The sequence below is a fragment of the Candidatus Tisiphia endosymbiont of Sialis lutaria genome, from assembly GCF_964026535.1.
Classification (GTDB): Bacteria; Pseudomonadota; Alphaproteobacteria; order Rickettsiales; family Rickettsiaceae; genus Tisiphia.
Genome location: NZ_OZ032153.1, coordinates 115343 through 173013, shown reverse-complemented (window position 1 = coordinate 173013; position 57671 = coordinate 115343). Strand labels below are relative to the sequence as shown.

At 33.8% G+C, this 57671-nt stretch carries 55 protein-coding genes (1 of these 55 cut by a window edge); 31 read left to right on the top strand and 24 right to left on the bottom strand.

Going from position 1 to position 57671, the window contains the following annotated elements:
• The 3 genes in view from AAGD20_RS00850 to holA are tightly spaced (at most 11 nt apart) and all read left to right on the top strand, a layout consistent with a single transcriptional unit that may run on beyond the window.
• Positions 1-2071, top strand: partial view of an Rne/Rng family ribonuclease gene (locus AAGD20_RS00850; protein ID WP_341749053.1) — the 3' portion only. 89 nt of this gene lie to the left of the window's left edge; only the last 2071 of its 2160 coding nucleotides appear in the window; its start codon lies beyond the left edge, outside the window; it ends in the stop codon at positions 2069-2071.
• Between the two features lie 11 nt (positions 2072-2082).
• Positions 2083-2583 (top strand): hypothetical protein, encoded by a 501-nt coding sequence (locus AAGD20_RS00845; protein ID WP_341749052.1) that lies wholly within the window; start codon positions 2083-2085, stop codon positions 2581-2583.
• Positions 2584-2591: 8 nt separating this feature from the next.
• Positions 2592-3581: a DNA polymerase III subunit delta gene (gene holA / locus AAGD20_RS00840; protein ID WP_341749051.1), complete on the top strand. Its 990-nt coding sequence runs from the start codon at positions 2592-2594 to the stop codon at positions 3579-3581.
• A gap of 219 nt (positions 3582-3800) precedes the next feature.
• On the opposite strand, the gene AAGD20_RS00835 is transcribed toward holA, so the two are convergent.
• Entirely contained in the window at positions 3801-4811 is a 1011-nt protein-coding gene (locus AAGD20_RS00835; RefSeq protein ID WP_341749050.1) for a hypothetical protein, read from the bottom strand.
• Positions 4812-5529: 718 nt separating this feature from the next.
• On the opposite strand from AAGD20_RS00835, the gene hemB reads away from it, so the two are divergent.
• Genes hemB through ccmE form a run of 4 tightly spaced genes read left to right on the top strand, consistent with a single transcriptional unit; the run spans position 5530 to position 7725 of the window.
• A complete protein-coding gene (gene hemB, locus AAGD20_RS00830; protein ID WP_341749412.1) occupies positions 5530-6531 on the top strand; it encodes a porphobilinogen synthase in 1002 nt (333 codons plus the stop codon).
• Positions 6532-6541: 10 nt separating this feature from the next.
• Positions 6542-7180 carry an SCO family protein gene (locus AAGD20_RS00825; protein WP_094649564.1) on the top strand — a complete coding sequence of 213 codons (639 nt, stop codon included), beginning with the start codon at positions 6542-6544 and terminating at the stop codon, positions 7178-7180.
• A gap of 1 nt (position 7181) precedes the next feature.
• Positions 7182-7307, top strand: coding sequence for a hypothetical protein (locus AAGD20_RS00820; protein WP_275656748.1), 126 nt, complete (start codon positions 7182-7184; stop codon positions 7305-7307).
• Complete coding sequence (ccmE, locus tag AAGD20_RS00815) at positions 7285-7725, top strand: cytochrome c maturation protein CcmE (RefSeq protein ID WP_341749049.1); 441 nt, start codon at positions 7285-7287, stop codon at positions 7723-7725. The genes AAGD20_RS00820 and ccmE overlap by 23 nt, the downstream gene beginning before the upstream one ends.
• A gap of 14 nt (positions 7726-7739) precedes the next feature.
• Here the strand turns inward: ccmE and AAGD20_RS00810 are convergent, their stop codons facing one another.
• Positions 7740-7940: a hypothetical protein gene (locus AAGD20_RS00810; RefSeq protein ID WP_341749048.1), complete on the bottom strand. Its 201-nt coding sequence runs from the start codon at positions 7938-7940 to the stop codon at positions 7740-7742.
• Between AAGD20_RS00810 and ubiE the strand changes: the two genes are divergently transcribed.
• The 3 genes from ubiE to xth are packed head-to-tail and all read left to right on the top strand — an operon-like array spanning position 7911 to position 10845.
• The gene (gene ubiE / locus AAGD20_RS00805; RefSeq protein WP_341749047.1) at positions 7911-8675 is read left to right on the top strand and encodes a bifunctional demethylmenaquinone methyltransferase/2-methoxy-6-polyprenyl-1,4-benzoquinol methylase UbiE; all 765 of its coding nucleotides are present in this window, start codon (positions 7911-7913) and stop codon (positions 8673-8675) included. The genes AAGD20_RS00810 and ubiE overlap by 30 nt on opposite strands.
• The gene (gene ubiB / locus AAGD20_RS00800) at positions 8672-10060 is read left to right on the top strand and encodes a 2-polyprenylphenol 6-hydroxylase (RefSeq protein ID WP_341749046.1); all 1389 of its coding nucleotides are present in this window, start codon (positions 8672-8674) and stop codon (positions 10058-10060) included. Before ubiE ends, ubiB begins: the two co-directional genes overlap by 4 nt.
• A complete protein-coding gene (xth, locus tag AAGD20_RS00795) occupies positions 10057-10845 on the top strand; it encodes an exodeoxyribonuclease III (protein ID WP_341749045.1) in 789 nt (262 codons plus the stop codon). The genes ubiB and xth overlap by 4 nt, the downstream gene beginning before the upstream one ends.
• A 620-nt stretch (positions 10846-11465) precedes the next feature.
• Here xth and AAGD20_RS00790 read toward each other — a convergent pair.
• The 3 genes from AAGD20_RS00790 to ffh all read right to left on the bottom strand — a co-directional run bounded on the left by AAGD20_RS00790 (position 11466) and on the right by ffh (position 16622).
• Positions 11466-13142, bottom strand: coding sequence for a hypothetical protein (locus tag AAGD20_RS00790; protein ID WP_341749044.1), 1677 nt, complete (start codon positions 13140-13142; stop codon positions 11466-11468).
• Between the two features lie 889 nt (positions 13143-14031).
• Positions 14032-14892 (bottom strand): DMT family transporter, encoded by an 861-nt coding sequence (locus AAGD20_RS00785; RefSeq protein ID WP_341749043.1) that lies wholly within the window; start codon positions 14890-14892, stop codon positions 14032-14034.
• Positions 14893-15269: 377 nt separating this feature from the next.
• Positions 15270-16622 carry a signal recognition particle protein gene (gene ffh, locus AAGD20_RS00780; RefSeq protein ID WP_341749042.1) on the bottom strand — a complete coding sequence of 451 codons (1353 nt, stop codon included), beginning with the start codon at positions 16620-16622 and terminating at the stop codon, positions 15270-15272.
• A gap of 192 nt (positions 16623-16814) precedes the next feature.
• Between ffh and AAGD20_RS00775 the strand changes: the two genes are divergently transcribed.
• Positions 16815-17531, top strand: a complete 717-nt coding sequence (locus AAGD20_RS00775; protein ID WP_341749041.1) for a hypothetical protein — start codon at positions 16815-16817, stop codon at positions 17529-17531.
• A 349-nt stretch (positions 17532-17880) separates the two neighbouring features.
• Positions 17881-18882, top strand: coding sequence for an NAD(P)/FAD-dependent oxidoreductase (locus AAGD20_RS00765; RefSeq protein WP_341749040.1), 1002 nt, complete (start codon positions 17881-17883; stop codon positions 18880-18882).
• On the opposite strand, the gene AAGD20_RS00760 is transcribed toward AAGD20_RS00765, so the two are convergent.
• Positions 18813-18983: a hypothetical protein gene (locus AAGD20_RS00760; protein ID WP_157905698.1), complete on the bottom strand. Its 171-nt coding sequence runs from the start codon at positions 18981-18983 to the stop codon at positions 18813-18815. The genes AAGD20_RS00765 and AAGD20_RS00760 overlap by 70 nt on opposite strands.
• Positions 18984-19517: 534 nt before the next feature.
• On the opposite strand from AAGD20_RS00760, the gene AAGD20_RS00755 reads away from it, so the two are divergent.
• The 4 genes from AAGD20_RS00755 (at position 19518) to AAGD20_RS00740 (ending at position 23265) form a co-directional block, all read left to right on the top strand.
• On the top strand, positions 19518-19976 hold the full coding sequence (locus tag AAGD20_RS00755) for a division/cell wall cluster transcriptional repressor MraZ (protein WP_341749039.1): 459 nt from the start codon (positions 19518-19520) through the stop codon (positions 19974-19976).
• Positions 19973-20920 (top strand): 16S rRNA (cytosine(1402)-N(4))-methyltransferase RsmH, encoded by a 948-nt coding sequence (gene rsmH / locus AAGD20_RS00750; RefSeq protein WP_341749038.1) that lies wholly within the window; start codon positions 19973-19975, stop codon positions 20918-20920. Before AAGD20_RS00755 ends, rsmH begins: the two co-directional genes overlap by 4 nt.
• Entirely contained in the window at positions 20910-21320 is a 411-nt protein-coding gene (locus tag AAGD20_RS00745) for a hypothetical protein (RefSeq protein ID WP_341749037.1), read from the top strand. Before rsmH ends, AAGD20_RS00745 begins: the two co-directional genes overlap by 11 nt.
• Before the next feature lie 286 nt (positions 21321-21606).
• Positions 21607-23265 carry a penicillin-binding protein 2 gene (locus tag AAGD20_RS00740; RefSeq protein ID WP_341749410.1) on the top strand — a complete coding sequence of 553 codons (1659 nt, stop codon included), beginning with the start codon at positions 21607-21609 and terminating at the stop codon, positions 23263-23265.
• A 222-nt stretch (positions 23266-23487) separates the two neighbouring features.
• Here the strand turns inward: AAGD20_RS00740 and rpsD are convergent, their stop codons facing one another.
• The 6 genes from rpsD to AAGD20_RS00710 all read right to left on the bottom strand — a co-directional run bounded on the left by rpsD (position 23488) and on the right by AAGD20_RS00710 (position 30041).
• Positions 23488-24105 carry a 30S ribosomal protein S4 gene (rpsD, locus tag AAGD20_RS00735; RefSeq protein ID WP_094649724.1) on the bottom strand — a complete coding sequence of 206 codons (618 nt, stop codon included), beginning with the start codon at positions 24103-24105 and terminating at the stop codon, positions 23488-23490.
• Positions 24106-24225: 120 nt separating this feature from the next.
• Complete coding sequence (gene ccmA, locus AAGD20_RS00730) at positions 24226-24837, bottom strand: heme ABC exporter ATP-binding protein CcmA (RefSeq protein WP_341749036.1); 612 nt, start codon at positions 24835-24837, stop codon at positions 24226-24228.
• A complete protein-coding gene (locus tag AAGD20_RS00725; RefSeq protein ID WP_341749035.1) occupies positions 24838-25755 on the bottom strand; it encodes a hypothetical protein in 918 nt (305 codons plus the stop codon).
• A 251-nt stretch (positions 25756-26006) separates the two neighbouring features.
• A complete protein-coding gene (locus AAGD20_RS00720) occupies positions 26007-26396 on the bottom strand; it encodes a hypothetical protein (protein WP_341749034.1) in 390 nt (129 codons plus the stop codon).
• Between the two features lie 437 nt (positions 26397-26833).
• Positions 26834-28111, bottom strand: a complete 1278-nt coding sequence (locus tag AAGD20_RS00715) for a hypothetical protein (protein WP_341749033.1) — start codon at positions 28109-28111, stop codon at positions 26834-26836.
• Between the two features lie 499 nt (positions 28112-28610).
• Positions 28611-30041 (bottom strand): hypothetical protein, encoded by a 1431-nt coding sequence (locus tag AAGD20_RS00710; RefSeq protein WP_341749032.1) that lies wholly within the window; start codon positions 30039-30041, stop codon positions 28611-28613.
• A gap of 699 nt (positions 30042-30740) precedes the next feature.
• Between AAGD20_RS00710 and acnA the strand changes: the two genes are divergently transcribed.
• The gene (gene acnA / locus AAGD20_RS00705; protein WP_341749031.1) at positions 30741-33410 is read left to right on the top strand and encodes an aconitate hydratase AcnA; all 2670 of its coding nucleotides are present in this window, start codon (positions 30741-30743) and stop codon (positions 33408-33410) included.
• A gap of 43 nt (positions 33411-33453) precedes the next feature.
• Entirely contained in the window at positions 33454-34029 is a 576-nt protein-coding gene (gene hpf / locus AAGD20_RS00700; RefSeq protein ID WP_341749030.1) for a ribosome hibernation-promoting factor, HPF/YfiA family, read from the top strand.
• A 310-nt stretch (positions 34030-34339) separates the two neighbouring features.
• Here hpf and AAGD20_RS00695 read toward each other — a convergent pair whose 3' ends face one another.
• Entirely contained in the window at positions 34340-34570 is a 231-nt protein-coding gene (locus AAGD20_RS00695; protein WP_094649718.1) for a type II toxin-antitoxin system Phd/YefM family antitoxin, read from the bottom strand.
• Positions 34571-34685: 115 nt separating this feature from the next.
• Between AAGD20_RS00695 and AAGD20_RS00690 the strand changes: the two genes are divergently transcribed.
• A complete protein-coding gene (locus tag AAGD20_RS00690; protein ID WP_341749029.1) occupies positions 34686-35459 on the top strand; it encodes a class I SAM-dependent methyltransferase in 774 nt (257 codons plus the stop codon).
• 105 nt (positions 35460-35564) lie between these two features.
• On the opposite strand, the gene AAGD20_RS00685 is transcribed toward AAGD20_RS00690, so the two are convergent.
• Together AAGD20_RS00685 and AAGD20_RS00680 are read right to left on the bottom strand one after the other, a co-directional pair.
• Positions 35565-35963 carry a PIN domain-containing protein gene (locus AAGD20_RS00685; protein WP_094649822.1) on the bottom strand — a complete coding sequence of 133 codons (399 nt, stop codon included), beginning with the start codon at positions 35961-35963 and terminating at the stop codon, positions 35565-35567.
• A complete protein-coding gene (locus AAGD20_RS00680; RefSeq protein ID WP_094649821.1) occupies positions 35960-36214 on the bottom strand; it encodes an AbrB/MazE/SpoVT family DNA-binding domain-containing protein in 255 nt (84 codons plus the stop codon). Before AAGD20_RS00680 ends, AAGD20_RS00685 begins: the two co-directional genes overlap by 4 nt.
• Positions 36215-36902: 688 nt before the next feature.
• Between AAGD20_RS00680 and AAGD20_RS00675 the strand changes: the two genes are divergently transcribed.
• From AAGD20_RS00675 to AAGD20_RS00665, 3 genes are all read left to right on the top strand, one after another.
• Positions 36903-38075, top strand: a complete 1173-nt coding sequence (locus AAGD20_RS00675; protein WP_341749028.1) for a hypothetical protein — start codon at positions 36903-36905, stop codon at positions 38073-38075.
• 45 nt (positions 38076-38120) lie between these two features.
• On the top strand, positions 38121-38639 hold the full coding sequence (locus AAGD20_RS00670) for an acyloxyacyl hydrolase (protein ID WP_250310975.1): 519 nt from the start codon (positions 38121-38123) through the stop codon (positions 38637-38639).
• Positions 38640-38910: 271 nt separating this feature from the next.
• The gene (locus AAGD20_RS00665; protein WP_341749027.1) at positions 38911-39600 is read left to right on the top strand and encodes a hypothetical protein; all 690 of its coding nucleotides are present in this window, start codon (positions 38911-38913) and stop codon (positions 39598-39600) included.
• Positions 39601-39853: 253 nt separating this feature from the next.
• Here the strand turns inward: AAGD20_RS00665 and AAGD20_RS00660 are convergent, their stop codons facing one another.
• The 3 genes from AAGD20_RS00660 to AAGD20_RS00645 form a co-directional block, all read right to left on the bottom strand.
• Positions 39854-40834: a bifunctional 5,10-methylenetetrahydrofolate dehydrogenase/5,10-methenyltetrahydrofolate cyclohydrolase gene (locus tag AAGD20_RS00660; protein ID WP_341749026.1), complete on the bottom strand. Its 981-nt coding sequence runs from the start codon at positions 40832-40834 to the stop codon at positions 39854-39856.
• Positions 40835-41184: 350 nt separating this feature from the next.
• Positions 41185-41754 (bottom strand): cell cycle transcriptional regulator TrcR, encoded by a 570-nt coding sequence (locus AAGD20_RS00655; protein WP_094649041.1) that lies wholly within the window; start codon positions 41752-41754, stop codon positions 41185-41187.
• A gap of 199 nt (positions 41755-41953) precedes the next feature.
• Positions 41954-42682 (bottom strand): OmpW family outer membrane protein, encoded by a 729-nt coding sequence (locus AAGD20_RS00645; protein ID WP_341749024.1) that lies wholly within the window; start codon positions 42680-42682, stop codon positions 41954-41956.
• A gap of 176 nt (positions 42683-42858) precedes the next feature.
• Here AAGD20_RS00645 and AAGD20_RS00640 point away from each other — a divergent pair, with 176 nt between their 5' ends.
• Entirely contained in the window at positions 42859-43749 is an 891-nt protein-coding gene (locus tag AAGD20_RS00640) for a DMT family transporter (protein ID WP_341749023.1), read from the top strand.
• Entirely contained in the window at positions 43742-44992 is a 1251-nt protein-coding gene (locus tag AAGD20_RS00635) for an MFS transporter (protein ID WP_341749408.1), read from the top strand. Before AAGD20_RS00640 ends, AAGD20_RS00635 begins: the two co-directional genes overlap by 8 nt.
• A 166-nt stretch (positions 44993-45158) precedes the next feature.
• On the opposite strand, the gene AAGD20_RS00630 is transcribed toward AAGD20_RS00635, so the two are convergent.
• From AAGD20_RS00630 to AAGD20_RS00605, 6 genes are all read right to left on the bottom strand, one after another.
• Positions 45159-46028 carry a metal ABC transporter substrate-binding protein gene (locus AAGD20_RS00630; protein WP_341749022.1) on the bottom strand — a complete coding sequence of 290 codons (870 nt, stop codon included), beginning with the start codon at positions 46026-46028 and terminating at the stop codon, positions 45159-45161.
• A 61-nt stretch (positions 46029-46089) separates the two neighbouring features.
• Positions 46090-46530 carry a nucleotidyltransferase domain-containing protein gene (locus tag AAGD20_RS00625; RefSeq protein WP_341749021.1) on the bottom strand — a complete coding sequence of 147 codons (441 nt, stop codon included), beginning with the start codon at positions 46528-46530 and terminating at the stop codon, positions 46090-46092.
• A 2-nt stretch (positions 46531-46532) separates the two neighbouring features.
• On the bottom strand, positions 46533-46973 hold the full coding sequence (locus AAGD20_RS00620; RefSeq protein ID WP_341749020.1) for a nucleotidyltransferase substrate binding protein: 441 nt from the start codon (positions 46971-46973) through the stop codon (positions 46533-46535).
• A gap of 44 nt (positions 46974-47017) precedes the next feature.
• A complete protein-coding gene (locus AAGD20_RS00615) occupies positions 47018-47281 on the bottom strand; it encodes a hypothetical protein (RefSeq protein ID WP_341749019.1) in 264 nt (87 codons plus the stop codon).
• Between the two features lie 49 nt (positions 47282-47330).
• Positions 47331-48536 (bottom strand): CCA tRNA nucleotidyltransferase, encoded by a 1206-nt coding sequence (locus tag AAGD20_RS00610; RefSeq protein WP_341749018.1) that lies wholly within the window; start codon positions 48534-48536, stop codon positions 47331-47333.
• Positions 48537-48646: 110 nt separating this feature from the next.
• A complete protein-coding gene (locus AAGD20_RS00605; RefSeq protein ID WP_094649048.1) occupies positions 48647-49519 on the bottom strand; it encodes a TIGR01459 family HAD-type hydrolase in 873 nt (290 codons plus the stop codon).
• A 156-nt stretch (positions 49520-49675) separates the two neighbouring features.
• On the opposite strand from AAGD20_RS00605, the gene AAGD20_RS00600 reads away from it, so the two are divergent.
• From AAGD20_RS00600 to AAGD20_RS00570, 7 genes are all read left to right on the top strand, one after another.
• Complete coding sequence (locus AAGD20_RS00600) at positions 49676-49822, top strand: palindromic element RPE2 domain-containing protein (protein ID WP_341749017.1); 147 nt, start codon at positions 49676-49678, stop codon at positions 49820-49822.
• A gap of 328 nt (positions 49823-50150) precedes the next feature.
• Positions 50151-51011 (top strand): ribonuclease D, encoded by an 861-nt coding sequence (locus tag AAGD20_RS00595; RefSeq protein ID WP_094649050.1) that lies wholly within the window; start codon positions 50151-50153, stop codon positions 51009-51011.
• Positions 51012-51102: 91 nt separating this feature from the next.
• The gene (locus tag AAGD20_RS00590; protein ID WP_094649051.1) at positions 51103-52032 is read left to right on the top strand and encodes an AEC family transporter; all 930 of its coding nucleotides are present in this window, start codon (positions 51103-51105) and stop codon (positions 52030-52032) included.
• A 9-nt stretch (positions 52033-52041) separates the two neighbouring features.
• Entirely contained in the window at positions 52042-52920 is an 879-nt protein-coding gene (locus AAGD20_RS00585; protein ID WP_341749016.1) for an alpha/beta hydrolase, read from the top strand.
• Positions 52921-52941: 21 nt separating this feature from the next.
• Positions 52942-53874 (top strand): thioredoxin-disulfide reductase, encoded by a 933-nt coding sequence (trxB, locus tag AAGD20_RS00580; protein ID WP_341749015.1) that lies wholly within the window; start codon positions 52942-52944, stop codon positions 53872-53874.
• Positions 53875-53878: 4 nt separating this feature from the next.
• Positions 53879-55387, top strand: coding sequence for a replicative DNA helicase (locus AAGD20_RS00575; protein WP_341749014.1), 1509 nt, complete (start codon positions 53879-53881; stop codon positions 55385-55387).
• 160 nt (positions 55388-55547) lie between these two features.
• Positions 55548-57395, top strand: a complete 1848-nt coding sequence (locus AAGD20_RS00570; protein WP_341749013.1) for an AAA family ATPase — start codon at positions 55548-55550, stop codon at positions 57393-57395.
• Positions 57396-57671 lie beyond the last annotated feature (276 nt).

Below are 57671 nucleotides of genomic sequence, written 5' to 3'. Positions count from 1 at the left end.
ATATGAAACTGCGATAAAACAGCAAAACAAGGGTAATATATATCTTGCAAAAGTTATAAGAGTTGAACCAGCCTTGCAGGCTGCCTTTATAGATTATGGTCCTGACAAGAGTGGATTCTTACCTTTTACTGAAATTAGCCCATATTATTATAATATACCAGCATCCGATCTTAAATCTTTGCCTTCTATAAACAAATTACAAGAAATCTCTCTTTCAGATATTACCCAAGATGATCTTGTGGAGTCTGAAACAAAGAGAAATTATAATCTGATAATAGATAGTGAAGAAATTGATTTAAATGCTATAGAAAGATTAGTGGACGAAAAAATTCAGGTAGAATTTAATTTAGATGTTCTAGATAATGACATTGAAACAATAAATGTTGAGAGAAGTGATAAAGATGAAGAGAATAAACAAAAGCAATACAAAATTCAAGAAGTAATAAAAAAGGGGCAGATTCTGCTTGTGCAAGTTACCAAAGAAGAAAGAGGTAATAAAGGAGCGTCGTTTACCACCTTTATGTCTCTTGCTGGGAAATATTGTGTTTTAATGCCTAATACGCCCTCCCAGAATGGTGTATCACGTAAGATATCCAATGCTGATGAACGGAGGAGGCTTAAGAATATTGTTAGTAAAATAACTTCAAATAATAGTAGCAGCGTATCAAGTATTATAATTCGTACGGCTGGTGCTGGATGTACTACTTTAGACATCAAAAGAGATTATGATTATTTAGTAAAATTATGGAATAAAATTAGAGAGAGTACCCTTAAATCTATAGCTCCATGTTTTATACATGAAGAAGATGGGCTGATCCAAAAAGTCATCCGGGATATGTGTGATCATACGGTTAAAGAATTGATAATACAGGGTAGTGAGTCATATCAAAACGCTGTAAGATTCATGAAGGATATATTACCTACCGATATTGGTAAGCTTAAAGAATACAAAAATAAAGTACCAATTTTTACAAAATTTGTTATTGAGGAGCAGCTAACTAAATTATATCAGCCTGTTTTTGCTTTACCTTCCGGTGGGTATATAGTAATAAATCCAACAGAAGCCCTTATTTCAATTGATGTTAACTCAGGTAGAGCAACTGCTGAGAAAAATATTGAAGAAACGGCGTTAAAGACCAACTTAGAAGCTGCCAGAGAAATTGCTCGGCAAATTAAATTAAGAGATTTATCAGGCTTAGTAGTTATTGATTTTATCGATATGTATGATGCTAGAAATCGTAGAATTATTGAGAGATCTTTTAAGGAATTTCTAAGTCGAGATCGGGCAAGAATTCAAACTGCTAATATTAGCCAATTTGGTTTGCTTGAGATGTCTCGGCAAAGATTAAGACCATCATTTTTGGAATCGAATTCATCGATTTGTTCATATTGTAATGGCAAAGGGCTTGTTAGAGCAGATGAATCAAATGCTATGTTAATTTTACGTACGATAGAGAATGAAATTTTTAATGAAAATATCGATCTAGTAAATGTTTTTGCTAATATTCATTCAGTCATCTATTTACTGAATAATAAGCGTTCAGAAATATCTCTAATTGAAGAAAAATATAATTTAAAGTTAAGATTCCACGTTGATCCATCTGCCACTTCTGATAATTATTCAATTGAAAAAATAAAATTGCCAAAAAAATCTAGCCATGCTGGGGCTACTAGTAAACCATTAATTCAAAATCAGTCTTCTAATTATCAAGAAGAAAAGATTAATAAAGAGCCACCTACTAGTTCAAATCCTAATAGAAAGAAGCAAAAATGGAAAACTCCTGATAAGTTAGAAGCTAGTAGTGAGTTAAATAAAAATGTAGAAATAGCAATTGATAACGAAAAAACTGATAAAGAGGTTGTTGAGTCTAGTCAAGAAACTGATAAGGCATTAGTGGTAACTGAGTTGGACAATGAAAATGTTGTTGATACCATTAAGTCAAATCGTAAATATCTTGATAAGAAATCAAGTTATACTCGTCCCCCTAGAAGGCGTAACTATAATAAAAACAAAGTGGCTGATAATGGGCAATCTCAGGAATTAGCTAAACAGGAGGGGGCTAATAGTTGATAAAGAGTAGCTTGAGTTTATTAGTAATCGTCACTTACTTGTTTTTATGTACCTCTTGTAGTTTAAGACCTGTATATAGTAATAAATATAGTTTACAAGAATTAAGCCAATTAAGTGCTATTGAAGTTGAGCCAATAGACTCTATTGCTGGGGCAGAATTTTGTTACTATTTGTCTAGTATTCTACCAAAATCTACAACATCAACAACAAAGTATTTATTAAAGGTAAAATTTACCAACAAAATTTTACCGCTTATTATTAAAAAAAATTCTGATGTGTTAAGAGAAACAGTAAGTCAGACTATTCAATATAGGTTAGTTGATATTGTGACTAATCAACAGGTTACCTCAGGAACATTCCGTCATGTGACCTCTTATAGTACAGCTTCTTCACCTTATCATAGTTATTTAGATAATGATAAGGCATTGGAAGACCTTACAAAACAAGGGGCGAATGAGATACTGGAAAGATTAATTTTATATTTTAAACAAAATATCATTAAAGCAAAATAGCATTAAAGATGAAATTCTATCTATCACAAACTATGCAGCTACTTGATAAGGTAGAAAATGGACAAATTAAGGCTCTGTTACTTTATGGTCCAGATAAAGGGTATATAGATAAAGTTTGTAAAGCCTTAGTAAAGAAATTTGATTTACTAAAAACCTCTATAGAATATTCAGAGATTAAATCTCGGTCGCTTGAAACTTTAGTTAATACCCAAAATTTCTTTATGCAAAAACAATTGATTACTGTAAGATCAGTTGGAGAATCTATAGATAAATCTTTAAAACTTGCTCTTAGTAAAGATTCAGTGCATTTCTTAGTGTTTATTGCTGATGAATTATCAACTGCTTCTAGCATACGTAAATTCTTTGAAACGGAAACTTATTTGGCTTCTTTAGCTTGTTATCATGACGATGAACAAAAAATTGCTAAGATAATTTTACATAAATGTAATAGTGTAGGGAAGGTTATAAAAGAAGATGCTGTTAACTATTTAACAACTCGCCTAAAAGGTGACCATCAAATGCTAGTTAGTGAAATCGATAAATTAACATATTTTACATTTGATAAAGAGCAAATTACTTTAGATGATGCACGGCAGGTAGTTAGTGATGATTTTATGGGAAATGGGGATAATTTATGTGCTTATTTTTCCTCAAAAGATGCTGATAATTTTTTACAAGAATTCAATAAATTAAAACAACAAAATATTAATGAAGTGCTAATTATCAGAGCATTAATCAGATATTATCTAAATTTATACATCATATTGAGTAAGTTAGAAATTGGTATTGATATAGATGTGGCGGTAAAATCACTATCCCCACCAATTTTTTATAAATATGTGGCAAGTTTTAAAAAAGCTGTAAATAAGCTTAAATTAGAGGATTGTATTAAAACACTGAAACATTTGCAGCAAGCAGAAATTGATTACAAGCTAAATCCAGTTGGCTTTGATATATATCAACAAATTTATGTTAAAGTTAATCCGATTAGTATTTAACCAAACTCACAAACGTTATTGCGAGAAGCTACTTTAGTAGCGACAAAGCAATCCATAAAAGTAACCAAAAATGGATTGCCACGACCTACTTGCGTGGTCTCGCAATGACTTATAAGCCTATAACTTGTAATCAGCGTATGTGAGCATGGTAATCCAGAAGCTTGTCAATTGCTTCGCTGCTTTACGGTTTTACTCGTAATGACAGCATGATACCAATAGTTAGATATGGTCTGGTATTTTAGAATGATCCCCTACTAAAATTGGTAAATCTTCCCAAACATCGAGAACAGGCTCTGCATTAGATGATACATTAAGAAGGTCAAATTTATTCCACTCTGAAAATTCGACTGAAGATGCTTGAAGAATAGGAGAGCTTATAGAAGGACGAGGGTTCTTACAATTATTCTTAGGAGGAGAAAATGAACGATATAGCTTATTAAACCTGCTTATAGGAACCGCATCATTGCATGTATTTGGATCATTATAATCTAAAATAGGTAATGAACTATATAGCTTAGCCTCATTATTTTCCTTGCCCTCACATGAATTAGTTGTTTCGTCCAATATATGATGCAAATTTGTGCTAGAAACTTTAAAATCATTATTCCATAATTTAGACCAAAAAGTACGATTATCATTTAAGCCCTTACAGACTCCTGTTACAATATTTTTGATATTCTTATTTAAATATTCATGACCCATTTCAGATAATTGAGGGCATAAATGTTCAGTGATTTTATCCCTATCTTTCGGCGAAGATACTCTGGCTAACTTTAAGGCTGTTAATACTATATTATAAGATGCAATCGTGTTATTTACTTTATCACAAAATGCTTTAATATTATCATCAGTGAGTTTACTTGGATCAAAATATTCCATATCATGGTGTTTTATAGTCTTACTCAACTGTTTTCTAGTTGAAAAAGACTCTATTGCTGCATTATTAACTGAATTTTTTAAATGTGTAAGGGTTACCATTGGATCAGTTATCTTATCTAACTGATTTTTTAAGTCAGAACAAATATTGTGCAGAGAGTCCTTAATTTTATGGAAAGTTACATAGTCCCACTGCACAGGGTCATCTTGAGATTCATTAAATATATTTGCCGTATTAAAAATCTTATACTTCCAGTAGTCAATATTTTCAGAATTAGTATCGGCAGTATCAACCTTCTCAATACCAACCGCGGTATTAGCATTGCCAATAATGGTTAGGGGTACTTTTTTCAATACAGCTTTCTTATGTTTACTCGTTGGCATGTGACATTTCATAATCTTCCATAATAATTTTTATTATGGAACATATTTATTGATATTTTATAGTATAAGTCAAGTGGATTTATATCAAAAAGAATAATTTTTATTAATTTTATGTAAAATATTGGATTTTTATGCAATTAAAACATTTTTTTACTTAGTGGCAGAAATTTTTGTGATATATTGCCTAAAAAGAGTATAAACCCTAAGAAACTTTTGTTATTGCAGGGAGTACGTAACCCGGCGAAGTATGTAAGCTGTCATTCCCTCGGGGTTTTGTCCACAACTGTTGAAAGTTAGAAGAGGAAGAGGTTTTAGACCGAATAGTTTAAAAGTCGTATGTGGTCAACGTCATTGCGAGAAAGACCGTAGGTCGCGAAGCAATCCATAAAAGTAACCAAAGATGGATTGCCACGACCTACTTGCGTGGTCTCGCAATGACAGAAAACCTATCTAAAACCCGCTTACCTTCTAACTTTCAACAGTTGTGGGGTTTTGTCATTCCCGCGTAGGCGGGAATCTGAGATCCCTGCCTTCGCAGGGATGACACAAAGTTGAGCAGGGGTGACGTAAGTCGAGTAGGGACGGTGATAAAAACAGTATTGCTTTGTCGTGTGCTTCGCTAATAGACGTATAGTAATGCTAATCAGGATAGCTGTATTTGTATTAAACTTAAAAAATTGGAAATATGATGTATCCAACAGTAAGATTAAGAAGAAATAGAAAAACTCGGTGGTTACGAGAATTAGTAGCGGAGAATAGGCTTAGCGTTAATGATTTAGTGTTAGCATTATTTGTTGTTGAAGGAGAAAACCAGCGTCAGGAGATTAGCACCATGCCTGGTATATATAGGTTGTCTATTGATCAAGTACTATTGACGGCTAGGCAGGCTTATGAGAATGGCATAAATGCCATAATACTTTTTCCCTGTATAGAGGCAAAGTTAAAAAGTGACAATGCGGATGAAGCGTATAATCTAGATAATTTAATGTGTAGGACTATTCGAAGTATCAAAAAGGCTAACATTGATATTGGTGTAATATGTGATGTTGCACTGGATCCTTATACTACGCATGGTCATGATGGTATTTTACATAATGGTGATGTAGATAATGATAAGACGGTTGAAGCTTTGTGTAAACAAGCTTTAGTTTTAGCAAAGGCTGGGGTAGGCATCGTAGCCCCATCTGATATGATGGATGGTAGGATTATGGCAATACGTCAAATGCTAGATTCAGAAGGTTTTATTAATGTTAATATACTATCTTATGCCGCAAAATATGCTTCAAATTTTTATTCGCCATTCAGAGATGCGGTGAGCAGTAATAAGGCAGTTTATCTAGATAAAGCGACCTATCAGATGGATGTACGCAATAGCAGAGAGGCTATGTTAGAGATAGAACATGATCTGGCTGAAGGGGCGGATATGATTATGATTAAACCTGGTATGATGTTTTTGGATATCATAGCCCAAGCGGCAAATAGCTTTAATACTAATATATTTGCCTATCAGGTCAGCGGCGAATATGCTATGTTGAGACTTGCTGCGGAGGTCAATGCCTTAAATTGGCAGGCGGTTTTGATAGAATCGTTATTATGTTTTAAGCGAGCTGGGGCTAGTAACATTGTTACTTATGCCGCGTTGGAAGTAGCTCAGATATTGAATAAACAAGCAATTAATATTGTAGAATAAATAGGATATAATGCAAGAGAAACGTCAGGCTAATGTAATAATAGGAATTATTATAACATTAGGTTTATTAATAACTATTACGTCATTTTATCTGTGGTTATCCTTTGAGACACCGCAGAAGCCTCTTGCTGGTAGAGGAGGGGGGTATAATGATGACGTGCAAATTGGTGGAAAATTTGAGCTAACTGATCAAGATGACAAGATTTTTAATAGTGATAATTTGAAAGGAAAATTGAGTTTGATTTATTTTGGCTTCACTTATTGCCCTGATATTTGTCCTACTTCTTTGCAAAAGATAATGGAGGTCATTAATACTCTTGATAAGTATAAAATTGATGTTGAATTTGTTTTTATTACCATCGATCCCAAACGTGATAGTTCTGATGTTCTTAAGGAATATTTAAAGCATTTTAATTCTAAGTTTATTGGTTTAACAGGTAGCGAACAACAGATTAAAGAAGTGGCTGATAAGTTTAAGGTGTATTATGCTAAAATAGATACTAATAGTGAAGATTATATGTTAGATCACTCTTCTTTCGTTTATTTGATGGATAGACAAGGGAAATATGTAAAGCATTTTTACTTAAATAGTTCAGCTCAAGAGATTATAGAATTTATTAGAGTAATGGAACAGCAGAAAAAATATTAAGATGAATTATTTACTAGTTTCATACCTGTTTGCCTTCTTGGCTCTTGGCTTATTGTTGGCAGCAAGTTGGATAGGTTATAATAAGGTTAAGGTTAGGTTAGTTAATGCAAAAAAGGGTAAAAAATAGATTAAAAATTATATTATTTTACCTATTATGCAGTGCCGGAGGGGTATATATGATATTATATAACCTTGAAGATAATATAGTATTTTTTTATCCTCCATCAAAGGTTAATGAGTTAAAACTTGGCAAAGAATTTAGGGTAGGGGGGTTAGTTAAAGTAGGTTCAGTTAAAAAAATTACGGCTGATAAGGTGCATTTTGTCATTACCGATGACATTAAAGACCTAGAAATATCTTACCAAGGGGTTTTGCCCGCTTTATTTCGTGAGAGGCAAGGGGTAATAGCTGTTGGTAAGCTATTAGACAACATATTCATAGCTCGTGAATTGTTGACTAAACATGATGAGAATTATTCTCCAGCCCAGTATATATATTCAAATGAAAAGTTGATAGAAAAAGATGGAAACGTAAAATTTAAGTGACGTTTTTATGCTGCTTAATACTTATAGAATAAAAATTGTAGGGTACTATAGTCAATTGATAAGAATTTGGTGACGTCGTTGCTCAATGCTCGCCTATTACTTATATGCGTCGCTCCATCGTTTCTAGCCCCAAATTCTCCTGAATTGACTAAATAATGATTTACAATATAAACTCGTAGAAATATATGGATAATAATAACGACTTCCCTGGTCAAGTAAATTTCGGTTTTTCAAAAGTGTCCTTTGAGCAGAAAAGAGATATGGTTAGAGATATTTTTTCTAGCGTTGCTAATGAATATGATGTAATGAATGACTTAATGAGTTTAGGCATACATCGTCTATGGAAAGATCAATTTGTTAGGCAAATTCCTAATTTAACATCAAATATATTGGACGTTGCAAGTGGCACCGGTGATATAGCTTTTAGGATAATAAAGCGAGCTAAGGAACAAAATATATTACCCCAAGTCACTTTGTGTGATATAAATTTAGACATGCTGACGATAGCTCGTAATAAAGCTGTTGATAGTAACATATTACATGGATTAGAGTATGTCGTAGCTGATGCGGAAAAATTACCTTTTCCTGATAATAGTTTCGATTGCTATACTATAGCATTTGGTATTAGAAATGTGTCAAAAATTGACAATGCCCTAAAAGAAGCTTATCGCGTACTAAAGCCCAAGGGCAAATTTCTATGTTTAGAATTCTCTAAAATGCAATATGAGGGTCTGAAGCAATTATACCAGTTTTATTCGTTTAATATTATTCCTAAGATTGGTAAAATTGTAGCAAACAACGAAGCAGCTTATCAATATTTAGTAGAAAGTATTAGTTTATTCCCAGATCAGGAGAATTTTGCAATTATGTTAAAGGATGCTGGATTTAGCGATGTTAGTTATAAGAATCTTCACTTAGGAATCGCTGCTATTCATAGTGGTTATAAATGATTAGCTTATTATTGAATTTTTTGCATATATTAAGAGTGGTAAGCAAGCAGCAAATTCTGACTTATCCAGGTACCATAAAATTACCATCTAGGTTAAGAATTCTTGGTTGGATGATAACCATAATAGTTTATCCGATTGGTTTATTTAAACTACCAAAAGACGATTTTGGTATGAGGTTAACTGATTGTTTTAAAAAATTAGGACCTGTTTATATAAAATTTGGGCAAACTCTTTCCACCAGACCAGATCTCATCGGAGTTAAAATTACTAACTACTTGCAATCTCTACAAGATAAGTTGCCGCCTTTTAGTAGCGATATCGCACGACAAATTATTGAGGAGTCTTTTGGACAAAGTGCCGATGAGTTATTTTCCGCCTTTGAGGATATACCAGTTGCGGCGGCTTCGATTTCTCAAGTACACAAAGCTAGGCTGAAATCAGGTGAGTTGGTTGCGGTAAAAATATTACGCCCTGAAATTCATCACACATATAATAAGGATATTAAACTTTTATATATTCTGGCTAGGCTAGTAGCAAGAATATCGACAAAATTAAAAAGACTACGATTAGTGGCAGTAATGGATGTATTTAATGCTACTATGAAGTTTGAGCTTGATCTACGTTTAGAGGCAGCTGCCGCCTCAGAATTGTTTGACAATTTCCAAAATGATGTTGATATATATATTCCTAAAATTTATTGGCAACTGACGCATGAATATATAATAACCACAGAATGGGTAGATGGAACATCAATTTATGCTCGAGATAAGCTGATAGAACAGGGCTTAAATCCAGCTGAAATAGCTCAAAAATTTGCTATAATGTTTTTTAATCAAGTATATAGAGATGGTTTCTTTCATGCAGATTTGCACCCTGGCAATATTCTAGTTAGGTCAGATGGTAGCATAGTGTTACTAGATTTTGGTATTATGGGTAGATTACCTGATAAAGATAGAATGGCAATTGCTGAGAGCCTATTTGGTTTTCTAAGTAAAAACTATAAGCTAGTAGCACTTGTCCATCTTCGAGTTGGTTATATAGATAAAAATACCGATCTTGATCTTTTTGCCCAAGCCTGTAGAGCAGTGAGCGAACCGATTATAGGATATGCTGTCAAAAATATTTCTATAGGTAAGTTACTTGCCCAATTATTTAAAATTACTGAAGATTTTGGTATGGAGGTGCAACCACAATTGCTATTATTACAGAAAACTATAGTAGTAGTTGAAGGGGTGGGACAACAGCTCGATCCAGAAATTAATATGTGGCAGCTTATAGAACCATGGATCAAGAAATGGGCAGCTAAAAATCTTAGCCCAGAGGCAAAGGTGATTAGGTTTTTAAAGCATTTACTAATAGAAATATCGGAAAGATTATGTAAATGAAAATAGTAACTTGGAATATTAACTCTCTACGTTTGCGACTTGATTTGCTTAAGAAGCTAATTGATCAACATCAGCCTGATATTATATCTCTCCAAGAGACCAAAACAGTTAATGAGTTATTTCCTCATCAAGCTATTAATGATATGGGTTATAATCATATATATTATTCAGGGCAAAAATCTTATAATGGAGTAGCAATTTTATCGAAAATTCCTATTACTAATAGATTCTCCCTTGAATTATATAATAGTGATAAAAGGCATGTAGCAGTTGAAGTTCTGGGTATAGAAATCCATAATTTTTATGTACCAGCTGGTGGAGATATAGCTGATGTAAAGATCAATGAGAAATTTAAACATAAATTGGCATATTTAGAATTAGTACAACAATGGTTGACCTATAATCGTAGTAAAAATAGTAAGATGATCATAACCGGAGACTTAAATATCGCACCATATGAGCATGACGTATGGTCGAGTCGTCAATTGCGGAATGTTGTTAGCCACACAGATATAGAGCGTTCAACCTTGTTGGAGTTACAATCTTCCCTAGGTTTTATCGATAGTAGCCGTCATTTCGTGCCGTATGATCAAAAATTTTATACTTGGTGGAGTTATAGAAACATAGACTGGCAAAAATCTAACCGGGGACGTAGACTAGATCATATTTGGACTAGTTGTAACTTACAAGATAAGATGTTATCGGTCAGCTCCTTATCAGAAGCTAGGGGATGGCTTCAACCTTCTGATCATGTGCCTTATTTTTTAACACTAAATATGAGGTAAATATAGCTAACATAGGTCATTGTGAGACTACATAGTGGTTGTTGGATCGCCACGCCACTTCGTGGCTCGCGATGACGCATAAGCGTTAGTTTAAGAAAATAAAGTAGAAAAGCTGTCTATTACTCGATAATCAAAATTTGTCATTCCCGCGTAGGCGGGAATCTAATACTACAGTTGTAGTTTAGATGTGAGCATTCACGATTTTTTTGTGATGAATAAAAAAACCTGATCACCAAGCGTCATTGCGAGGAGACCGTAAGGTCGACGAAGCAATCCAGAAAAGCGATTAGAAAGGATTGCCATGCCACCTACGGTGGCTCACTAATAGACAACTTTTCTACTTTATTTTTTTAAACTTAAGAAAATAATTCGTCATTGCGAGCCACCGTAGGTGGCGTGGCAATCCATTCCTAATAACTTTTGTGGATTGCTTCGTCGACCTACGGTCTTCTCGCAATGACGGTTTTTTAATTATTATTTTCTTAAACCAATGCTTATGCAGTGATGACGGGTATAAACGCATATGTCATTGCGAGATCACGCAAGTAGGTGGCGTGGCAATCCATGTATGGTCACTCTCTGGATTGCATTCGTCAGGTTACAACTTCCTGATGAGACAACTAGCAATCTGACTCTATCTCTAGGTGGACTCCTGTCGCTGTTGTCATATCTAAGTATGGTGGTTCATTAATCGCTGTATTCCTCACCATCTCTATGGTCACCCCATTACGAGATTCTTCCTGGAGTCCTGTCGCTGTTGTATTCCCTATGGTCACCCCATTACAAGGTTCTGCCTCTATCACATATACATTTACCTCACCGCACTGGTCATATATTTCGTCTTCAACTGCATCTTCAATACGCGGAGTTTCTGGTAATGGCTTTTTTGTTGCTGAAGGCATACTATATATAGGATTATATTTATTTTGCTCTTCATTTCCTAAGGTTTGTTGGCGTGCTTCTAAAGGTTTTCTCGTGTAAATAGTCACCCTGCCTTGAGGTATATAATTTGGCATATCTGTCGTAGTTGTATCGTTATCATCTTCAGTACAAAGACATGCCATAATAGCTGCAAAACCAACAAAGCCAGTAACGCAAATACCGACAAATGTCCCCAATAAAGCTTTTAGTAGTGGCGTTGTTTCTACCTTAGAAGCAGTGTGGCTCTCAGGAGTAGGTTCTTTTTCTGATAGATTGTCTTCTGTTTCCCAGTCTATAGTAACTTCAGTCCCTTTAAGATAATCCAAAATCCACTGTGCTGTTTCGGTATCTATACGGTTATTACGTATATCCAATTTCTCAATACGAATATCATTATCTTTTATTGCTTCTACAAGTGCTTTTGCTACTTCGGAAGGTATATTGTTTCTTTCTAGAATCAATGTATTAATTTTATTACCTTTCATCAGGTTTATAAGGTCTTCTATTCCTGCTAACTCTAGGCTGTGCTCTATAATTAATGTAGTAATCGGAGTTTCTTTAAGAATTTCCCCAAGCAATTTCGCTGTTTCGGGGTCTATTGTGTTATAATCTAGAGACAATGTAGTAACATTATTTTTTAAAAGTTGTTCTTTTAAAAAAGATGGCTCAAAATTATATTGGTTAAAATTTAATTTATTAGCAGCTTTTCTATAAACACCATCTACTAGATTTTGCTTCATGTGAGTGTGAAGGAGATTCTCTTCCTGAGTAAATTGGCTATTTTGATTATCTTTGGTTTTTTGTCTAATAGGTGTAGACATAACCAATAACTTATTTTCTGTTTTATGAGTAGGTTCTTCCTTTGTGGTAACAGGAATAGGCTCTACATTAAACTTATCACGGATCAATGATATAGTATCTGATCCCTTTGTTATCTTTACATAATTATCATGATTATCTACTGAACGTTTTTCCGTACTAATAGATTGCTCTAACTTGGATAGTTTAGAACTTTGTTCTTTGGATAATGGGTTATTAGCAACATGAGTAACTACAGGAGCAATATTGTTAGGCAAAGTAGATTGGTGACCTATCTTGGATACAGCATTGGGATTATTTGCTGATGAAATACCATTAAGCAAACTGTCAGCAGTAACAGTAGCAACAAAACCCCCCAAAACCAATCCTACTGTTCCTGTAGGAGAATTAAAACGCCCCCCATCTATAATCTTTACCCCAAATTCTGGGTTTTTTTCAAAAAAGCCAGGAGGAAGCTTTGTACTAAGAATTTCCTGCAAGTCCTGCTTTTGAACTTCATTAAGAGGTGTATTATTATTGTATGTAACACGCTTATTATTTTTACCTTTTTTACTCATTACTTTTTCTCCTTTATTTATATTACAAATTGTTGAAAATGCTGTAGTCAATTAACCTGAATTAGTGCCAAATAAGCACCCATCGGGCTGTCTATTAGCGAGGAGGCGTGAGCCTACGAAGCAATACATTTTAATCGTTTTTTTGGGTTGCTTTGTTGCCACTAAAGTGGCTTCTCGTAATGATGCTGAGGCTAAATACTAATCGGATTTATAACGTTGCCAATTCAAGTTAATTCACTATATTAGGTAAAATAATACTGATATTTTAATATTTAGCAACTTTTATGTAATATATTTTGTTCCGTAACATTAAAATACAATAGATTTTTTGTAATATAATCTGGAAATATATAGTCAATTCAAGAGAATTTGGGGCTAGGAACGATGGAGCGACGCCTATAAGTAATAGGCAAGCGACAATGTCCCCAACTTCTCATCAATTGACTATAGTTGCTCATTTGGCTATAGATACGCTGTAAAGATGAGAGATAAATAGAAAAATTATAGTCAATTTTATGTCATCCCTGCTTCGGTATGGGGTCTAGTACAACTGTTGAAAGTTAGAAGAGGAAGCGGTTTTAGATAGGTTTTCTGTCATTGCGAGACCACTACGTGGTCGTGGCAATCCACTTTTGATTACTTTTGTGGATTGCTTCGTTGACCTACGGTCTTTCTCGCAATGACGTTGATCACATACGACTTTTAAACTATCCGGTCTAAAACCGCTTCCTCTTCTAACTTTCAACAGTTATGGGGTCTAGATTCCGCACCGAAGCGGAAATGACAATAGTGGGTGGGAATGGCAAATTACTTCTTATGTCGTCCCTAAGAAATTACAGAACTATAGTCAATTGATGAGATGGAGATAATTTATATTTTAAATATGTTCCTAAAATTTTGCTTTGCTTTCTGATTGTGATTTTTGTTTCCTGGCTATATATATTCCACTTGAGATTATTATTATTGCTCCAACAATTGAGAAAATATCTGGTATTTCTTGCCAAATAACTATACTTAAAATTAAAGAAAATAAAACATTGCTATAAGCTAAAATACTCGTTTCTGTAACTAAACCAATTTCTAATCCTTTATTTAATAATATTTGGTGTAAAAGCATCAACAGAGCATTGATTGATAACAAGACCCAGTCATTTAAAGAAACTTGTGTTATAGCAAAATTCATTAAAAAAGGTAACATACTAAGAGAAGCTATCCCAAAATAATATACTAATACTCTATCTGAATTTTCTGTTTTTAGTAAATTTTTTATTGATATGAGAGTTAGTGCCATAAATATTCCACTAAATAATCCAAAAATTGCTCCCAAATTTATAATTTCTCTTGATGGTTTTAATATTAATAAGCACCCAATAAAGCCAATTATCGCTAAAAATAATAGTTCTTTGTTAATAGATTTATCAATAAAAATGCCAGTTATTAGTAACACCCAAAGTGGAGAAAGATTTGTAAGTACACTGACATTAAAAAGAGACAAGTAATTTACTGACGAAAACATGCAATACCAATATCCTATGCCTAATAATCCCCTGCTAATTAATGCCCAATAATGTTGCGACACTATTAATCTACCATGAGACTTTATAACTTTTGGTAAAAAATAGATAGTACAAAGAAAAAATTGGGAAAATACCACTAAAGAAACAGGAGTACTGCTATCAAGAGATTTTACTATACTAGCTTTTATTGCCCCAAGTCCAAATGCACTTAAAATATATAATGTTGCTTTCATATGGTTAAATCGCTAAGGTTTGTCTAGTACTACAGTTGTAGATTAAATGTGAGTGTTCACGGAAAAAAGGTTAAAGTATAAGACGTCATTGCGAGGAGAGCGTAGGTCGACGAAGCAATCATAAAACTAACCAAAAATGGATTGCCACGCCACCTACGGTAGCTCGCAATGACGATTTTTCTACTTTATTTATATGTCATTGCGAGGAGGTCGCCAGACCGACGAAGCAATCCAGAGAAGTGATTAGAAATGGCTTGCTTCGTCGACCTTACGGACTCCTCGCAGTGACGCTTGGCGATCAGATTTTTTTATTCATCACAAAAAAATAGCAAAAAAATTGTGAACGCTCACATCTAAACTATAACTGTAATACAGAATTATGGTTTAAATAAATTACCTAGACCACTACGCATTAGGCTTTTGGGGTTCATATTGCTTGCCTTTTTCATAAAACCACTTATTTGCTTAAATTGTTTCAATAGATTATTGACTTTCTGAACTGATGTTCCTGAGCCTTCAGCAATACGCTTTCGACGTGAGGCATTCAGCAAATCTGGTTTTCTTCGTTCTTTTTTGGTCATTGACAAAATTATTGCTTCTTGGTGGTCTATTAATTTGCTACTTAATTTCGATTGATCGACCTTATCGATAATTTTATTAATGCCAGGTAACATATTTATCATACTGCTCAATCCACCTAGTTTTTTTATACTCCTCATTTGCGTTAGGTAATCTTCCAAGTCAAATTTACCTTTTTTTAGTCTAGCAGCTGCTTTTTCCGCCTCTTCCTGATCTATTAGGCTACTTGCTTTTTCAACAAAGGAAATAATATCTCCCATATCTAATATTCTCGAGGCGATACGTTCTGGATCAAATAACTCTAAATCTGCCAATTTTTCACCAGTACTTAGGAACTTAATAGGCTTATTGGTAACATGCTTAATACTCAAAGCCGCTCCACCTTTAGCATCACCATCAATACGAGATAAAATCACCCCGGTAATTCCTAGTTGTTGGTCAAAATTGCTAGCTATAAGTACTGAATCTTGCCCTGTCATTGCATCAACCACCAGAATTATTTCCTTTGGCTTTACTAAATTTTTTATATTTACCGCTTCTTGCATCATTTGATCATCGATTTGCAACCTACCTGCCGTATCATAAATAACGACATCATAGGCGGCTAATTTTGATTCGTGCAAGGCTCTTTTAGTAATATCGATAGGATTATGGTTGGGGATAATAGTTAAACTATCTACCTCTATCGATTTACCAAGGATGGTTAGCTGCTCCTGAGCAGCAGGACGATAAGTATCAAGAGAAACTAACAACACCTTTTTATTCTGATTTTTTAGCCTAAGTGCTAATTTAGCACTGGCAGTAGTCTTCCCACTACCTTGTAGCCCAACCATTAAAATATTTACCGGAGGGGCAGATTTAAGTTGTAATACACTATCCTCTGGAGAAGAGGATAATATATTAATTAACTCATTATGGATAATTTTTACTATCATCTGCCCTGGAGAGACTGATTTTATCACCTCCTGCCCCATAGCTTTTAACTTTACTTCAGCAATAAAGTCCTTAACTACCGGTAGTGCCACATCTGCTTCAAGAAGGGCAATCCTAATATCACGCATAGTATCGTTTATTTGGGCTTCAGATAAAGTGCCGCTTCTTTTGATACGATCAAAGATTTTTGTTAGATTTTGAGTTAATGTTTGGAACATAAAATTTAATAAGTTACTTTAATTTTATCATTCTAGCATATTTACTAAGAAGCACTAAGCATATTAGCAAAAAAAATATTATAGTCAATTGATGTCATTATTAATTTTCAAAAAATACTTTACATGTAAAACAAAATATTGTCTTATATAGAATGTATCGTACATTTGTTAAATTTTTATAAGGTAAATTTTATGGGCAAATCCACTACAGAACTCAATAGAGTTATCAAAGCTCTAAAAGTAGGAGAAAATATTGAGAAGATAGATTTGTATAAGAATAAGATAGGCAATAAGCAAATTGGATTACTGGTACAAGCCTTATTGGAAAACAATACTGTAAAACGTATAAATTTAGATTGCAACGAAATAGATGATAAAGGCGCTATGTTAATAGCCAAACTATTAGAAGGCAATAAATTTATAGATGGAGTCTATTTACATCATAACAAGATAAGCAATAAAGGTGCAAAATGTTTAATACAAGCTTTAGAAAATAACGACCGTATATTGAGCCTTGACTTGTCCGGAAACAAAAAGATAGGGCTTGGTCTACAACAAGATGTAATGAAGCTATTACATAGAAATATATTAAAAACTGTAGAAACATTACCCTATAAGAATGAACAAGTAGATCAGGCAAAAGAAGATAGTGTATGGCTATGGTTAATGAAAAAAAATACCCCTTCCATTTCCTCTGCAATGCAAACACAGTCGCTAGACAAAAAACTACCGCCTATTGTGCAAAAGTTAAAAGAAATGCAGCAGCAATTAGGAGGGATTATAGAAGAAATAGAAGCACTCTTACAACCCCCCACCTTACAAGAGCAAATTTCTCAAAATGCATCGTTATTAGGTAATATAAGCCTAATAGTTCATTCAGATTCAACAGATTCTGTTAACGTTGTTTAACTTAGATAGTCACCTACGCGGGAATGACAACTTATGGATCTACGGTCTTTCTCGCAATGACACCAAGCTATTTTCTATGTGACTTTTAAACGCCATGCGTAAGATGAGAAAATATATATAAAACATTTATCAAAAGGACACGATTTCAAATTTTAGCGTTATTAGTTGATTATTTGTCCATTCTAACATATAGTCAATTGATGAGAAGTTGGGGACGTCGTCACTCGTCGCTCGCCTATTACTTATAGGCGTCGCTCCATCGTTCCTAGCCCCAAATTCTCCTGAATTAACTATAATATCCTGGTATCACTAAGAGTGTTACGATTTTTTATTTATAAAATTTTATTTTATGCACAATACTGATATTATAATAATTGGAGCAGGACCAGTTGGGTTATTTGCTATTTTCCAAGCTGGGATGCTTGGTATGCGTTGCCATGTTGTTGACTCACAGGAAATAATAGGTGGGCAATGTAGCATACTATATCCAGAAAAGCCGATATATGACATACCAGCCTACCCTAAAATTATGGCAGAACAGTTGATAGAACAATTGGCATTACAAGCCAATCCGTTTAATCCGGTTTATCATCTCAATCAGCAAGTTATACAATTAAAAAAAGAAGATGACTATTTCCAAATCACCACTTCTAAAAATGTCACAATAGCTGCTAAAGTTATTATTATTGCTGCTGGCTGTGGTTCTTTTGGACCTAACAGACCTCCACTAGTTGGTATAGAAGCATTTGAAGGAAAATCAGTATTTTATTTTATCAATAACCGCAATAGTTTGGCTAACCAAGAAATCGTCATAGCTGGTGGCGGAGATTCGGCTGTAGATTGGGCAATATCACTCTGCGAAATTGCTAAAAAAATATATTTAGTACATCGGCGCGAGAAGTTTCGAGCAGCTCCTGAAACTATAAGGCAACTCAAAGAATTAGCCGATAATGGTAAAATTGAGTTGGTAATTAATTATCAACTAGACCATTTAGTAGGAAAAGATGGCATCTTAGAAGCCGTTGGAGTAAAGGATTTCGAAGGAAATATTCGCACCTTACCAGCAAATATATTATTGCCATTTTTTGGACTTACCCAAGAACTTGGTCCAATAAAAAATTGGGGATTACATGTTAAAACAAATCATATAATTGTCGAGCCTGGTTATTTTGAAACAAATATTTCAGGTATCTATGCAATTGGTGATATTGCTAGTTATCCAGCAAAATTAAAATTAATTCTTAGTGGTTTTGCAGAAGCAGCCAGTAGTTTACATCATGCCTATAGTAGGGTATTTGAAGGTAAAGCCTTACATTTTGAATATTCGACTACCAAAGGACTGCATAAATAGGCTACGCAACTTTTATAGTCAATTGATGGGAAGTTGGTGACTTTGTCGCTCAATGCTTGCCTATTACTTATAGGCGTCGCTCCATCGTTCCTGCTACCCAATTCCCCACAACTGTTGAAAGTTGGAAGAGGAAGCAGTTTTAGACCAGGTAGTTTAAAGTCATATGTGGTCAACGTCTATTAGCGAGGAAGACCGTAGGTCGACGAAGCAATCCACAAAATTAACTAAAAATGGATTGCCACGACCTACTTGCGTGGTCTCGCTAATAGCGAAAAAGCTATCTAAAATCCGCTCCACCTTCTAACTTTCAACAGTTGTGCCCAATTCCCCTGAATTGACTATATATACACATTAAATAAGTCACAATTAATAAAAATTCATAAATTTTTTACAAACTATTTAAAACCTTCTTGACTCTATAATTATAGTACAATATCCTAAAAATTCCATATAATCCCAAATTATCCCAAACATGACCAAATCTAATTATGGAATAATTTGTACAGGGTATGGTTATATAGCTAATTTGATTTGTATTTAATCAGATAATGTTTGTCATTCCCGCGTAGGCGGGAATCTAGACCCCGCACTGAAGCAGGGGTGACACTACCAATTATTGGAAGGTAAATAGGTAAATGAATATTTTTTTGTCAAAATATATAAATAATCTTGATAAGAAAGGTAGGGTTTCGGTACCTGCTATTTATAGAGCAGCTTTGTCTAGCCAGTCATTTAATGGGGTTATTGTCTATCCGTCTTTTAGAAATAAGTGTATTGAAGCGTGTAGTTTAAAGAGGCTTGAGGAGTTAAGCCAAATGATTCAAACCTTAGACCCATATTCTGAGGAACGAGATGCTTTTGAAACAATCATTCTTGGCGAGGCTATCCAACTTGCGTTTGATGGTGAGGGTAGGGTGATTTTGCCTAAATCTTTAATAGAGCATTCTGACATATCAGAACAGGTTTGTTTTGTAGGAAAGGGATTAGTTTTTGAAATTTGGCAGCCGCAAAATTTTGAGACCTATCTTTCTTCAGCTCGGCAAATTGCTCAAAATAACCGTTTAACTCTTAAGAATATTAATAAGGAAATATGATACAAGAGTCCTCTCATACAGCTGTTATGTTAAATGAAGTTAAGGAAGTCTTGTGTCCTAAAGATGGTGGAATTTATCTGGATTGCACTTTTGGTTTTGGTGGTTATAGTCGAATGATACTCGATTCTTGTAATTGTCAATTAGTGGCAATTGATCGTGATCCAAATGTTATAACTTACGCCAATCAGTTGATAAAAGATTATCCTGGTAGAGTGAGATTTATTCAAACAGGGTTTGCTGAAAGCTTTTCAGAATTAGGTTCATTGAAATTTGACGGCATAGTTATGGATTTAGGGGTTTCTTCTATGCAGATTGATTCTGGCGATAGGGGATTTTCCTTTACTCATGATGGTCCACTCGATATGAGAATGAGTGGAGTAGGGCAGAGTGCTGCAGATTTTATAAATAATGCTGATGAACAAGAAATAGCTGATGTGATTTATAAATATGGCGATGAGTCTTATTCTCGAAGAATCGCTAAAAGAATTGTAGAACATAGGAGGTTAGAGCCTATTACCAATACAGCAAGGTTTGCTCATATTGTTCGTAGTAGTATAGGTTTTCGAAAAGGTAAGATAGATACTGCTACCAAGAGTTTTCAAGCAATTCGCATTTACATTAATGATGAATTGGGTCAATTAGAAAGATTTCTAAGTAATAGCAAAAATATTCTATCAGCAAATGGTCGCCTAGTAATTGTCTCATTTCACTCATTAGAAGACCGAATTGTTAAGAATTTTTTTAAAGCAAATTCTGCTAAGTTAGTTGCCAGGTCTAAATATGCGGCAAAGGTTTTTACTAAAGAAAATTCTAAGGAATGGCTTAAGATTATTACAAAGAAGCCATTATGTCCATCGTCTAGAGAAATTGCACTTAATCCAAGAGCAAGGTCTGCAAAGTTAAGGGCTGGACAGAAAATAGAGGGTGCTACATATGGCGGTTAGAATATTTAGTTATATAGCTTTCTGTACTATAATTTTTTCCATTTATGGGTTATTTAGAGTAAAAGATAAGGTTATTATCTTACATTATCAGCTTGGAGAGGTTTCAAAACAACTGATTGATGAGAGTAATAGAATTCACGTGTTAAAAGTCGAACAATCATACCTTACTTCTCCAGCTAGACTAAGAAAATTATCATCACTTTATTTACAATTAGATACTGTTAAAGTTAAGCAAATGATTAGTGATCCTTTAATGCCTGAAAGTAAGAAATATGTCAAGTCTCATGAAGTGAGTGGTTCATATTTTAATAAAACCAATGTTAAGTGGCGTTATAAAACAACTGCTAATAGTAAATACATAAAAACTGTTTCAACTAAAAAATCAGAGTATATTCGATGAAAGGTACTCTTTTTGCCTATGAATACGCCATTGTAAGGAGGCATAAGCCGATGAGGCAATCTAATGAGTGTGGATTGCCACGACCATTTCATGGTCTCGCAATGACGGAAGGACTTCTTACCCACTGGTCATTGCGAGGAGGTACTTTAGTACCGACGAAGCAATCCAGGAAAGTGATTAGGAATGGATTGCTTTGTTCGAGTTTCGTGGTTCATCGCAATGACGCGAGTAGGTTATGAGTAATAATATAGTTTTATTAGCATTGATAAAAAATACTATAACTAAAATGAAAAGAAGTTTTAGTAATATTATTTTATGGGATATTTGTGCTGACAATACCAAAATCAGATTATTCATAGTTAGCTTTTGTTTTGCTGTGTTTTTTTGTGGGTTGTCATACCGCTTAATAATCGTTGCGACTAATGGTTATGTTAAGCCAGAATATCAAGTAAAGAGTAGTAACTTTAGAAAAGAGATAGTAGACCGCAATGGTAATTTATTAGCAGTTAACTTACCCTCTTCCTCATTATTTGTTAATCCACAAAAAGTAATCAACCCAGAGCAATCTTTAGAAAGATTATCTAAAATCTTGCCTGAGATTGATAAAACGAAATTACTTGCAGAACTAAAGGGTAATAAAAGTTTTGTATGGGTAAAAAGGGATTTATTGCCAAAAGAGCAAGAGGCGGTGTTAAATTTGGCAATGCCAGGCTTTAGTTTTGAACAAGAACAAAAGAGGATATATACTTTCTCCAATTTATTATCACATGTTATAGGATATGTGGGTAGGGATTTGGCTGGTCTTGCTGGGTTGGAAAGGAGTTATGACAAATTTTTAACTAATTCGGATTTTGACTTAGCACAGCCAGAACAGCTTAAAAAACCACTTGAATTATCTATAGATGTAAGATTACAGAATATCCTAAATGAAGAAATAGATAAGACATTAAAGGAATTTAGTGCAATAGGAGCGGTAGGGATAATTGCCAATCCTAATAATGGTGAAATTCTAGCTCTGATTAGTAAACCTGATTTCAATCCACATTACCCGAGTAGTGCAAAGCCAGAAGAGTTGTTTAATATGGCAAGTCTTGGTATTTATGAGATGGGGTCGGTATTTAAAACCTTAACTATGGCTGTAGGTTTTGATACTGATGCTATAGCAATGAACGATGCTTATGATATTAGCTATATGAAGGTAGGGGCGTTTAATGTAAAAGATTATCACCCAAGGCATGGGTGGCATAGTGTTCCAGAAATTTTTCTGCATTCATCAAATATTGGGGTTAGCCAAATTATGTTAGAAGTTGGCAAAAATGATTTCAAAAAATACTTAAAAAGATTAGGGTTACTAGATCAGCTTAAAATTGAATTACCAGAGAGAGGCACCCCTTTGTTTCCATCCGATAAGAGATGGAGTGATTTAACGAGTGTTGTAATGTCATATGGTTATGGTATTTCAATTAGTCCTTTACACTTTATACAAGCAGTATTGCCGGTAGTGAATGGTGGGACATTATATGATTTGACTCTAATCAAAAGACAAGATGAACCTCTTGTTGGCACAAAGGTTTTTAGTGAAAAAACCTCTAAGCAAATGAGTGAATTATTTCGTTTTGTGGTAAAAGAAGGCACCGGACGTAGAGCTGATGTAAAAGGATATCTTGTTGGTGGGAAGACTGGTACGGCTGAGAAATTAACGGCAGATGGGCATGGCAAAAGAAGGTATCTTAAGAATAGCAGAATGTCATCATTTTTAGGTGTATTACCAGCTTCTAATCCACAATATGTTATTTTTATAATGTTTGATGAGCCAAAAGGAACAAAGGAGTCCTTTGGTTTTGCTACTGCCGGCTGGACTGCCGCTCCTACCGTTGGGAGAGTCCTTGAGCGAATGGTGTCACTATATGGAATAGAGCCGATTGAAAAAGGCGAGGAATTGTGATTATTAACAAATAGTGAACATACGCTATGCCTCCTATAAGCGTCAATTTAAGAAAACAATAATTAAAAAATCGTCATTGCTAGGAGGTCGCCAAACCGACGAAGCAATCCAGGAAAGTAATTAGAAATAGATTGCTTCGATCATTACTGGTTTTGCAATGACTTCATTGCAAAAGAACATATGTGAGCGTGCTAATCCATTTCTAATCAGCTTTTGGATTTACTATCTTGAATAAAGTTCAATTACTAAATGTACTTCTGGCTCAAAAGGATATGGAACATCAGAAATTACTGGAATTCTGACGAACTTACCAGACAATGAATGGGCATCAAAAGTTAAATAACCTGGTACGGTATTTTCTTGTTTGCTAGCTGTTTCGAGTATTACAGGAATTTGTTTTGCTGATTCCTTTAGCTCGATGACATCGCCTTCTTTTAATCGCATGCTTGGGATATCAGCCTTTTTGCCATTTACCTTAATATGACCATGGGTGACAAATTGTCTTGCAGCAAAAATAGTTGGGGCAATATTCATTCTGTAGATAACAGCGTCAAGCCTTCTCTCTAATAGACCTATAAAATTTTCACCAGTATTACCTTTCATTTTTTGTGCAAGAGCAAAGGTGTTTCTAAACTGTTTTTCGTTAATCCGACCATAATGACATTTAAGCTTTTGTTTAGCTTTTAAGTGTACACCATAATCAGAAGTTTTAACCATACTATTCTGACCATGTTGACCAGGACGGTAATTTCTTGTATTGAAGGCATCTTTGCTGTCGCCCCATAGGCTTACACCGAGTCTTCGACTTGCCTTATATTTAGAACTAATAATTTTTGTCACGCTCTATAAATCTCATAATTTTGACATTATTAATATATACATTGAAATTCATCAAGTATATATTAAAATATATATATTTTAACAACTAAAGTCAACCCTCATTTCTTGAAATATCAAAAGTTATTTGTTCAACAACAGATAATCCTCAAGATTGATTATTTGGGCTGACTTAATATCTATATTGGAGTGGGAAGTAAGCAAAATAATTCCACCATTATTGGCTTTTGAAATAATCAAGTTATATAGTAATTCTTTATTCTCTTGATCTAGGTTTGCCTCTACTTCATCCAATAACCATAAGTTTGATTGGCAAGCAATGAGCTTTGCTAAGGCAACCTTTTTTTGGTTGCCAGCAGAGAGCCTATAACATTGTTCATGCAAAATATTATATAACTTGAAATAATATACCGAAGATTCTAATGTTTCAAGGGAATCATAAATTATCGACCAAAATCTTAGATATTCTAATACAGTTATTTGAGATTTTAGCCCAAGATTATGTCCAATATAATTACAATAAGGTTTTTTTAAATGTTTGCAGTTCAATGAGCTATATAAAATATTTCCACTTGTTGGATTTTGTATATTAGCAACAATCCTAAGTAATGAAGTCTTTCCACAGCCATTAGCTCCTTGTAAATAAACTATAGAAGATGGTAAGCAAGTCACGCTGATATTAGTGAAGATACTTCTTTGGTCTATAATAAGAGTGACTTGCTCAAATGACAACATTTATTCTAGATGACCATCTATAGGAGTCTCAGCCATAAGGTCTACTGTATTATCTTCATTGTTAACATTATCTTTAATTTTGAAAAAATCAAGTTCTTTCATATCTAAGACTTGTTCTTCTGGCGAGTTATAAAAATACTTTTTGAGAGTGTATAATGCAACCGTAATCGTCATGATTATCAATGAAGAAGCTGCTGTAATAAGAATCTTCCCAGTTGTAGTAAGGGTCTCTTCAGTTGTAGTAGAAGCCTTTTCGGTTGTAGTAAGGGTCTCTTCAGTTGTAGTCGGAGCATTCTTAGTTGTAGTAAGGGTCTCTTCAGTTGTAGTAGAAGCCTTTTCAGTTGTAGTAAGGGTCTCTTCAGTTGTAGTAGAAGCCTTTTCAGTTGTAGTAAGGGTTTCTTCAGTTGTAGTAGAAGCCTTTTCGGTTGTGGTAAGAGCCTCAGTTGTAGTAGAAACCTTTTCGGTTGTGGTAAGAGCCTCAGTTGTAGTAGAAGCTTTTTCAGTTGTGGTAAGAGCCTCAGTTGTAGTAGAAACCTTTTCGGTTGTGGTAAGAGCCTCAGTTGTAGTAGAAGCTTTTTCAGTTGTGGTAAGATACTCAGTTGTAGTAGAAGCTTTTTCGGTTGTAGTAAGATCCTTCTTAGTTGTTTTTGAATGGGGATAGCTTTTATTATAGTCTAGCAATAACTCTTCCAAAGAATTGTCGAGTATTTGTGTAATATGGTCCAATTTTTTTAATTTTTTTTCTGAAGAATTGTCCGGGTAACCTAAGTCATTAAGTAGCTCACTTGGAGATGTATTACCTAGATCATAAAGGCTAGGGCTAGTTTGTTTTGTAGTAGGAAAGGTACCAACGTTACGTAGTACGGCTGTTGCAGCACATAAAGATGTTACAACAGAACCAGGAGATAAAAGTTTCATAAAAATTGTTTCCTATTTTGAATATTTAATTTAACAGTGTAATTAAAATTAAAATAAATTTTTTCTTAGAAGTCAAGCTTTAATTTCAATTTTTCCTGTAAAAAGTGAATAAAAACCGTTAAAATTTTTACTTGAAAAGCTTAGTGTTAGATATTTTATTGTGTATAATAATTCGAATCGACTTTAATTATTTAGAGTTCCTGCATAACTCCATTTAACTATCTCTGATTTATGCAGGAGGTTTAATATTTTTACTGCTCTGGCATATCTATTGTTGTTGTTGTTGTTGCTGTGTCTCCTACCACCTCTGTATCCGATGGATTGGTTTTTATTGTTGTAAAAAATTCTATATTAAGATGCTCGTCATTAGTAAAGCTTTTATTAATGTGTTCAGCAGGCTTTTTATCTATTTTTAGTGAATCTTTTGTTCCACCAGATTGAGTACCTTCTGTCTGTATTTTCTGCAATTTGTCAAAACACTTTTTATAAACAACACGAGTACCGTAACCCAAAATACTAAAAAAACATAACGCAAAGAATGAACCTAAAGTTATAAGTGCATCTTTCATCCACAATTCTTGATTTGTAGTATTTTGATTGGGAGGAGTGTAGCTGCAATTATTTATATATGGATTTGTCATAAAATTTGTTTCCTATTTAAGAATATTAATTGATATTAGTTGTAACAAGATAGTTAACATCAACTATCTAAATTGATAAAATAGGTTTTTTGTATATAAGTCAAGGTAATTCAAAGTTGTTTATAAAAAATAAATTGTCATTCCCGCGTAGGCGGGAATCTAGACCCCTGCTTACGCATAAGCGTTAGTTTAAGAAAACAATAATTGAGAAACCGTCATTGCGAGAAAGACCGTAGGTCGACGAAGCAATCCATAAAAGTAACCAAAGATGGATTGCCACGCCACCTAAGGTGGCTCGCAATGACGGAAAAGCGATCTAAAACCCGTTCTACCTTCTAACTTTCAACAGTTGTGGAGTTTTACCCAGATCATTGCGAGGGGCTATAAAGAGCCTTAGTAGATATAGTATCGGTTTTTGTTTTTTTAGTGACTTATACCTATGCTGCTGCTGAATTTAAATCTGAATCTAAATTTCCAGTTCCTGCCAGTGGAACTAATAAATCTTTTATCCCATCTGTATAATCGTTATCATTAATTGGGATGATTTGATCTACTAGCTTCAATAAACTCGGCTCATCACAATTTTTAAGTTCTACGTTTAATTCCTCTTTTGTTTTATTTTTATTATAACATTGTTTTAGTTTATGGAGAGCGTATACAATAACTGCAGTGGTAACTACCGCTGCAGCTGTTTCAGCTATAGGTGCAACTACTTTGTTCCACAACCATCCTTGATCTTCAGCGGAAGGGGTAGTTTGGTCTTGTGGTGCTGTTGGTGTAGAAGGTTCTGCCTGAGTAGTGTTATCTTTTGGCATAGCAGTAGAAGAATTTTCTTTAGTAGTAGAAGCTTCTGTAATTAAAGAGGTAAGAGAGGTTTCAGTAATTTTTTCCGGCGTAGTAGAAGTTGTTGTGCTAGAAGCTTCAGAGGTGGAAGAAGATGGTTCATGGCATGTATGTGTGAATTCCAAAGGAAATGTATTAGGGCGGTCTTTAGATTCCAAAAAGGAATATTTTGTTGTTACTGTTTTCATATCATATCCTATAGATGAGTCGTCTAGCCAAAGAGCTGGTGGCTCGAACTGAAATGCCTTTTTACTGTCAACATAGGTTCTACCTTCTACAACATTCCCTTTTTCTGAGCAAGGCTTATCCGTACACTTAACATATAGTGTTGTAGACTGAGGATTCTCCCCCCAATCGTAGAATTTTTCTCTAACTATTTCAAATTTAAAGCACTGATTTTTTAGATCAATTTCTCGCCATATCTCAGAGGTAGAAGCAGCCCGAGCACTCCTATGATGAACTACATTAGAATTTTCTGTATCAAAATTATCTGCGTTAGAGTTATCTGGAGTATTAAATGTAACATGGCGGTATGCATGGGCAGCATGTGATGTTGCTAACAAAGTAGCAAAGAAGATATGTTCTTTAGGAATAGATGAAAAAGCATTAGCAACAGTAGTAAACCAGCTATTATTTGGATTAGAATTATCTGGATTAGAATGGTCAGTAACAAATCCAAAATTTTTGGCTGCCTCTAGTTGTTTTCCTTCGAGGGCTTCTTTGCCGTATTCTGCCATAGTTTCTGCCAGATGAAGGAATTGTAATGTAGTAGATAAATTTGCAAAGTTCTTATCATCATCATAATATTGGCTATTTAAGCACTCAGGATCTTCTAAATCACGATAATAATCAATCGGTACTGTTTTTGACATAAAAATTTATTTCCTATTTAATAATATTGGTTAATATTTTTTTTAACAAGATAGTTAATATAAACTATCAAAATTGATAAAATAGCTTTTTCATAAAGAAGTCAAGACTTAATTTTAAAATTGTTTAATAAAAATAAAATAGTGAAATCTGGTTTTTTTTGCCATTCTTGCTTCTCCTTGTCATTCTCGCCCACTATTGTCATTCCCGCGTAGGCGGGAATCTAGACCCCTGCTTACGCATAAGCGTTAGTTTAAGAAAACAATAATTGAGAAACCGTCATTGCGAGGAAGACCTTAGGTCGACTAAGCAATCCATAAAAGTAACCAAAGATGGATTGCCACGCCACCTACGGTGGCTCGCAATGACGGAAAAGCGATCTAAAACCCGTTCTACCTTCTAACTTTCAACAGTTGTGGAGTTTTACCCAGATCATTGCGAGGGGCTATAAAGAGCCTTAGTAGATATAGTATCGGTTTTTGTTTTTTTAGTGACTTATACCTATGCTGCTGCTGAATTTAAATCTGAATCTAAATTTCCAGTTCCTGCCAGTGGAACTAATAAATCTTGTATCCCATCTGTATAATCGTTATCATTAATTGGGATGATTTGATCTACTAGCTTCAATAAACTCGGCTCATAAAAATTTTTAAGTTCTACGTCTAATTCCTCTTTTGTTTTATTTTTATTATAACATTGTCTTAGTTTATGGAGAGCGTATGCAATAACTGCAGTAGTAACTACCGCTGCAGCTGTTTCAGCTATAGGTGCAACTACTTTGTTCCACAACCATCCTTGATCTTCAGCGGAAGGGGTAGTTTGGTCTTGTGGTGCTGTTGGTGTAGAAGGTTCTGCCTGAGTAGTGTTATCTTTTGGCATAGCAGTAGAAGAATTTTCTTTAGTAGTAGAAGCTTCTGTAATTAAAGAGGTAAGAGAGGTTTCAGTAATTTTTTCCGGCGTAGTAGAAGTTGTTGTGCTAGAAGCTTCAGAGGTGGAAGAAGATGGTTCAGTAGTAGTGGTTTTTACTAATTCTCTTAATAAATTATTCCTATTTATAGCCAATTGGTTATTCGGTTCTTCCTTAAGAGCAAGCTCGATCTCTGTCATAGCCTCTGTAAATTGTTTACTTTGATAAAGATTAGTAGATTCCTTATAGTGAGAATAAAACGGGGTTAATGGTTCATTGCAGCTAAGTACCTCTGAACCGTATTTAATATCATATCCCCAACCATAGTTAGGGGTATTATATGTATAATCCATCTGTACTTTCCCCCCACTGATAGCTTTTGGTTCTGCAAGACCTATATTGTATTCCCACCAATGTTTTGCTACCCATGGTGTTAATTGGGAATTCTCTCTATGTATGCAAGGTTCCCCACTACACCTAGTATTGATAGTATCCTTACTTCCTCTATTCCAGCTACTTCTATGCAATCCAACAAAAAAGCAATTTTCATTGTCTAAATCCACGAAGCTGCTAATTGGTATATCTCCTGCAGCCCGAGCACTCCTATGATGAACTACATTAGAATTTTCTGTATCAAAATTATCTGCGTTAGAGTTATCTGGAGTATTAAATGTAACATGGCGGTATGCATGGGCAGCATGTGATGTTGCTAACAAAGTAGCAAAGAAGATATGTTCTTTAGGAATAGATGAAAAAGCATTAGCAACAGTAGTAAACCAGCTATTATCTGGATTAGAATTATCTGGATTAGAATGGTCAGTAACAAATCCAAAATTTTTGGCTGCCTCTAGTTGTTTTCCTTCGAGGGCTTCTTTGCCGTATTCTGCCATAGTTTCTGCCAGATGAAGGAATTGTAATGTAGTAGATAAATTTGCAAAGTTCTTATCATCATCATAATATTGGCTATTTAAGCACTCAGGATCTTCTAAATCACGATAATAATCAATCGGTACTGTTTTTGACATAAAAATTTATTTCCTATTTAATAATATTGGTTAATATTTTTTTTAACAAGATAGTTAATATAAACTATCAAAATTGATAAAATAGCTTTTTCATAAAGAAGTCAAGACTTAATTTTAAAATTGTTTAATAAAAATAAAATAGTGAAATCTGGTTTTTTTTGCCATTCTTGCTTCTCCTTGTCATTCTCGCCCACTATTGTCATTCCCGCGTAGGCGGGAATCTAGACCCCTGCTTACGCATAAGCGTTAGTTTAAGAAAACAATAATTGAGAAACCGTCATTGCGAGGAAGACCTTAGGTCGACTAAGCAATCCATAAAAGTAACCAAAGATGGATTGCCACGCCACCTACGGTGGCTCGCAATGACGGAAAAGCGATCTAAAACCCGTTCTACCTTCTAACTTTCAACAGTTGTGGTATAGCATTCTACGCAGGGATGATATAAAATATAAATATTTTTCAAATTAAATTGCATGAAAAGCTTAGTGTTAGGTATTTTTAGTGTATACTCAAAATGAAAGTTAATGGTTATAGCTATCCCGAATAGTATTACTTAGTCATTGCGAGGAGCCACTTTAGTGGCAACGAAGCAATCCAGGAAAGTGATTAGAAATGGATTGCCACGCTCACATACGTTCGCTCGCAATGACAGCATAATACTAGTCGAGTTAGCTATAAAACAAATTTGGAGTGGTTAGTATGAATTATGATTATCTTAAAGAAATATCTGTTGGAGAGGATGTTTATAAAATCTTTGATATAAATAAGGCGGCAAGTGATATTGGGCTTGAGTTAAAGCGTTTACCTTATAGTTTAAGGATATTATTTGAAAATGTTCTGCGTCTAACTGGTAGCCAAGAGAAGTTGTTGCTATTTAAAGAATGGCTTAAGGCAAGGAAATCCGAGGCTGAGATACCATTTATGCCAGCTAGGGTACTGATGCAGGATTTTACTGGTGTTCCGGCTATTGTTGATTTAGCTGCTATGCGTGATGCTATGAAAAAACTAGGGAAGAATCCATTAAAGATTAATCCTTTGATACCTGTTGATCTGGTAATAGATCATTCGGTACAAGTCGATTATTATGGAACAAGTGAAGCTTTTGATAAAAATGTTACAATGGAAGTAGCTCGGAATATAGAGCGTTATGAGTTTTTAAAATGGGGGCAGGAAGTATTTGATAATTTTAAAGTAGTACCCCCGGGAACAGGTATTTGTCATCAGGTTAATTTGGAATATTTAGCTAATGTTGTGTGGATTAAACAACAAGAAGGGGGAACTTTTGCTTATCCGGATACATTGGTTGGTACAGATAGTCATACTACGATGATTAATGGTCTGGCAGTTCTTGGTTGGGGAGTAGGGGGGATTGAAGCTGAGGCGGCAATGCTTGGTCAGCCTCTATCAATGATTATACCTGAGGTAATTGGCTTTAAATTGACTGGCTCTTTAAATGGGATGATTACCGCTACAGATTTGGTGCTAACCATTACCCAAATGTTAAGGAAGAAAAATGTCGTTGGCAAATTTGTCGAATTTTATGGAGATGGATTGGACTTTTTAACATTGGCAGATAGGGCAACTATTTCAAATATGGCTCCTGAATATGGTGCTACTTGTGGCTTCTTTCCAATTGACAATGAGACTATCAAATATCTTAACTTGACGGCTAGAGAGCCAAATCGCATAAAATTAGTAGAGCAATATGCTAAGCTACAGTCATTATGGTACGAATCGACAATTATTCCAGAATATACTGAGACATTAGAGTTGGATTTATCTACTATCGAAGCTTCTTTAGCAGGACCAAGACGTCCGCAAGATCGAGTTAACCTAAGAAATGCCGCCAGTAATTTTAACAATGAACTAGCTTCTTTAACCAAAGATGATGTTAATATTGATAAAAAATACCCTGTGACTGATGAATATGCAATCAGTCATGGTGATGTCGTAATAGCGGCAATTACTAGCTGTACCAATACTTCCAATCCTAATGTAATGGTTGCTGCCGGTTTGCTGGCTAAAAAAGCAGTAGAACTTGGATTAGTGAAAAAGCCATGGGTTAAGACCTCATTGGCTCCTGGTTCAAAAATAGTGACAGAATATCTGAAGAAAAGTGGGCTTGATCAATATCTCAATGATTTAGGTTTTAATCTTGTTGGCTATGGTTGTACTACATGTATCGGCAATTCTGGGTCACTGTTGCCGGAAATAGAAGAGACTATTACCAAAAACAATCTGGTTGTTGCTTCGGTATTATCTGGTAACAGAAATTTTGAGGGTAGGGTACATCCTCTAACCATAGCTAGTTATCTTGCCTCTCCGCCGCTAGTTATTGCTTATGCTATCACCGGTACTATCAACATTAATCTTGAGACGGATGTGATAGGAAAAAGTTGTGATGGTAAGGATGTTTATCTTAAGGATATTTGGCCTACTCAACATTCGATACAGAAAATAATTGAGGAATCTATTGACTGTGAAATGTTTAAGGAGAAATATAGTGATATATTCTTAGGTGATAAGGAATGGCAAAATATTAAGGTAACTAAAAGTGATACTTATAATTGGAATAAAAATAGCACTTATATCAATAATCCACCTTATTTTGAAGGTATCGAGCATATATCGAGTGAATTGGAGGATATAGAATCTGCTAGGATATTAGCCATCTTTGGCAATTCTATTACTACTGATCATATATCGCCAGCCGGAAATATTAGTAAAACAAGCCCTGCTGCTAAATATTTAACCGAGCAGGGTATTTTACCAGCAGATTTTAACTCTTATGGATCACGGCGTGGCAATCATCAAGTAATGATGCGTGGGACTTTTGCCAATAATAGAATTAAAAATGCTATGTGTCCTGGAATTGATGGGGGGATAACGATCAATCAACGGAATGGTCAACAAATGAGTATTTATGACGCTTCTCAGGATTATAAGGCTCATTCTATCCCTTTAGTAATTTTTGCAGGTAAAGAATATGGCTCTGGTTCGTCGAGAGATTGGGCAGCAAAAGGTACTAGTTTACTAGGAGTAAAAGCGGTAATTGCTGAAAGTTTTGAAAGAATTCACCGGTCAAATTTAGTTGGTATGGGTGTGTTACCGCTTGTACTCACTTCTACTACGGTAAGTGATTTAAAACTTGATGGTTCTGAATATATTACAATTACCGGCTTAAGTAATAAAGTAGAGCCTTATGCACAACTTAGTTGTGTTATAAGTAGAAAAAATGGTATAGTTGAAACTTTTGAAGTAATATTACAAGTTTTTACAGAAAATGAGATAGATTATATCAAATATGGTAGTATAATGCACTTAGTTGTTAAGAATTTTGGTTTTCTTGGCAATGACGGCAGTTTATGATGAATAAATACTACTAGTTAGCTATAAATTTAAAGGGGGTTTTATGCAAGTATCAGTATCAGGTCAACATATTTCTATTGGCAATTCTTTGCAAGATTATGTAAAAAGCCGTACTACGCAAGTAGCAGCAAAGTACTTTTCTACTATAATTAATGCAAACGTACATTTCTCTAAACAAGGATTTCAACTGGTTTGCGATATTGTAGTGAATGATGGTACCGGCAGACATATAATATTGAAAGGTAATGCTGCTTCAGATGACATATATTCAGCATTTGATGCTGCTCTTTCTCGACTTGAAAAGCAGCTTAGAAAGTACAAATCTAAACTCAAAGATCGTCATGATAGAATTAAAATATCCGAAGCGGCACCTAAAGCAGTCAAGTATATTATCACGCCCCATGAACATGAAGACGAAGATAATGTACCAGCCTCTGATAATCCTGTAATTATCGCAGAAAAATCTGTAGAAATATTAATTTTATCAGTAAGTGAAGCCGTTATGAAAATGGATCTTGAAAACCTGCCTGCTTTAATGTTTCAAAATAGTAATACTAATCGTATTAATATAGTTTATTACCGTCGAGATGGCAATATATCTTGGATAGATTCAAAATAGACTAATTTAAATTTATTCAGTAAATTTAGGCTGGGTAATTAAAAGTCGTATGTGGTCAACGTCTATAGTCAATTGATGAGAAGTTGGTGACGTCGTCACTCCATCACTCCTGCTACCCAATTCTCTTGAATTGGCTATATCCGTCATTGCGAGGAAGACCGTAGGTCGACGAAGCAATCCATAAAAGTAACCAAAAATGGATTGCTTCGACCATTAAATGGTCTCGCAATGACGGAAAAGCTATCTAAAACCCTCTCCACCTTCTAACTTTCAACAATTGTGGTAGGGGTATCCAGTACGATTATATTAGTCATAGATTAGCATCCCACCTTTCATCAATTGGGTTAAGTATATCACCTTTAATTTCAGCCTTTCCCTTTAACATTCCAAGTAAAGATAGTTTTGTTTTATCTAATGGAACTATTTTTGCTATTGGCTTATCTCCTTTGGTAATAATAATTGATTGTTGGTTAGCCTGAAGTTTATCAATAATTTCAAGACAGTGTTCTTTAAATTGGCTAATTGCTATTTTATTAGACATAATAGATACTATATAATTATAATATAAATTATATAGTATCTTGACTGCATAATATAGTAAATTCATACAAGGTACAGCTAAACCCATTAGCTATAAATTTAATTCAGAAGAAACGATGAAAAAAAGTCAACTTGGGCTACCACTTGAATACAAAAAATTACCTGAATATTTTGATGCCCATAATATAAATGATGATACAGATAAAATAAACGGTGTTATTGAAAATTTATTGAGAGAACGTAATGTCCAAACAGTTTTAGACCTTACGTGCGGCACCGGCTCTCAAGTATTTTTTCTTGCAAAGCGTGGATATAAAATAACTGGTGCAGACTTCAGTCCCGCTCTTCTGAAAATTGCAAGAGAAAGAGCTTATAATGAAAAAGTTGATGTCAAATTTATTGACGGTGACATGCGTACATTAAAGGTTGGTGCTTTTGATGCGGTTATTACCATCTTTAACGCAGTAGGTCATCTTACAAAAGTTGGGTTTGAGAAAGCAATGAGAAATATATACCAAAATTTAAATAACAACGGAATTTATATATTCGACATATTTAATTTGGATGCTATGACTGATAGTACTGTAATTGATATGGCAATGCAATTTCAAAAAAAAGTTAGTAATACAAAGATATATTCAACTCAATGCTCTATAATTGATAGAGAAAACTCGTATCTCACATCCTACGACACTCATATGATTCAAAAGAATGCAGATAAACCAAAAAGATTTTATAATAAATTTTCTTTGCAAATTTATACAGCAAAAGAACTCCAGGAAATGCTTACTATAAATGGCTTTGAGACTATAGATCAATATGGAATTGACGGATCAGAATTTTTAAAAGATAGAACGATAAACATTCTTACAGTTGCAAAGAAAAAGTAATCGAACATAGAAGTGCCTTAGCTAACTCAGCTATAGTCAATTGATAAGAAGTTGGTGATTTCTTTAGAACCTAGGAAACCAATAAAATAAATAACCACCATAATATTATTCTTTTTTTAATTGTTTATTTGCTAAATTGAGTAATTTTTGATCAAAAGAAAGAATGGGTAAATCTGTAGTAACTGCTTTAGCTAGAAGAATACAATCAACTATATGCAAATTATATTTTAAATAATAATCTAAAGCTAATAAAAAATAGTTCTTATCACTTTGAATTCCTTTATAAGTTAGCATCTCAGATAAGGTCAAAGTTATTTTATCCCTGGGAACTTTATAGAAAGAAGATAAGACAAATATTACTTCCGTAAATACTGTTTGTTCAATTATAAGAGTAATATGACCAGTTTTAGCTTGTTCAAATATTTCTTTGGTTTTACTAAACATTTCTGGATTATCGGCAATAAGATAACGAAGGATAAAGTTGCTATCACAAATATATTTCATTTCACTACCTTATTAGCTTCTTTAGAATAGGTATTATCAAGCCATGCTTGTTGTCTGATTTCATCAAATGAAGGTTCTGAATCTTTCCGATAAATAGAAAGAGCTCCCCCAAGGTCACAGACAGGGGATAATATTAATTGATTATTATCATTAACCTCTAAGGTAACAATGTTAGATTTTAAAATATCTCTAACTTTCTTTGGTAAGACAATCTGCCCCTTAGAACTAATAGTAAACGTATTAATATACATTTGGATAATACCTAAATAGTTAATTTATATAATATTTTATTATAGTAAAATAAATTACTAAATACAAGTATTTTCATATAAAGTAAGATAGATTATAAAAGTACACAACTTGTGCAAAATTAATATTAAATTGTTTTCGTATTTAGATCAGTTAATTTCTTACTTATAGATTTAAGGGTGTATTTAGTAATTATTACTATATAGTCAATTGATGAGAAGTTGGGGACGTCGTCACTCTATCACTCCTAGCCCCCAATTCTCTTGAATTGGCTATATCCGTCATTGCGAGGAGCTACTTTAGTAGCGATGAAGCAATCCATGAGAATTAATATAGATGCATCAAGACTATATGGATTGCTTCGGTGCTACTAAAGTAGCTCCTCGCGATGACGTCTTTACCCTGTCATTCCCGCGTAGGCGGGAATCTAGACCCCTGCTTACGCAGGGGTGACAGTACTATGATTGTGAACTAACTCCTCGCAATGACATCTTAAACTTTTAAGATATTTCCCTTATGATTTTTAAATTGCCCTGAAATCAGCTCGTTTGTTTTTTTTGTTTGACAATTTGCTGTAAATATGTATTATGCGATAACTTTCATGGAACTTAGGTTTTAAATAATAACTATAGGTTGTGGTGTCTGGTTTACTCAATAACGCATAACAAATCACATTAATTCGGTAACTATATGAATGAACTTGCAAAAAATGATCCAAATTTTCAATTAATTGAAGACATAAGAACAACTATTTATAAAATTGGTAAAAGAGAAGGGTCAATTGAAGAACTGAAGCTGCTGTTACAAAAGGATACTACAGGAGCCTCTTATAAGTGTTTCTTTGGTACGGAGGATCAGGATACTTCTTGGGATAATCCTAAGGGGAATAATCTACTTTTATTAACAATAGCTGCGGCAAGCTCTTTAGAAGAAGGTAATAAAGAGATTGCAATACAGTTGACTGATATTATATTAAATGACGCTCAAGACAAATTAAAAAAAGAAAAAGAGTTTGCTGAATTTATTAATTTTCGTTATGGTAATGGTACTCCGGAAGCTTATAATAACTACAGCATAGATTATGATAACACTCCCTTAACTTTAGCCATTAAAGTGGGGCTTCTCTCTGTCGCTAGTGAATTAGTAAAATTGCAGGCTAAAGTTAACGTTTCTTGTGGTTATGCTAATTTTTCACCGCTACATTTAGCGGTTTTACATTATGCAGTAAACCCGACTGATTCTTCAAATGAAAAGTTAATTAAAGAGTTAGTAAATAATGGGGCAGATATTACTGCTAAAGATAAATATGGGCATACTGCAAAGGGCTTGCTTGAATATGAAGGCTTGGGAATAGAAGATTTACTTTTATTCACTATTAACAACCAATATCTTAAAAAAGTGCTCAACCCAGAAGTTGGGCAAAAATATTCTTTTAAGGAGTTAGCAAAAAATAAACTTGTAGTAGACTTTTTTGCAGATAAAAAATTTGATAAATTTGAAGCTAATTGGACTAATACAAATTTATTCAAGCAATTCTTAAACGAAAAGCGAGAAGAAAACGGTAATAAATATATTATTGCTAGAAATGGTATTGATGAAGAAGATACTTCAGCAAATGCTTCAGAAGATAATTTTGCTGCTGCAGTGTTACACGTCCTTGGTTTTGATACTGATCCTAATATAAGAGAATTAGTTAATAATTTCTCCAATGTTCTTTATGGGATATACGATCTTAATGATGCTAATGGTGTTTTAGATAATCCTTCGCATCGTTCATTTGTTGATCTTTCTAATAATTCTGATAGTCTACTACTAGAGATAAACGAATTGGCTAAGTTGTTGGGTGACGTACCTGAACACTAGATATGCTTATTATCAAGGTAATCTTTTTTCAAATTTGTGGGGTATATGAATCGTTTAATATTATTAATTTTGTTTAGTATTTCTTTTTGTTTAATTGGACAAAGAGTTCTGGCTGCTGAAATAAGAATAGGGGTGCTAAAGCAGGACGTAAATTTTCGCTATGAAAAAGGCATTGCCATTAATCTCGAGTATTTATTTAGTGAAAAATACAAATTTTGGGGTGGTTATCCTCATATAGGAGCGGATATTAGCACTGGTAGATATACAAGTAGTTTTTATAGTGGGCTTACTTGGCATTTTGATATGACAGAATTTATATTTTGTGAGCTAAGCCTTGGAGGGGCTTTTCATAATGGGGAATTGAAAAAATCACCAAAACAACGAGCCTTGAAAAAACGTCCATTAGGATCAAGGCTGTTATTTAGAGAAAGTCTTAGTTTAGGGGTAAAGCTTAATGAAATACATGCAATTTCACTAATTCTTGACCATATTTCTAATGCTGATATTGTAGGGCCTAATGCAGGGTTGACTAATTTAGGCATACGATATGACTATAAATTTTAAGCAAGGCAATCCAAAATAATCATTTTCTTGGATTGTTTTGTTGCTAAAGTGAATTAACTTGAATTGGCACGTTATAAATCCGATTTAGCATCAGCGTCATTGCGAGGAGCCACTTTAGTGGCGACGAAGCAATCTAAAAAAACGATTAAAATGGATTGTTTCGGGCTATGTTTCCTCGCAATGACAGCATGATGGGTGCTTATTCGGCGTTAATTCACTATACAAGTATCCTCACAATGATGTTAGCTCTAAAATATAATGGAGTGGAAAAATGAAAGATATTACTACTGATTATTCAGAGTTAAAGGTAGAGAGTATAAGGGATCATTTGGTTGAGCGTGTTGAATCACTGCCCATAGACCCGCCTGATACTAAAAAAGCTCTTATACAAAATATACTCAACACCCCTAAAAGCTCTGTCAACCCAAAAGATAGCTTGCAGAAAGCTGCTGTAATAATAGACATAATGGCAAAAGTTGTATTATCGCATTCGAGTGATTTTCTACAAGGTGCCCATATAATAGTTGAAGATAATGGGAGTATGTATGATAAATTAAAAGATCTAGGGCTGGTTAAAGAACGTTTTTCTTCTCACCATAGGGGCAATAAGGCTGAGTCCGATGCGTCAATTCAAGCTGGCGAAATATTTAGAGAATTTTTAGTTGGCAAAACAAAAGATGGTAAGACATGGTTTCAGTTAGAAGCTCATTCTATCGGTGGGATTAAAAATTTTGTAAAACACATGGTAGATTATATAACTTACGTATTAACTGGTAAAAATGTCGGACAATACGGTTTATCAGAGCATGTAGATAGTAATCCTATTGTATTGGATGCTAAACAAGTTAATCAAAAAACTAAAAAACAAGCCTCTCTCACAACTAGCAATTTTGTAAAAAAAATAGAAGAAGAGCGGCATAGAACTAAATCAGGACTATCAAAAAATACGGTTGAACGTTAGTCTGATAACTAACCTGATTGTATAGTCAATTAAACTCGTCATTGTGAGCGAATGTATGTGAGCCTGTCACCCCTGCTTTGGTACGGGGTCTAGTACTACAGTTGTAGATTGAATGTGAGTGTTCACGGAAAAAAGGTTAAAGTATAAGATGTCATTGCGAGGAGGTTGCCAGACCGACGAAGCAATCCAGGAAAGTGATTAGAAATGGATTGCTTCGTCGACCTACGGTCTTTCTCGCAATGACGTTAGTTTATTATGGATATATGTGGTTATTTTGTTTTGCTGCTTTGAGGGTATTCTTCAGCAAGAAAGCAACGGTCATTGGTCCAACGCCGCCTGGAACTGGTGATATATATCGTACTTTATCTACAACATTTGGAAAATCAACGTCTCCAACCATTTTGTCACTATTGGCAAGTTTACTAATACCAACGTCAATCACTATAGATTGTCGGTTAAAGTATTCTTCTGTTAATGTTAAAGGTGAGCCGATAGCTGATATTACTATGTCGGCACGGGAAGTTATAGAATGTAAGTTTTGAGTTTTTGAGTGACATAAAGTAACAGTGCAATCTTCTCTAAGTAATAAAGCTGATAATGGTTTTCCGACAATATTAGAACGTCCTATAACTACAACATTCTTGCCAGCTAAATTTTTCTCAACTTGTTTAAGTAACTCAATGCAGCCAAGAGCTGTGCAAGGTATAAAGCTGTTACCTGAGTTACTATCGTCAATTGATGAGAAGTTGGGGACGTTGTCGCTCAATGCTCGCCTATTACTTATAGGCGTCGCTCCATCGTTCCTAGCCCCAAATTCTCCTGAATTGACTATATGTAGATAACCAACATTTAGAGGGTGAAAACCATCAACATCTTTGCTAGGATCAATAGCAGATAAGATTAAATTTTTATTGATATGCTTAGGTAAGGGGAGTTGTACGATAATTCCAGAGATATTTGAATTATTATTAAGTATATTGATTTCATTCAGTAGATGGTCAATTTGAACTTCATTCGGCAAATTTATTTGCAAAGCATTCATACCAATTTTTGTTGCTGCTTTGAGCTTATTTCTTACATATATACTACTAGCTGGATTATCGCCCACTAATATAATAGCAAGAGTTGGTATCAAATTATGTTGTTTCTTGAGTAAATTGATTTCTATCTTTAGTTTAGATAATATTTGTTCTGCAAAATATTTACCGTTGATTATATTACCGTATTCATTCACTATTTATTTGCTCTCTATTTATGTTAGGCGATGCACAAAAGGTTCTGCAGCATTATTGCACATATAGTCAATTGATGAGAAGTTGGTGACGTCGTCGCTCAATGCTCACCTATTACTTATAGGCGTCGCTCCATCGTTCCTGCTACCCAATTCCCCTGAATTGACTATAGACGTTAGTTTAAGAAAATAATAATTGAAAAACCGTCATTGCGAGGAGACCGTAAGGTCGACGAAGCAATCCAGAAAAGTGATTAAAAATGGATTGCCACGTCACCTACGGTGGCTCGCTAATAGACGACTTATAATTGCTTCATCGCCATAAAGTGCCTCCTCGCAATTTGACTATAATCCTATTCTTTAGAGGTTTTTTCTTCTTGTTGGGGTAAAAATTTTGCTTGCTCAATATTCTTGTCTAATTCCACTTGGCTACAAATTCCAAGTAATACTGGATCACGTGGGCGAATATTCTTCATGTTCCAGTGACTACGATCACGAATAGCATCTATGGTAGATTTGGTAGTACCAACTAACTTAACAATTTGATTATCTAAAATTTCTGGACAATTTTTAAGTATCCAATATATCGCATCTGGTTTATCTTGACGTCTAGCAATAGGAGTGTACTTAGATTGTTGTTTTTTCTTAGTATTTATCAAATCATATGCAGCATTAACAGAAATCCTTAAACTACTAGTTGAATCTTTTGTACAACGTATGATTTCTTCTTTGGTTAATTGTCCGCCAGCGATTGGGTCTAACCCCTTAATACCGTGAGATACTTCGCCATCAGCAATGCCTTTAATTTCAAACTCATGAATTCCACAAAAATCAGCTATCTGCTTAAATGTTAATGCAGTATTATCAATTAACCAAATAGCAGTTGCTCTAGGCAGTATAGGTAATTTTTGTTGTGAACTCATAGTAAACTAATATAATATTAATATGTGATTTTCTAAAAAATATAATCTCTTCTAGCTGATAAGTCAACAATAGACTTTTAAATCGCCCTGATATAGTCAATTCAGGGCGATTTGGTGCTAGGAACGATGGAGCGACGCCTATAAGTAATAGGCGAGCGACGAGTGACGACGTCACCAACTTCCCATCAATTGACTATACCTAAAACCTAAAACCAACGCCTATGGCAATCATTAACGGATTAAACTTTACCTTAGAGGAGATAGCTTTTCTTACTAAAGGAGATTTATAATTAACCTCGGTATTAAGGAAATATTGTTTTATATCTAAGTTAACCAATGTATCATCCTTAGCATATAAATCGACTCCAAGCTGTAACACAGCACCATGACCATTTCTGACCGTACACCCTTTAGAGCTATTAACAAAATAAGCTCCATGGTAACCAACACCAATATAAGGTCTGATAGCACCAAAAGGAGCTATATGGTATTGTCCTGTAACAGTTAATGGAATCATATAAAGAGCTCTTCTTTTGGCAACTTCTTCTGGATTGGTGCCATAATTATAAGCCACATTCTTTAAATTGCTATTTTTATTACGTAATACATCGAAACCTAAAGATAACTCTGCGGCAACATAATTAGCAAAAAATACTGAGGTGGAAGCCTCTATACCATAACCATTTTCGGCAAAGGTACCAATCGATACTGGGTCTTTGACAGTAGCCTTAGGAAAATCTGTTTGCTTTGCACTAGATTTTATACCAATTGCTCTCATCCTAAATACTAAACCACCATCATTCTCATAATAATTAGCATTATAGTCAGCACCATAATCATTATCAGCTGAATCATTATTAGCAAAGCTAGAAATACTAGCACAACTTACCAACAGAAATATCCCTAATTTTCTTGCAACTTTTATCATAACTACTAAACCTTCTCTTGCTTTAAATATATTGCTGTACTATATATATTCTTCTTATCTGAAAATCAAATGATAATAAGATTTTTTAAAATTGTCTAACAATGATGATACTATAACACTAAATATAAGAAACACTAAGTATAAAAAACAAATAAACTAAAAAATTTTAGGTCTATATGAATAATAAATTAAACACTTATTTTATTGGTATTGGTTGGTTTGTATTAAGTATGCTTACTAGTGTAACTAATGATATAACGGCAAAATATCTTGGATTCAGGTTACATAGCTTTGAGGTAGCTTTTTTTCGCTTTCTCTTTAGTGCATTAATTCTTGTACCGTTTATTTTTTATTACGGGAAACAAACTCTAATTACTGATCGTCCTTTTGTCCATATTGCAAGAGGAGTTTTGTTATTTTTTGGTATGACATCTTGGACTTATGGTTTACAGCTTGCACCAGTTACTACTGCTACAATTGTTAGCCTGGCTATACCTTTGTTTACCTTGGTTTTGGCAGTATTCTTCTTAAATGAAAATATTATTTGGCAAAGATGGGCAGCAACTTTATTCGGCTTTATTGGCATTGTTGTTACTCTGAAACCGCATGCTAGTGATTTTAATCCACAAATATTGATTTTTGTATTAGCTGCTATATCTTTTGCCATGTTAGATATTATCAACAAGAAATTTGTAGTAAAAGAATCAATGATTAGCATGTTATTTTATTCTGCTCTAGTAACCTCTTTAGTATCAATACCACCATCAATAATGTATTGGAAAACCCCTAATGTTTCAGAATTTATTTTGCTATTTGTCCTAGGAGCAGGAGGTAGTTTAATTTTATTCTTTCTATTAAAGGCTTTTGCTCTAGTTGATGCTACTGCCATCGCCCCTTATAGATATTTAGAGTTAATCATTTCAGCATTAGCCGGATATATTGTTTTTAATGAAATTCCTGAAAGTAGTACTTTATATGGAGCATTGATAGTAATTCCTGCAACATTATTTATAATATATTCTGAGAAAGATAATATAACCCAAGATGATAAAATATCGCATGAATAAACGTAAATTAGTTTTTGCAAGCGGTATAGCAAATGCATTTGAATGGTATGATTACGCTCTATTTAGTCTTTTTGCCCCTATAATAGGGGCAAAATTCTTCCCTGGATCAAACCCTAGCTCGTCTTTACTACATGCTTTTGAGGCATTTGCTCTTGGTTATCTAATGAGGCCAATAGGTGGGGTGTTTTTTGGAGTGATTGGAGATCGGTTTGGTAGAAGAACTGCTTTAAGTGCATCTATATTTTGTATGTCTTTGCCAACAGCTGTAATTGGTATGTTACCAACTTATGACGAGATAGGTATTACCGCAACTATATTGATGATTTTAGTTCGAATGTTGCAAGGTTTATCAATGGGCGGGGCACTTACTGGCTCAATTTCATTTGTTATTGAACATGCAGGTGTAGCCTATCGTGGGTTTAGTAGTAGCGTATCAATGTCCAGTATTTGTATTGGTTTATTGTTTGGTTCAGGAATTTCACAATGCATACAAAGCTTTTTATCAGCAGAGCAATTTGATGATTGGGGGTGGAGAATACCATTTTTATTAGGAATTTTTATTTTATTTGCTGGACTTTATATCAAGAAATATACAAGTGAAACTCCTAGTTTTCAAAGTATGAAGGAAGATGGTAGAATATTAAAGTCTCCTCTAAAAAAAGTTGTCTCTGTCTATTGGTTTGATATGATAATATCCATCTTTATCAATTCCACAGGCTCAGTACTATTTTATTTACAAGCTACTTATCTCATGTCATTTTTGAAGATAAATCGTAATTTTACTAATGATGAAGTTAATAACTTAGCTAATTATTGTTATATAATCATGGCAATTGTTACTTTATGTTCTGGCTATTTGTCGGACATAATTGGTCGCAAGAAAATTTTTGTGTTCAATTTATTGGTAATTATTTTAGTTATCCCATTTTTGATACAGGCAATTGAAACTGGCGATTTTTGTGTTATAATTATATCTCAAATAGTATTATCAATTTTAGCTGCCTGTTATATTGGTCCTGAACCTGCACTGCAAGCTGAATTTTATCCAACCAATGTCAGAAATACGGCTTTATCATTATCTTATAATATCGCAACTAGTATTTTTGGTGGTACAACGCCTTTAGTGATAGCATATCTTGTACAGGAAACTGGTACAATTACTTCGTCTATTTATTACATAATTGCTTGTGCTATTTTAAGTTTAATAGCTCTGTATTTTTATAAGGATCGTTCAACGGCGTAATATAGCTATCCGACAGTTTCCTAACGTTACGTTAAATTCACAGCTGTCATGTCTCAGAGCCACTTTAGTGGCATTAGACCTTATATCTTGAAAATGTGATATAAGGTCTATTGAAGCAATCCCAAAAAAACGATTAGAATAGATTGCTTCGAAGGCTTACACCTCCTCACAGTGACGAATGATTAGAATTGTTGTTTAAGCATTTAGACACTTGATTAATTATTTTTAAATATTGATTATAAAATAAATCACTATTGATGTTAGTCGCTTGCCAATTCTCACTTTCAACCTCCACTACTTCTACTTTAAAATTTTTATAAAGAGCAACATCTTGCTCTGTACTTAGTAATAAACATTTACTATTGGACATGCTTAATAAATGCTCAAGATTACTAATATATCTCAGGCTTTTCTGATCAGAGCTATATAATCTTGCAACATTTTTTTGGCTATTATTAAAAAAATATTCTAGACTGTCACTAAGTAAGATAACGTCTGTTAAAGACGTTAATCTTTGATGTTTGATTTTCGTAAGCTCCTCTATTTGTTTTTTTGCTTCTCCAAGATTTTGGTAAATAGCTGAACTAATCTCAGGAAATCGTTGAGATAATACCTGAAATAATTGTTCTAATAATAGTTTTACATTGTCTAAATCAAGCCAAATATGCCAATTATCATAAGAATTATTACTAATAACTCTTAACCCATTAAAATTACTAATTTTAATGACATTTTTACTATGACCATTCATTAATTTGCCAGCAAAGCCATCAAATTGCTCATCTATATAAAATACAATATCTGCATTTTTAACTTTTTTAAGATCACTAGGTCTTAAATTATAATGATGCGGACAATCATTGTTATTGGCAATAGCAACAATTTCTGCCTGGTCTTTCACTAACATCGCTATAATGCTTGCTAGTGGGGTGATACTAGTAACAATTTTCACCTTACTTCTACTGGCAAAAGCTCCATAATTAAATAATATGATAATTATAGCAATAAAAATGCTAGCACTAATATTAATTTTCATTTTTTTTTAATTTTTTTATGATGAATAAATAATTTGTTCACTAACAGACGTTAGTTTACTACTATAAACATTGATTTTTATCTGTATAGTCAATTGATGAGAAGTTGGGGACGTTGTCGCTCAATGCTCGCCTATTACTTATAGGCGTCGCTCCATCGTTCCTAGCCCTAAATTCTCCTGAATTGACTATAAAATGATCATGTGTAAATAACAACAACATATTATTATCAATATGATCCTTAAGAGGGGAACAGGTGATCAAATCATAAACTTGCAAGTCTATTTTGATTGGTAAATTACTGTCATTAAGTAGCGTAAATATACGATCCATAGTCTTCTCATCAAGTGAGCCATAAATTACTAAGTCAATATCGGAGTTAGGACGGTAAAGACCAGTAGCACGTGAACCAAATAAACCAACACGATCGATTTTCTCTGAGAAGGGCAACAAAATACTACGCAGTGTATTTAATTGTTTTGCACTTAATCCATGGTTAGACATCTTTACCTTCTATATTCTGCTGCAAGTTCCAACATTTTTAGATTCATGCTCTCTAATTCAGGATAATAATTTTTTTCAATATCTATAATAATCTTCTCAAATTTTTTGAAGTCATAAGTATGTGACATTTTATTACGAGAATCTAGAGCATCCATCCATATTTCACCATTGTTGATTAAGTTAGCAGCTATTGATGCTTTAATTACAGCAGCTGGGGTAACGGTTTCCAGTACAACACCTTTATATTCCAGATAATCTTTAAGCACTTTCCATGTCAATTCCCATGTATATTCGAAACGTTGAATAATTCCTTCTTGTTCTAACTGGCTTACCTTACGTTCTCGCATTATATATATAGCCTCACGTAATAAAGCAAAAGTACGTTTAAAATTATCAAAACGATATAACCAACGAGGTTTTTCTAAGTTACTAAGTATAGTCATATTAACTCTGCATCTAATAGCTTAATTCTTTTGAAGTTTTTATTTTAGACATGTTCAATCTTCTCAACAATTTCTTCCAAGTTATCTTTTGGTTGATTTCTTTCTGCCCACGATAATGCTTTATCTATTTTAGTCAAGGTATTTCCTTGATATAACCACTTTTCTGAGGTTGGAATAAATTCTCCTGTCTTAATGATCCATGTACCATTATTTAATTGTTCGATTAATACCATTTGTCCTGCAAATACTTTGCCAAGCGATAGTTGACCGTTGTTACCTATTACTTTCACTTGTTGATTTTGATTCATAGCATTTTCCTAATTTAGTGCCTTAAGAATTTATTGTATGATAATTATTCTAATTCTTCAAATCATTTGAGTATAATTCAAGTAATTGATGCTTATTAAGCGTAAAATCACTTTCTATCCAGGATTTTTTTAATTTACCTATCACTGTGCCAATATCTTTACCATGAATATTTATTTTCTGTAAATCATGCCCATTTACTGGAAATATTGGTCGTGGTTTGGATTTATATGTATCTAGAAATTTATTTGCTGTAGCTCTGTTTAATTTGCCTAATGATAGCAAGATATTTATACATTGTAGATAATTAGCAGGATAATCTGCAGTTTCCCACCAAATTTCTCGTAATGTAAATTCGTTGATTTCTTGATTTATAAACCTATATATAGTAATGATTTTGTTTGCTTGTTGCCGAGAAAATTTTAAATTTAATAAATCACTTAGTGATAAGTTCTTTATGTGGTAGAATAAAAGTGAATATCTAGCGTAAGGCTCTAAGGAACCGCAATTAATTGCTTCCATTAAAGGTTTTTTATCAAATTTACTAACTGGTAATATTATTTGCAATATGCCATTATCAAACATTTGCTGCAAAATATTTGGACTATTATCTGAGATAATTAATTTGTCCATTTCCCATTTTACCCGTTCTTTTGATAAGAATTTGAGATTTTCTCGCAATTTAATACAAGCATCTAACCCATTAAGGTCTAATTGTCTTGCATAATAGCAGGAAAAACGAAAAAAACGTAAGATACGTAAAAAATCTTCCTGAATTCGTGCAAATGCTTGTCCGATAAATATTACTTTTGATTGTTGTAAATCATCTATTCCACCAAAATAATCATAAATTTTATGCTCAAATGGACAATAACTTAGTGCATTAATAGTAAAATCTCTTCTAGCAGCATCCTCCATAAAATCGTCAGTAAAAACAACTTCCGTGTGCCGACCATCACATTTCATGTCTTTTCTAAGTGTAGTAATCTCAAATGTTTCATTATTTAATAAAGCTGTAACTGTACCGTATTTTATGCCAGTTGGGATAACCTTAATGTTGGCTGCTGATAAAATATCTGTTACTTGCTGCGGTAATAAATTGGTTGCTATATCAATATCATAATTGACAACATTAAGGATAGCATCACGAACAGCTCCCCCGACAACCCTTGCCACTCCACCACCTAGTCTAATTATTGACAAAATTTCTTTGTAATAATTGGATTGAATAGATAATTCTCTTGTTGTAATATTCATTATAGTTCCACTATTGTCATTCTCGCTTCGGTGTGGAATCTAGACCCCTGCTTACGCATGGGTGGCAGAAAAATGGATTGCATTGTCGGCTTCTCCTTCTCGCAATGGCATTAGTTTGTAGTCAATTTAATCACAAAATTTGGTATTACTCCCTGCTCAGTTGCGGCAATTTGCAGATGCTGTAGTTTTTTTTCAATAGTAGGATGTTGGTTGTGAAACTTTGTCGTATTACCTGTTAATACTAAAGCAGAGTCAATTCCCAGGTTATTCGCTCCTAAAATATCAGTAAAGAAAGTATCGCCTATCATCAGAATCCGGTTCAGTGGGACACCGGGTAGTTGGTTTAATACGGTATGATATATTTCTAGATGTGGCTTACCGCTGTAAATTACCTTTCCACCAAATTGCTTTATTTTTTCAGCAAAATATCCAGAACAATATCTTTGTACACCCTGTTGCATAATTCCAAGATCTGGGTTAGCACATATAGTAATTATGTTTCTTTTTACTACAGTTTTAAATAAATCATCAAACTCATCTAAATTTAAATTTTTTCCTGCATCGCGATGGAGCGTTAACAAAAAGATATTAGCTTCATCTATGTTTGTAGTAATAGGTGTCTGCAATTCATTCAGCAAATCATTGTCATCTTGACCAAGATGATAAACCACAGGGGTTTTGATACCAAATCTTTTATCACTTTCTAGTATCATATTGATGGCTACTTCACCAGAGCTAAAAACCATTTTTTCCGTTGTGTTAATACCCCAAATCTTATTAATCTTGTTAAATAAGAAAGCTCTGCTGCGTGGAGCATTAGTAACAAAAAAAACCTTCTTTTGCTGTTTAATTATTTTGTTAATATTGTCAACTACCCCAGGGTAAATCTTATTGCCTTCTACTACCACTCCCCAAAGATCAAATAAAAAAACATCATAATCATCCATTGTAGATGGAACGTCTCTAAAAGTTAGTTTTGTCATTATTGTGTACACTCTATATGAAATTTTTATAGCCTCGCTATTAGCAACGAAGCAGTTGTAAGTTAAAAGTATGATATAATAGATATTAAAGTCAATGTAAATAATGATTTATACTGCTTTTAATGGGGCGTTCAGCAATAGCCATAATAATGACTATTGCTTTGCGAGCGTGAGCAACCTTGTATAGTAAATTCAGGGGAGTTTGGTGCTAGGAACGATGGAGCGACGTCTATAAGTAATAGGCGAGCATTGAGCGACGATGTCACCAACTTCCCATCAATTGACTATAGCAATTGGTTTTAAGACAGAATGGATATTGGTACTCTTCAAACCCCCGAGACCTTTTTATAGTTGATTGGGATGCTTTTGCACGCCCACTTACAATCGTAAACATTAAATATCTCGAGAGATATATGCTATTATATAATAATTTTATTAGTCTTGATACAGGAAAATTCAATTTTGTTGTTGCTATAGTCAATATATATGCTGCTTAATGATTCCATCATTTGACAAAGTGCTGCAAAGCTGTTAAGCTATTCTTTGAGTATAACCACGAATAAGCATGGAAAAACACTAAATTACGTAAATCCTTTAGATCAAGAGCAATTTAATTACTAATACTTCAAAAATGCTGATTATTGATAATCAAAAAATATTAAATGAATTTTGTCGGCAGTTATTGGATTGTAAGACTATAAGTGTTGATACTGAATTTTTGCGTAAGAATACTTATTTTGCTCAGCTTAGCATAATACAAATCATGACTAGTAGTCACAAAGTGATAATTGACACTTTATGTGATTTGGATCTTTCGCCTCTTAACGAAATATTTTTGAACGAGAAAATTCTTAAAATATTTCACGCTCCTAGAGAGGATTTTGAGATATTTTATCATTTATTTAAGAAATTGCCAAGAAATGTTTTTGACATACAAATTGCTGCTGGTATTTGTGATTTTGGTAAACATTTAAGTTATTCGGATATATGCAGTAAAATTTGCTTCGTTCATATTGATAAAACTTACCAAAGATCTGATTGGTTAAAACGTCCCATTAGTGCTAATCTGCTAGATTATGCTATTAAAGATGTTGAATATTTAGAACCGATTTACAAAATATTACAATCAATAATCCAAGATAATAATCTGCAAAATGAATATGACGAGCAAATAAAATCTTTGCTTAATATTAAAAATTATATTGTTGATACAAAAAAGGCTTGGCAAAAAGTCAGATTCCATAATCATTCAGAGTTTTTTATTAATAAAATGAAAATTATGGCAGCTTATCGGGAAGAACAAGCAAGTACCATAGATTTACCAAGGAGACATTTTATTAGTGATGAGGAATTAGTAAAGATTTGTCAACATTTACCTACCAGTAACAAAGATTTTGAAAATCTTAAACTAAATGGTCGCTACCTTAGTAAGCAAAAATATAGAACTCAATTAGCAGATCTGTGTCTTGCAATACAAGAATTAGGTGAATAAAGACACTTTATTTATATTAATTGTAAAATAAAATTGCTATTTTCTCAAAGGTTGACTAAAACAGAAATCTTATATATTCTGGCTTTATTGCATGGCAATGTTTAGTATAGTTTTTTTTAAAACCATTTCTGTTTTACTGAGTGTAGTAATTGGTTTCCTAGCAGGAAGATATTCTAAAGTTGAAAGAGATAGTATAGCTTCGTTGTTATTCTATTTTATATCTCCTATTGTTTTTTTTGCTATTCCTGCCAGTACTACTTTAACTTTATCATCATTAAGTGTTACTGTAGTTATTTTTTTTATTGCTACTTCCTTATCAATATTTTCCTACTATTTTTTTGGACGATATTGGTCTGATCATACACGAAACATTATAGCATTATCTGCCGGTACCGCTAATGGTGGTTATTTTATGCTACCAATAGCTGCTGCTCTCTTTGATGATTATGTTTTAAGTATCTATATGATGGCAGTTATAGGTGTAAATATTTTTGAATGCTCGGTGGGATTTTATATTTGTGCCAGAAGTTTTGCCAATAGTAGTGAAAGTATCTTGAAAGTTGTAAAGCTACCAATTTTAAATGGTTTTTTACTTGGTTGTTTATTTAGTTTCGCTGGCTTTACTTTACCTGATTTTTTAGATGATTTTATATATAATATGCGAGGGTCATTTTCTATACTTGGTATGGTTATGGTTGGTTTAGCTCTTTCAACTTTGCAAAAATTTGAAATAGACATAAAGTTTACTGTTGCCACTTTTATGGCAAAATTTCTATTTTATCCAATAGGAATTAACTTATTTATCCTTTTAGATAAATTTGTTTTAGGATGGTATGATGAGAATTATTACAATGCTTTTAGGCTTCTTGCCACTGCCCCTATGGCAGCCAATCTGATTGTTATAGCAAGTCTACAAAAATTCCATCCAGAAAAAGTTGCTACTACAGTATTCCTTTCCCTAATTTTTAGTGTAATATATATACCATTTATGGTAAGTATATTTTTAAGCGATTTGAATTAATTAGAATAGATGATACAAAAATTCATCCAAGTTGGACCGTATATTAATTGGTTTGGCTCACAATATATCCCATCTCATAAGCTGGCTTATCTTGAATTTGGCAACCCTAATAATAAAAATGTCATAGTCTGTGTCCATGGCTTGACTAGAAATGCTCATGATTTTGATAAAATTGCTATGGCATTAAGTGATAAATTTCGAGTAATTGCTATAGATTATCCAGGGCGTGGAAATAGTGATGTTTTTAAAAAGAAAGAGCATTATAACTATCCAGTATATATAAAAGATACAGTACTTTTTCTAAGGAAGTTAGGTATTAAGAACTGTATTTGGCTTGGTAGTTCTATGGGCGGAATAATTGGTATGGTTCTAGCTAGTCGATATAACAAACTTATCAAAGCCATGATTATCAATGATATAGGTCCTTTTATTCCGTCATCCCCTCTAGTTAAAATTGGTCTATATGCAGGTCAAGTACCCTTATTTGTTGATTTAGCTAGTGCCAAGCAACATTTAAAGCTAATATATAGCCAATTTGGTATTAGTAGTGAGGAAGATTGGGATTATCTTACCAAATATAGTTTTATAAAGACTCAAGATGGAAAATATAAAATGAATTATGATCCTAACATAGTACATGGTATGAGTGCTAATACGAGTAAGCAAAAAAATGTTGATATGTGGGCTATATGGAATAAAATTATTTGTAAATTATTGGTTATCCATGGAGCTAAGTCTGATATTTTACAACAATCTACTATTGAGCAAATGAAAAAAAATAAAGAGCTGGAACTTTTTGTTGTTGATTATGCTGGTCATGTACCTTCGTTAATGACTAGTGATCAAATTAACTATATAAAATTCTGGTTAGATGGCTTGGCTAGATAATTTTTGACAAGGATATTAATTATGACTATTTCTACTAAAGTACTTATTATAGGTTCAGGTCCTGCTGGCTTAAGTGCGGCAATCTATACAGCTAGGGCAGCACTAAATCCGATATTATTACATGGTATGCAGCCAGGTGGGCAGCTAACCATTACGACAGATGTTGAAAATTATCCAGGTTTTGCTGATCCGGTGCAAGGTCCTTGGTTAATGGAGCAAATGACTCAGCAGGCAAAAAATGTTGGGGCAGAAATTATCTACGATTATGTAGAAAAGGTAGATTTATCAAAAAAACCCTTAGTGGTGACCACTGGATCTGGTATAATTTACTGGGCGGATAGTCTTATAATATGTACTGGGGCGGAAGCAAAATGGCTTAACATCCCTTCCGAAGGACAATTTAAAGGATATGGGGTCTCAGCTTGTGCCACTTGCGATGGTTTCTTTTTCAAAAATCAGCACGTATTAGTTATTGGTGGAGGTAATAGTGCTGTTGAAGAGGCATTATATTTAACCAATCATGCATGTCAGGTGACTATTGTGCATCGCGGGGATAGTTTTAGAGCCGAGAAAATTTTACAAGACAGATTATTTAAAAATCCTAAAATATCTGTTGTTTGGAATCATAGACTGATTGAAGTTATCGGTACTGATAATCCTAAATCAGTTACCTCAGCTAGGCTAGAAAATACCCAAACAGGTGAGGTTAGCTCAATTGACTGTACTGGTATATTCATAGCGATTGGGCATATGCCAAATACTAGTTTGTTCAAAGGACAACTAGATATAGATAGTGATAATTATATTATTACTAAACCAAATTCAACGGAAACCAGTATTAAAGGTGTTTTTGCCGCTGGAGATGTACAAGATAAAATTTTTAGACAAGCAGTTACTGCTGCTGGTACTGGATGTATGGCAGCTTTAGAAGCAGAAAAGTTTTTAAACCATTAAATTTATGGCTCGTAGTAAAGCGATTGATAAAGCAGATAAGTTAAACGGCTCGAATGAGTCAGGTATAGTCATGCCTGTTGCTCGAACTTTACCGGAAAACGTTCAAGCTGAGCAAATGTTAATAGGAGCAATTTTAGTTAACCATGATTACTACAATATTGTTTCAGAATTCCTAAGACCAAATCATTTTTTTGAGCCACTACATCAAAAAATCTATAATTCTATTGAAGTTATTACAGAAAAAGGCTTAATCGCTACTCCAGTAACGCTTAGAAGCATGTTAGAAAAAGATGAATTATTTCAGCAATTAGGTGGTAGCGACTATTTAAATAAATTAGTCACTCTGTCAATGATGGTAATTAATCCACTAGATTACGGAAAAATAATCTATGATTTGGCAATAAGGCGTAATTTAATTCAGATAGGGGAAGAGGTAGTTAATAATGCTTATGATGCTTCTTTAGAATATGATTCAAGTCAGCAAATAGAACATGCAGAAGGTAAGCTTTATAACCTTGCTAGTGAAGGAGTGAATGATAAGAGCTTTGTTAAAATTGGGCTATCTCTCTCAGAGTCTCTAGCTAGTATTAACAGAGCCATGAAGAATTCTAGTCATGTAATAGGTATTTCTACCGGCTTAATTGATTTGGATCATAAATTATCAGGTTTTCAGAACTCAGACTTAGTTATCATTGCTGGACGTCCATCAATGGGGAAAACAGCTTTTGCTATGAATCTTGCGATAAATACTTGTAAGGCTATACATCTGAAAAATAACGGACAAGAAAAAGAAGGGCAATCAGTAGGGTTTTTCTCTCTTGAAATGTCATCTGAGCAGCTTACTACTCGTCTTCTTTCGATGCATACTGAAATTGACTCATCGGCTCTTCAATCAGGTCATGTGACGGAAGAGAATTATAATCGATTACGCAAAGAAGTTATCACTCTTTCTGAATTACCATTTTTTATTGATGATACACCAGCTTTATCTATTGCTGCCATTCGTACTAGGGCTAGAAAAATGAAGCGTAAGCATAATCTTGGTATATTATTTATCGATTATTTGCAATTAATTAGAGGAATAAACAAGTCAGATAATAGAGTAAATGAAATTTCGGAAATTACTCAAGGATTAAAAGCGATAGCCAAAGAATTAAACATTCCAGTAATTGCTTTATCACAATTATCTAGAGCTGTTGAACTTAGAGAAGATAAAAAGCCGATGTTGTCTGACTTGCGGGAATCTGGATCTATTGAACAAGATTCTGATATAGTAATGTTTATCTATCGAGAAGAATATTATTTGACCCGTAAAGAACCTTCGGCGGGTGATGCAAAACACGCAGAGTGGTTAAGTAAGTTAAATCAGGTATATAATGTTGCGGATATTCTAATAGCAAAACATCGTAATGGTCCTGTTGGCAATGTTCAGCTTCACTATAACAATCGATATTCAAAATTTAGTAATTTAGAAAAAAAATTACAAGGACAGCAAGTATCCAATGATCTTTGAGCATTGGTATTATTTTTTATTTTGAATTTTAACTATTAATAATAATTAATTAGGTTAAATTATACGTATGATGTAAAAAATTTATCTCCAATATTCTATTCGCTAGGATAGATTGTTTGTGCTATTATTTACTTAATAAAGTTTATAATATATTTCTAATATGACAGTAGAATTTTTTGATAATATATCAACCAAAGAAACTAATATTGTTAAAGATAACAATAAACCACCGAGAATGAGGATAGGTACCGATAATTTTGAGACGTTATTGCTAAATAGTGATGTATTTGTTGATAAAAGCCTAATGATCAAAGAATTATTGGAAGATAGTGGAGAAGTAATCCTAATCACCAGACCAAGGCGGTGGGGTAAGAGCTTGAATATGAACATGCTCCAGAAATTCTTTGAGATAGAGGTGGATGAGAGGGGTACGCCTTTACCTGAAGAGGATAGAGTAAATAACAAGCTATTTACAGGTGGTACAGTAGATTTAGGCATTAAAGGAAAAAGGACTTTAGAACCTTTAAAGATTAACGGTAATGAATATGCCATGATTCAACAAGGTCAATTTCCGGTGATTTTGCTCAATCTTAAAGATGTTAAAGGCAGTAACTACCAGGAAATTGAGAATGGAATAAAAAATCAAGTAACTAATTTGTTTACAAACCATCGATATTTAAAGCGTTATATAACAACAGATGAAAAATTACTAGATGAGGCACAAAAGGAAAAGTTAAATCGATATTTTACAGGAAAGCTTGATAAGGAAGACTTAAAAGATAATTTACGGGTTTTGAGCGAAGTACTGTACAAACATTTTGGTCAAAAAGTTTACATATTAATCGATGAATACGATACGCCGATCAATAGTTCATACATTAAGTTTGGTAACAAACCAGAAGAGTTTGAACAGGTACTTGAAATGTTTCGCGGGATGTTTGGCAGTAGTTTAAAAACTAATCCTTATTTAGAAAAAGGCGTAATAACTGGCATATTACGGGTTGCTAAAGCTAATTTATTTTCGGATTTGAATAATGTTAGTGAATATAGCTTGCTTGATGAAGAATTTTCTAAGTTCTATGGTTTTACTCAAGCAGAAGTTGATGAATTGTTAGCAAAAGTACCAACAGCAACTAATCCTGAACAAATTAAAGCTTGGTATAATGGTTATAATTTTGGCGGAGAAATCATCTATAATCCATGGTCGATTATGCAATGTTTAGCTCATAAAGGGAAACTTGACCATTATTGGCTTGATAGTGGGGGAACTGGGCTTGTTGATAAAGCATTGTTATCAGATGAGATGCAGGAAGATTTACAGAGCTTAGCTGCCGGCAAGAGTATTATCTCACCGATTGTCAAACAAATTAGTTTTACTGATATCAACAAGCCAGTAGGATTATTTAGCTTGTTGTTATTTAGCGGTTATTTAAACCCTGTTGCTAAAAAACCAGAAGAAGATATTTACGAATTGTCGGTACCAAATAAAGAGGTACGATATATATATAATGCCAGAATGCTCCAATGGGTAACTGATCAGTTGCAAATTGATCATTTTCGATATTATTCTTTTGCTACTTTGTTGCCGGCAGGTAAAATAGAACAGTTTAAAGAAAGATTGCAAGAATTATTGTTAAATGCTACTAGTTTTTATCAAACAGGCGAGAAAAAAGCTGAGCTATTTTATAGTGGTTTTATGCTAGGTTTGATTAATACCTTAGCTTCTGACTACATAATAGACAGTGAAAGAGAAACCGGTAGCGGTAGGGCTGATATTATGTTGATACCTAGAGCTGGAAAGCAAGACAACGCCATTATTATTGAATATAAAATATGCAAGTCTCCAGAAGAGTTAGAATCTGTTGCCAGAGAAGGGCTAGAGCAAATAGCAAAAAAACGATATGAGGCTAAAATAAAAGAATACTCTCATGTTCAGAAAATCATCAAAATCGCTATGGCTTTTTGCGGTAAGGAAGTGGCTCTAGAATATCAGAATGATAAAATTTAATAGTGGTGATTATATATTTTCCCCTATATCAACCAGGATTACATAAACAGGAACAGCAGGGAAATGCCTTTTTAATCTTTCAATATCGTAAACAAGCTGTTCTCCATAAGAAACACCTGTTGACATTTGTTGTTGTAAACTATAGTCAATTTAGGAGGATTGGGTGCTATGGCTATGGGCAATCTATTTCAGTATTTTTGGATTGCTTCGTCGCTACTAAAGTAGCTCCTCGCAATGACATATAAGCCTATAACTCGTCATTGCGAGCGAACGTAT

Excerpts from the sequence above, each read along its gene's own strand:
- holA (WP_341749051.1), top strand. The coding sequence starts at position 2,592 with ATGAAATTCTATCTATCACAAACTATGCAGCTACTTGATAAGGTAGAA.
- hemB (WP_341749412.1), top strand. The coding sequence starts at position 5,530 with ATGTATCCAACAGTAAGATTAAGAAGAAATAGAAAAACTCGGTGGTTA.
- AAGD20_RS00825 (WP_094649564.1), top strand. The coding sequence starts at position 6,542 with ATGCAAGAGAAACGTCAGGCTAATGTAATAATAGGAATTATTATAACA.
- AAGD20_RS00820 (WP_275656748.1), top strand. The coding sequence starts at position 7,182 with ATGAATTATTTACTAGTTTCATACCTGTTTGCCTTCTTGGCTCTTGGC.
- ccmE (WP_341749049.1), top strand. The coding sequence starts at position 7,285 with ATGCAAAAAAGGGTAAAAAATAGATTAAAAATTATATTATTTTACCTA.
- ubiE (WP_341749047.1), top strand. The coding sequence starts at position 7,911 with ATGGATAATAATAACGACTTCCCTGGTCAAGTAAATTTCGGTTTTTCA.
- ubiB (WP_341749046.1), top strand. The coding sequence starts at position 8,672 with ATGATTAGCTTATTATTGAATTTTTTGCATATATTAAGAGTGGTAAGC.
- xth (WP_341749045.1), top strand. The coding sequence starts at position 10,057 with ATGAAAATAGTAACTTGGAATATTAACTCTCTACGTTTGCGACTTGAT.
- AAGD20_RS00790 (WP_341749044.1), bottom strand. The coding sequence starts at position 13,142 with ATGAGTAAAAAAGGTAAAAATAATAAGCGTGTTACATACAATAATAAT.
- AAGD20_RS00785 (WP_341749043.1), bottom strand. The coding sequence starts at position 14,892 with ATGAAAGCAACATTATATATTTTAAGTGCATTTGGACTTGGGGCAATA.
- ffh (WP_341749042.1), bottom strand. The coding sequence starts at position 16,622 with ATGTTCCAAACATTAACTCAAAATCTAACAAAAATCTTTGATCGTATC.
- AAGD20_RS00775 (WP_341749041.1), top strand. The coding sequence starts at position 16,815 with ATGGGCAAATCCACTACAGAACTCAATAGAGTTATCAAAGCTCTAAAA.
- AAGD20_RS00765 (WP_341749040.1), top strand. The coding sequence starts at position 17,881 with ATGCACAATACTGATATTATAATAATTGGAGCAGGACCAGTTGGGTTA.
- AAGD20_RS00755 (WP_341749039.1), top strand. The coding sequence starts at position 19,518 with ATGAATATTTTTTTGTCAAAATATATAAATAATCTTGATAAGAAAGGT.
- rsmH (WP_341749038.1), top strand. The coding sequence starts at position 19,973 with ATGATACAAGAGTCCTCTCATACAGCTGTTATGTTAAATGAAGTTAAG.
- AAGD20_RS00745 (WP_341749037.1), top strand. The coding sequence starts at position 20,910 with ATGGCGGTTAGAATATTTAGTTATATAGCTTTCTGTACTATAATTTTT.
- AAGD20_RS00740 (WP_341749410.1), top strand. The coding sequence starts at position 21,607 with ATGAAAAGAAGTTTTAGTAATATTATTTTATGGGATATTTGTGCTGAC.
- ccmA (WP_341749036.1), bottom strand. The coding sequence starts at position 24,837 with ATGTTGTCATTTGAGCAAGTCACTCTTATTATAGACCAAAGAAGTATC.
- AAGD20_RS00725 (WP_341749035.1), bottom strand. The coding sequence starts at position 25,755 with ATGAAACTTTTATCTCCTGGTTCTGTTGTAACATCTTTATGTGCTGCA.
- AAGD20_RS00720 (WP_341749034.1), bottom strand. The coding sequence starts at position 26,396 with ATGACAAATCCATATATAAATAATTGCAGCTACACTCCTCCCAATCAA.
- AAGD20_RS00715 (WP_341749033.1), bottom strand. The coding sequence starts at position 28,111 with ATGTCAAAAACAGTACCGATTGATTATTATCGTGATTTAGAAGATCCT.
- AAGD20_RS00710 (WP_341749032.1), bottom strand. The coding sequence starts at position 30,041 with ATGTCAAAAACAGTACCGATTGATTATTATCGTGATTTAGAAGATCCT.
- acnA (WP_341749031.1), top strand. The coding sequence starts at position 30,741 with ATGAATTATGATTATCTTAAAGAAATATCTGTTGGAGAGGATGTTTAT.
- hpf (WP_341749030.1), top strand. The coding sequence starts at position 33,454 with ATGCAAGTATCAGTATCAGGTCAACATATTTCTATTGGCAATTCTTTG.
- AAGD20_RS00695 (WP_094649718.1), bottom strand. The coding sequence starts at position 34,570 with ATGTCTAATAAAATAGCAATTAGCCAATTTAAAGAACACTGTCTTGAA.
- AAGD20_RS00690 (WP_341749029.1), top strand. The coding sequence starts at position 34,686 with ATGAAAAAAAGTCAACTTGGGCTACCACTTGAATACAAAAAATTACCT.
- AAGD20_RS00685 (WP_094649822.1), bottom strand. The coding sequence starts at position 35,963 with ATGAAATATATTTGTGATAGCAACTTTATCCTTCGTTATCTTATTGCC.
- AAGD20_RS00680 (WP_094649821.1), bottom strand. The coding sequence starts at position 36,214 with ATGTATATTAATACGTTTACTATTAGTTCTAAGGGGCAGATTGTCTTA.
- AAGD20_RS00675 (WP_341749028.1), top strand. The coding sequence starts at position 36,903 with ATGAATGAACTTGCAAAAAATGATCCAAATTTTCAATTAATTGAAGAC.
- AAGD20_RS00670 (WP_250310975.1), top strand. The coding sequence starts at position 38,121 with ATGAATCGTTTAATATTATTAATTTTGTTTAGTATTTCTTTTTGTTTA.
- AAGD20_RS00665 (WP_341749027.1), top strand. The coding sequence starts at position 38,911 with ATGAAAGATATTACTACTGATTATTCAGAGTTAAAGGTAGAGAGTATA.
- AAGD20_RS00655 (WP_094649041.1), bottom strand. The coding sequence starts at position 41,754 with ATGAGTTCACAACAAAAATTACCTATACTGCCTAGAGCAACTGCTATT.
- AAGD20_RS00645 (WP_341749024.1), bottom strand. The coding sequence starts at position 42,682 with ATGATAAAAGTTGCAAGAAAATTAGGGATATTTCTGTTGGTAAGTTGT.
- AAGD20_RS00640 (WP_341749023.1), top strand. The coding sequence starts at position 42,859 with ATGAATAATAAATTAAACACTTATTTTATTGGTATTGGTTGGTTTGTA.
- AAGD20_RS00635 (WP_341749408.1), top strand. The coding sequence starts at position 43,742 with ATGAATAAACGTAAATTAGTTTTTGCAAGCGGTATAGCAAATGCATTT.
- AAGD20_RS00630 (WP_341749022.1), bottom strand. The coding sequence starts at position 46,028 with ATGAAAATTAATATTAGTGCTAGCATTTTTATTGCTATAATTATCATA.
- AAGD20_RS00625 (WP_341749021.1), bottom strand. The coding sequence starts at position 46,530 with ATGTCTAACCATGGATTAAGTGCAAAACAATTAAATACACTGCGTAGT.
- AAGD20_RS00620 (WP_341749020.1), bottom strand. The coding sequence starts at position 46,973 with ATGACTATACTTAGTAACTTAGAAAAACCTCGTTGGTTATATCGTTTT.
- AAGD20_RS00615 (WP_341749019.1), bottom strand. The coding sequence starts at position 47,281 with ATGAATCAAAATCAACAAGTGAAAGTAATAGGTAACAACGGTCAACTA.
- AAGD20_RS00610 (WP_341749018.1), bottom strand. The coding sequence starts at position 48,536 with ATGAATATTACAACAAGAGAATTATCTATTCAATCCAATTATTACAAA.
- AAGD20_RS00605 (WP_094649048.1), bottom strand. The coding sequence starts at position 49,519 with ATGACAAAACTAACTTTTAGAGACGTTCCATCTACAATGGATGATTAT.
- AAGD20_RS00595 (WP_094649050.1), top strand. The coding sequence starts at position 50,151 with ATGCTGATTATTGATAATCAAAAAATATTAAATGAATTTTGTCGGCAG.
- AAGD20_RS00590 (WP_094649051.1), top strand. The coding sequence starts at position 51,103 with ATGGCAATGTTTAGTATAGTTTTTTTTAAAACCATTTCTGTTTTACTG.
- AAGD20_RS00585 (WP_341749016.1), top strand. The coding sequence starts at position 52,042 with ATGATACAAAAATTCATCCAAGTTGGACCGTATATTAATTGGTTTGGC.
- trxB (WP_341749015.1), top strand. The coding sequence starts at position 52,942 with ATGACTATTTCTACTAAAGTACTTATTATAGGTTCAGGTCCTGCTGGC.
- AAGD20_RS00575 (WP_341749014.1), top strand. The coding sequence starts at position 53,879 with ATGGCTCGTAGTAAAGCGATTGATAAAGCAGATAAGTTAAACGGCTCG.
- AAGD20_RS00570 (WP_341749013.1), top strand. The coding sequence starts at position 55,548 with ATGACAGTAGAATTTTTTGATAATATATCAACCAAAGAAACTAATATT.